At 52.4% G+C, this 40,762-nt stretch carries 40 protein-coding genes, 1 tRNA gene and 1 pseudogene (1 of these 42 only partly in view); 13 read left to right on the top strand and 29 right to left on the bottom strand.

Features of this window, described 5'->3' with window-relative positions:
* The 17 genes from OGX93_RS11975 to aspA form a co-directional block, all read right to left on the bottom strand.
* A protein-coding gene (locus OGX93_RS11975) for an EAL domain-containing protein (RefSeq protein WP_248622991.1) crosses the window boundary here: on the bottom strand, window positions 1–174 show its start. Its footprint begins 1,260 nt before the window's first position; 174 of the gene's 1,434 nt are visible here — the first part of the coding sequence; its start codon is at window positions 172–174; the stop codon falls past the left edge of the window.
* A gap of 28 nt (window positions 175–202) precedes the next feature.
* Window positions 203–1,105 (bottom strand): fimbrial protein, encoded by a 903-nt coding sequence (locus OGX93_RS11980; RefSeq protein WP_058668445.1) that lies wholly within the window; start codon window positions 1,103–1,105, stop codon window positions 203–205.
* Window positions 1,106–1,121: 16 nt separating this feature from the next.
* Complete coding sequence (fimG, locus tag OGX93_RS11985) at window positions 1,122–1,625, bottom strand: type 1 fimbrial minor subunit FimG (RefSeq protein ID WP_115615226.1); 504 nt, start codon at window positions 1,623–1,625, stop codon at window positions 1,122–1,124.
* A 12-nt stretch (window positions 1,626–1,637) separates the two neighbouring features.
* Entirely contained in the window at window positions 1,638–2,168 is a 531-nt protein-coding gene (gene fimF / locus OGX93_RS11990) for a type 1 fimbrial adaptor subunit FimF (protein ID WP_047459519.1), read from the bottom strand.
* Between the two features lie 10 nt (window positions 2,169–2,178).
* Window positions 2,179–4,803, bottom strand: coding sequence for a fimbrial biogenesis usher protein (locus OGX93_RS11995; RefSeq protein WP_115609730.1), 2,625 nt, complete (start codon window positions 4,801–4,803; stop codon window positions 2,179–2,181).
* 82 nt (window positions 4,804–4,885) lie between these two features.
* Complete coding sequence (locus OGX93_RS12000) at window positions 4,886–5,590, bottom strand: fimbria/pilus periplasmic chaperone (RefSeq protein WP_161799976.1); 705 nt, start codon at window positions 5,588–5,590, stop codon at window positions 4,886–4,888.
* Between the two features lie 56 nt (window positions 5,591–5,646).
* A complete protein-coding gene (fimI, locus tag OGX93_RS12005) occupies window positions 5,647–6,186 on the bottom strand; it encodes a type 1 fimbrial minor subunit FimI (RefSeq protein WP_286449926.1) in 540 nt (179 codons plus the stop codon).
* Window positions 6,187–6,258: 72 nt separating this feature from the next.
* A complete protein-coding gene (fimA, locus tag OGX93_RS12010; protein ID WP_012134480.1) occupies window positions 6,259–6,807 on the bottom strand; it encodes a type 1 fimbrial major subunit FimA in 549 nt (182 codons plus the stop codon).
* A 473-nt stretch (window positions 6,808–7,280) separates the two neighbouring features.
* Window positions 7,281–7,919, bottom strand: a complete 639-nt coding sequence (locus OGX93_RS12015) for a tyrosine-type DNA invertase (protein ID WP_012134479.1) — start codon at window positions 7,917–7,919, stop codon at window positions 7,281–7,283.
* Between the two features lie 404 nt (window positions 7,920–8,323).
* The gene (locus tag OGX93_RS12020; protein WP_012134478.1) at window positions 8,324–8,926 is read right to left on the bottom strand and encodes a tyrosine-type DNA invertase; all 603 of its coding nucleotides are present in this window, start codon (window positions 8,924–8,926) and stop codon (window positions 8,324–8,326) included.
* A gap of 673 nt (window positions 8,927–9,599) precedes the next feature.
* Window positions 9,600–9,974, bottom strand: coding sequence for a CDI toxin immunity protein (locus OGX93_RS12025; RefSeq protein ID WP_071257308.1), 375 nt, complete (start codon window positions 9,972–9,974; stop codon window positions 9,600–9,602).
* A gap of 497 nt (window positions 9,975–10,471) precedes the next feature.
* A tRNA-Phe gene (locus OGX93_RS12030) sits at window positions 10,472–10,547 on the bottom strand.
* Window positions 10,548–10,662: 115 nt separating this feature from the next.
* Entirely contained in the window at window positions 10,663–11,238 is a 576-nt protein-coding gene (locus OGX93_RS12035; RefSeq protein WP_024130805.1) for a transcriptional regulator, read from the bottom strand.
* 36 nt (window positions 11,239–11,274) lie between these two features.
* The gene (locus OGX93_RS12040) at window positions 11,275–12,984 is read right to left on the bottom strand and encodes a protein-disulfide reductase DsbD (protein WP_104867868.1); all 1,710 of its coding nucleotides are present in this window, start codon (window positions 12,982–12,984) and stop codon (window positions 11,275–11,277) included.
* The gene (cutA, locus tag OGX93_RS12045) at window positions 12,960–13,307 is read right to left on the bottom strand and encodes a divalent cation tolerance protein CutA (RefSeq protein ID WP_012134473.1); all 348 of its coding nucleotides are present in this window, start codon (window positions 13,305–13,307) and stop codon (window positions 12,960–12,962) included. The genes OGX93_RS12040 and cutA overlap by 25 nt, the downstream gene beginning before the upstream one ends.
* A gap of 121 nt (window positions 13,308–13,428) precedes the next feature.
* A complete protein-coding gene (locus tag OGX93_RS12050; protein WP_286487806.1) occupies window positions 13,429–14,730 on the bottom strand; it encodes an anaerobic C4-dicarboxylate transporter in 1,302 nt (433 codons plus the stop codon).
* Between the two features lie 114 nt (window positions 14,731–14,844).
* Window positions 14,845–16,281: an aspartate ammonia-lyase gene (gene aspA, locus OGX93_RS12055; RefSeq protein WP_024130804.1), complete on the bottom strand. Its 1,437-nt coding sequence runs from the start codon at window positions 16,279–16,281 to the stop codon at window positions 14,845–14,847.
* A 338-nt stretch (window positions 16,282–16,619) separates the two neighbouring features.
* On the opposite strand from aspA, the gene OGX93_RS12060 reads away from it, so the two are divergent.
* Window positions 16,620–17,096, top strand: coding sequence for an FxsA family protein (locus OGX93_RS12060; protein WP_012134469.1), 477 nt, complete (start codon window positions 16,620–16,622; stop codon window positions 17,094–17,096).
* A gap of 84 nt (window positions 17,097–17,180) precedes the next feature.
* On the opposite strand, the gene yjeH is transcribed toward OGX93_RS12060, so the two are convergent.
* A complete protein-coding gene (gene yjeH, locus OGX93_RS12065) occupies window positions 17,181–18,431 on the bottom strand; it encodes an L-methionine/branched-chain amino acid transporter (RefSeq protein ID WP_115609729.1) in 1,251 nt (416 codons plus the stop codon).
* Between the two features lie 275 nt (window positions 18,432–18,706).
* Here yjeH and OGX93_RS12070 point away from each other — a divergent pair, with 275 nt between their 5' ends.
* The 3 genes from OGX93_RS12070 (at window position 18,707) to OGX93_RS12080 (ending at window position 21,303) form a co-directional block, all read left to right on the top strand.
* Window positions 18,707–19,000: a co-chaperone GroES gene (locus OGX93_RS12070; RefSeq protein WP_000027827.1), complete on the top strand. Its 294-nt coding sequence runs from the start codon at window positions 18,707–18,709 to the stop codon at window positions 18,998–19,000.
* 43 nt (window positions 19,001–19,043) lie between these two features.
* Window positions 19,044–20,690, top strand: coding sequence for a chaperonin GroEL (groL, locus tag OGX93_RS12075; RefSeq protein WP_012134466.1), 1,647 nt, complete (start codon window positions 19,044–19,046; stop codon window positions 20,688–20,690).
* Window positions 20,691–20,949: 259 nt separating this feature from the next.
* Window positions 20,950–21,303: a DUF4156 domain-containing protein gene (locus OGX93_RS12080; protein ID WP_024130803.1), complete on the top strand. Its 354-nt coding sequence runs from the start codon at window positions 20,950–20,952 to the stop codon at window positions 21,301–21,303.
* A gap of 179 nt (window positions 21,304–21,482) precedes the next feature.
* Here the strand turns inward: OGX93_RS12080 and OGX93_RS12085 are convergent, their stop codons facing one another.
* Window positions 21,483–22,346 (bottom strand): YjeJ family protein, encoded by an 864-nt coding sequence (locus OGX93_RS12085; protein ID WP_286449925.1) that lies wholly within the window; start codon window positions 22,344–22,346, stop codon window positions 21,483–21,485.
* A 183-nt stretch (window positions 22,347–22,529) separates the two neighbouring features.
* Window positions 22,530–23,558 (bottom strand): EF-P beta-lysylation protein EpmB, encoded by a 1,029-nt coding sequence (epmB, locus tag OGX93_RS12090; RefSeq protein ID WP_047459494.1) that lies wholly within the window; start codon window positions 23,556–23,558, stop codon window positions 22,530–22,532.
* 41 nt (window positions 23,559–23,599) lie between these two features.
* Between epmB and efp the strand changes: the two genes are divergently transcribed.
* The 3 genes from efp to ecnB all read left to right on the top strand — a co-directional run bounded on the left by efp (window position 23,600) and on the right by ecnB (window position 24,745).
* A complete protein-coding gene (gene efp, locus OGX93_RS12095; RefSeq protein WP_012134461.1) occupies window positions 23,600–24,166 on the top strand; it encodes an elongation factor P in 567 nt (188 codons plus the stop codon).
* A 189-nt stretch (window positions 24,167–24,355) separates the two neighbouring features.
* Entirely contained in the window at window positions 24,356–24,490 is a 135-nt protein-coding gene (gene ecnA / locus OGX93_RS12100; RefSeq protein ID WP_024130802.1) for a lipoprotein antitoxin entericidin A, read from the top strand.
* A 108-nt stretch (window positions 24,491–24,598) separates the two neighbouring features.
* Window positions 24,599–24,745 (top strand): lipoprotein toxin entericidin B, encoded by a 147-nt coding sequence (ecnB, locus tag OGX93_RS12105; protein ID WP_024130801.1) that lies wholly within the window; start codon window positions 24,599–24,601, stop codon window positions 24,743–24,745.
* Window positions 24,746–24,775: 30 nt separating this feature from the next.
* On the opposite strand, the gene OGX93_RS12110 is transcribed toward ecnB, so the two are convergent.
* Window positions 24,776–25,375 (bottom strand): LuxR C-terminal-related transcriptional regulator, encoded by a 600-nt coding sequence (locus tag OGX93_RS12110; RefSeq protein ID WP_049011510.1) that lies wholly within the window; start codon window positions 25,373–25,375, stop codon window positions 24,776–24,778.
* 255 nt (window positions 25,376–25,630) lie between these two features.
* Between OGX93_RS12110 and sugE the strand changes: the two genes are divergently transcribed.
* Window positions 25,631–25,948, top strand: a complete 318-nt coding sequence (gene sugE / locus OGX93_RS12115) for a quaternary ammonium compound efflux SMR transporter SugE (RefSeq protein WP_012134457.1) — start codon at window positions 25,631–25,633, stop codon at window positions 25,946–25,948.
* A 17-nt stretch (window positions 25,949–25,965) separates the two neighbouring features.
* Here the strand turns inward: sugE and OGX93_RS12120 are convergent, their stop codons facing one another.
* From OGX93_RS12120 to frdA, 5 genes are all read right to left on the bottom strand, one after another.
* Window positions 25,966–26,499, bottom strand: coding sequence for a lipocalin family protein (locus tag OGX93_RS12120; RefSeq protein WP_012134456.1), 534 nt, complete (start codon window positions 26,497–26,499; stop codon window positions 25,966–25,968).
* Window positions 26,500–26,608: 109 nt separating this feature from the next.
* On the bottom strand, window positions 26,609–26,968 hold the full coding sequence (gene frdD, locus OGX93_RS12125) for a fumarate reductase subunit FrdD (protein ID WP_012134455.1): 360 nt from the start codon (window positions 26,966–26,968) through the stop codon (window positions 26,609–26,611).
* Window positions 26,969–26,978: 10 nt separating this feature from the next.
* Window positions 26,979–27,374 carry a fumarate reductase subunit FrdC gene (gene frdC / locus OGX93_RS12130; protein WP_012134454.1) on the bottom strand — a complete coding sequence of 132 codons (396 nt, stop codon included), beginning with the start codon at window positions 27,372–27,374 and terminating at the stop codon, window positions 26,979–26,981.
* A gap of 10 nt (window positions 27,375–27,384) precedes the next feature.
* Complete coding sequence (gene frdB, locus OGX93_RS12135; RefSeq protein WP_199971733.1) at window positions 27,385–28,119, bottom strand: fumarate reductase iron-sulfur protein; 735 nt, start codon at window positions 28,117–28,119, stop codon at window positions 27,385–27,387.
* A complete protein-coding gene (frdA, locus tag OGX93_RS12140; RefSeq protein WP_047459485.1) occupies window positions 28,119–29,903 on the bottom strand; it encodes a fumarate reductase (quinol) flavoprotein subunit in 1,785 nt (594 codons plus the stop codon). The genes frdB and frdA overlap by 1 nt, the downstream gene beginning before the upstream one ends.
* 324 nt (window positions 29,904–30,227) lie before the next feature.
* On the opposite strand from frdA, the gene epmA reads away from it, so the two are divergent.
* The 4 genes and pseudogenes from epmA to OGX93_RS12160 all read left to right on the top strand — a co-directional run bounded on the left by epmA (window position 30,228) and on the right by OGX93_RS12160 (window position 34,253).
* Window positions 30,228–31,205, top strand: coding sequence for an elongation factor P--(R)-beta-lysine ligase (epmA, locus tag OGX93_RS12145; protein WP_012134451.1), 978 nt, complete (start codon window positions 30,228–30,230; stop codon window positions 31,203–31,205).
* 219 nt (window positions 31,206–31,424) lie between these two features.
* A pseudogene (gene yjeM / locus OGX93_RS12150) lies at window positions 31,425–32,927 on the top strand (glutamate/gamma-aminobutyrate family transporter YjeM).
* 295 nt (window positions 32,928–33,222) lie between these two features.
* On the top strand, window positions 33,223–33,939 hold the full coding sequence (locus OGX93_RS12155) for a hypothetical protein (protein ID WP_114848034.1): 717 nt from the start codon (window positions 33,223–33,225) through the stop codon (window positions 33,937–33,939).
* Window positions 33,939–34,253 carry a YjeO family protein gene (locus tag OGX93_RS12160; RefSeq protein WP_110494770.1) on the top strand — a complete coding sequence of 105 codons (315 nt, stop codon included), beginning with the start codon at window positions 33,939–33,941 and terminating at the stop codon, window positions 34,251–34,253. The genes OGX93_RS12155 and OGX93_RS12160 overlap by 1 nt, the downstream gene beginning before the upstream one ends.
* A gap of 55 nt (window positions 34,254–34,308) precedes the next feature.
* On the opposite strand, the gene mscM is transcribed toward OGX93_RS12160, so the two are convergent.
* The 3 genes from mscM to rsgA form a co-directional block, all read right to left on the bottom strand.
* Entirely contained in the window at window positions 34,309–37,635 is a 3,327-nt protein-coding gene (gene mscM / locus OGX93_RS12165; protein ID WP_286449924.1) for a miniconductance mechanosensitive channel MscM, read from the bottom strand.
* Between the two features lie 16 nt (window positions 37,636–37,651).
* Window positions 37,652–38,620 carry an archaetidylserine decarboxylase gene (asd, locus tag OGX93_RS12170; RefSeq protein WP_286449923.1) on the bottom strand — a complete coding sequence of 323 codons (969 nt, stop codon included), beginning with the start codon at window positions 38,618–38,620 and terminating at the stop codon, window positions 37,652–37,654.
* 91 nt (window positions 38,621–38,711) lie between these two features.
* Window positions 38,712–39,764: a small ribosomal subunit biogenesis GTPase RsgA gene (gene rsgA, locus OGX93_RS12175; RefSeq protein ID WP_104867864.1), complete on the bottom strand. Its 1,053-nt coding sequence runs from the start codon at window positions 39,762–39,764 to the stop codon at window positions 38,712–38,714.
* A gap of 106 nt (window positions 39,765–39,870) precedes the next feature.
* On the opposite strand from rsgA, the gene orn reads away from it, so the two are divergent.
* Window positions 39,871–40,416, top strand: a complete 546-nt coding sequence (orn, locus tag OGX93_RS12180; RefSeq protein ID WP_049011514.1) for an oligoribonuclease — start codon at window positions 39,871–39,873, stop codon at window positions 40,414–40,416.
* The last annotated feature ends 346 nt before the right edge of the window (window positions 40,417–40,762 follow it).

Here is a 40,762-nt window from a genome sequence, read left to right on the forward strand (position 1 = left end):
CCAGTAAGGATCGTCAGGGAGAAAAACGACGATCCTTCCGACCTCGGATGTTAGCTGTAGCGAAAGGCGCTCCTGCGTCTGGTGTTGCAGCAGCACCGGTCGCCGTTGACCGCAGGTCATCATTCTGGCGAGTCCTTCCGCCGCCATTGAACAGGGAGACAGGATATAGTCCACCCTTGTTTTCTCCAGCGGGGAGGGAGGGTTACTGGTAAACAAATGTCACCCCGATGATCGACTGTACGTTGCCCGCCGTGACCTGGCCGCTGGTGCGCGCGTAGGTCGCGGTTAAGCCAAGATTTACCGGCGATGTGCCGACCGTGCCCAGTGCTACGGTGTTGTTAGCGGGAACAACACTACCGTATCGGGTCATCTGAACGCCGATACCCTGCGCCGCTGAGGAGGACGCGGTGTTGCTGAAGATAGAGTTGGCGGCATCGACGGTCGTACCTGAGAGGTAATAGCCGAGGTTCTGGTTTTGCGCACAGTGGACAGTGACCGGCACGGCCATTGAGCCGGGATAGTCTGGAAGCGTCACGGTGACATCACGCGCTGATACGTCGCATCCCCCAGTAGGGACAACAACATTATTGTTGGCGTAAATATTCCAGATGAAATTATTCGGGTTTCCGTCGCTGGCCACTTTATGCATATTCAATTGCGCGATGAGTTCGCCAGAGTTGATGACGACGCCTCCCGCTGCTCCGGTCGCGGTCAGATACATGCGCAGCGGCAATCCGCGATAATCCGTATGAGTGATGGTATAGACGGATGAATTACCGTTCATCGGCAAAGGATACGTATTCCCCGCCCAGTAAACGCTCCCCGTAAACGCCGCAAGCGCGCCACCGAAGGCGGAACCGCTGGTTAAATTGATGTAGTCAATGATAGAGCCGCCGGAGGAGTCGTTTTTACAGGAAACTGAAGAGGATAAATCTACGACCAGGTTTTGACCCACTCCAACAGATGGCGTCAGGTTTACATAGACATTCGCTGACCCTGAGGTCATGGTCTGCCCGGTATCATTGACTTTACAGGTGAATGCCGCAGCATCCAGCGACCACCCCATCAGCAGCAGTGTGGTGAATAGCGCGATGATTTTTTTCATGACAAACTCTCCTGACTCAGGCGTAGGTATAGGTGACGCTAATCACCGCCTGAATAGTTCCCTGGGTGGCGCCGCCGTTGACCGTTAACGCTCTGACCTGTAACGGAAAGCGGGTGGACTGCGTTGAGTCATCCACCTGAACGGATTTCGTGGCGCCATTGTTTAACGTGGTGCCTGCGTCATCCTGCAATTCGAGCTGAATATTGCCGGCGGTCCCCTGGTTTTTGTAATAACCGGTGCTGTCTGCGGTTCCGCTAAAGGTTGCGATGACCCGGGAGGTGCCGATCGGACAGTTAGTGAGTTCCAGCGCGGTACTGTGCCAGGCGGAAGCCGAACCTGCGGTTACCAGGCTGAAGGTATACAGGTCGCCGAGGTCAACGGTGGCATTGGTGGTAGACACCGTGCACGGCTTCGCCACCACCTTCCCGTTGACGGTAATCGTGATATCAGCGGCCTGAAGCCCTGAAGAGGCCGCTGTCAGTACGCTTGCCAGAAGCCACCCTACATAGTTGCGTTTCATCTCAGCCTCCGGTTACTGAAATTCAAGCGTGAATGTTGCTGTGGCATTGACGTGCCCGGCGGTGACCGGAATCTGCGTAGCCATCAGGCGTGCATAAAAGTTGAGGATGTTGGTCTGCCCAGGCGTGAGCGTGGTCCACGCGATGGATGATGACGCGGCGTTGAGCGGCAGCATCGTCTGTTGGTTATTGAGGATCTGCACGCCCATGCCTGCGGCTGCCGAGGCACCGCTATCGATCTTCAATAGACTGGTGTTGCTGCTATCCTCCGTGCCGGTAAAGCCGACTTTGACTGCCGTAACCGAGTTACCGCAGGGAGAGAGGACAATACGGAATGGGACGAGCGGGGTTGTCGCCCCCACCGCATTAAACTGTTTGGCAGCGTTATTCATCAGGTCAACGGTAAAATCTTTTGACTCTCCCGCGACAGCGCAGGCATTGTCGCGGACGTAGCCGCTAATCGTAATCGTGCTGTCGGCGGCGAAGACATTGACGCAGGCCAGCGTCAGCACAGCGCCGAGGAAATACAGTGGTTTTTTCATCATCATTCCTTCCTTAACGGCACTCTGCAAAGAGCTGGCTCAGCACATGTTTCTGGCTCTCTTCCGGCAGGCGATACCGGGCCATGCAGTTAGCCCCCGGGCCTTCGCCCCATTTCACCTGAACGCTTCCCGCCAGCGGCATGCCGCTCAGGTAGACCTGGCCGTTATCTGCCACGATGCTGCCGCTCTGGTTATCGCCGGAGGTGACCATAGCGCCGAATGGCACGGGTTTGCCGTTGTGCGTCAGCGTCATCAGGATTTTTACCCCGACGTGGGCTTTAAATTCGGCGCGGACGATGGCGCCGTGGGTCGGCACGACGCTGACCACCGCATCATCGAGATCGACGTTATCCGCCAGGGTGTTGGTATCCAGCGCGACGCGGTTTTCCCTGTACTCAGTGGCGTACGGCATGACGGCATAACCGCGCCAGTCGGTACGTACGCCGGTCTGGTTCTCGACTTTCACGTCTCCGGCGCCAGGCGCTTTAATCAGCACTACCGTGTCATTTAATGGCTGGCTTAAGGTGATGCCGTTGGCATGGGCAAGTACACCGCCGCTCATCCCGTAGTACAGCTGTTTAAATCCATCGCTGTGGCTGTAGCCCACGTTAGCGTTGCCGTAGCCGCCGCGATAGTTCATCGCCGCGTAGCCGGTTCCGCCATTGTTGCCTTCGCCACCGCTGGCATAACCGGTTTGCATGCTGTAGCTCAGGTTATTGTCTTCCAGCAGCGTGCCGTAAAGACCGGCCAGGTTAGTCATCCGGCCATCCAGGTCGTGCGACATGCTGTAGCTGGCGCTTGCGTGCCGCCAGACGGATTTGCTGTCGGAACGCAGCCAGTGGCTAAACGGAATATTGACGTTGAACGCTAACATCTGGTCGCGGCCCTGTTGCCAGGCGTTTTTGGTCAGGCTGTAGCTCAGCGTCCAGTTGATATCGTCAACGGCGGCATTTAACCCCAGCTGTAGCTGTTCGTCGGCCTTGTTGGTTGACCAGTAGGTTTGACGGCTGCCATTCACGTACAGTGTGGCAGTGCGTCCCAACTGCTGCGTTATGCTCATCTGAACCTTGCCCCGCTTGTTATAAGCAAGGTTGTAGTAGTCGGTGAATTTGGGCTTGACCTGAATCACGCCATCCTGGGTTTCAACGTCATAGCCACTCATCCTGCGGTAAGTGGTGTCGGCAAAGCTGTAATAGCCCTGGGTGGAATAACGGTATCCCACCAGTTGGACGTTGGTGCCGGTCTCATAGAGCGACTTGTTATAAAGGAAGCGTATCGATTGCCCCTGGTGAGAGCTGTCGTCAGGCAGGGTGGCGTTGGCCTGAGTTGCATCCAGCGAAACCGCGCCGAACTCGCCCATGTTCTTACCGACCCCTAAATTGAAGGCGCGATAGTTGTCGGCCAGTTGGGTGCCGCCATACAGCGTCCAGCCTGCCGGGAGCCCGTGCAGGAGGGTGCTCTGGAAGAACTTTGGTTTTTCCTGCTGGTCGTTGCCGCTGCGGTATTCACCAGCGGTCACTGCATAACGGGTGTGTCCTTCACGCTGTAACATTGGCACAGTAGACCACGGCACGCTGAAGACCTGGCTTGTGCCATCGGCCTCTTTGATGGTGACCTGGAGATCGCCGCCGTTGCCTGCGGCGTAGAGATCGTTAATTGTGAAGGGGCCCGGCGGCACCGTGCTCTGGTAGATTTCATAGCCGTTTTGTTTGATCGAGACCTGCGCCGTGCCGCGCGCAATGCCGTGGATGACCGGCGCAAAGCCTTTCTGGCTATCCGGCAGCATATTGTCGTCAGAGGCTAACTGGGCGCCACGGAAGTTAATCCCGTCGAAGATATCGCCGTTGGTGTAGCTGTCGCCAAGCGTCAGGCGGGCGCGCAGGGGGGTAATATCGCGCTCCAGCCAGCTGTTCACATGCTGCCACTTATTCTCATTACTGGACGCGCTACCGCCACTGCTGTAGCTCCAGATGGTGTTATCACGCAGACGCCAGGCGCCAAGGTTGAGGCCGCTTTGCAGGTTTAAATACGCGTAATTGCTGCTGTCGCTGGCATCGTTATGTACGTTGTTGCCGGTAAAGTTATAGTTCAGCAAACCGGCGTTAATCCCGTCATCCCAGAGTTCCGGTGGAATATAACCGCGCGCGCGATTGCCCATGAAAGCCTGCGGGACACTCAGGTACAGGCGCTGTTGGCTGACATCGAAGCGGGTGGTGGCATCTTTGACCATTTCCGTCAACGGTACGCAGGCGTCGGACGCCAGCGTATCCATACCGGTGATGGCCGACGTGCTTACCCCCATACCAGCGAGCTGGCTGCGGGTCAGGCACGGTTCCAGTCGATGACCGTTTGCGCCAGCGTTAAACGTGACGTCGCGGGTAGTTATAAAGCCATCGTTCAGATAGATATCCACGCGATAGGCGCCAGGCGGCACCTCTTGCCCGTTTTCAAACCCAGAGAGATCCGCAACGGCCGAGGGATCGTCGGCCAGGAAACGGGGGTTAAAATAGAGATCTGCCCGCGCGAAACCCGCGAGGCAAAGCGCCAATGGTATCTGCGCAAGGACAAAAATAGAGAATGCTTTGCGCCGGGCGCGTTGGGAACCCAAACGGTCCAGTCCGTATTTGAGATGTGACATAGTCCCTCCGGTCCGAAGTCGCCCGGCTGTCAGTTCTTAATTGTAATGTGCGGGGGAGTCCTGTTGGTGGACGGCCCCTGTGTTAACGCAGAACGCCCTTCATTTGCGGGGTCAGTGCGCCATAGTCATTAATCGTCCGGTAGGTAATGTTGCTACCGGCATCAGGTGGCAACTTGACCGAGGTTTTACCCATTGGCGGCACCAGCGCATTTTCCAGCACGCGCGTGCCGGCATTGAGTTCGGTCACCGTCAGGTAATACGGCGTCGGGTTGTTGAGCGTCAGCGATGAACCGTCACGGTTAAAGGTCAGTTTTTCCGCCGCCTGATCCGGTGGCAGAGCCAGTTTCGTTGGGCGGTAGTAGAGTTTGATGCGGCTGATAATCGCCAGTTGTAAGGTGTTATCGCTGAGCTTTGATTTATCCATCGAAGGAATGGCTTTTACGTTTACCCAGAACAGGCTTTCCCGGTCCTGCGGTAACTGGTTGTTAGTGGCATCAATAATGCGCAAGGTATTCTCTTTTTTACCTTGCATCGCAAACAGCGGAGGGGTGATGACAAAACGACCATCTTTGCCGCCATCGGCGTTTTCAACCCATGACTGAATCAGATAGGTACTGTTATTGTCGTTATTGGTCACCGCCAACTGAACCTGTTTTTGTCCAGCCGGATAGATAACCCGGGTTGCGCCCAGCGCCACGCCTGCTTCAGCGCTGGTGGAAAAACCGCTTGCGGCGAGCATCAAAAAGCCCGCCAGTAAGCCGCGTGTCATCTCCAGTGTTTTTTTCACATTTTCCCCTTTCGTACTCACCGTTGTTTCCTGTTTCCGGCATACCTGCTGGCTAATTACTGATAGGTCAGAGAGAACCAGATTTGAGCATTGGCGGCTCCCCCGGTGACCTGCTTCCCGGTCGCCCGATACTTCGCCACGAAATGAAGCGTGGTGGGGCCGCTATACAACTGCGTCCAGGCGCCCGGCGGGCTGTTGAGTGGAATCAATTGATTGTCTTTATCAAATAAAGCGATGCCTACGCCGGTTGCTATCCCCGGCCCTTCGCCAACTGAAAGCACCTCCGGGTTTTTGCCGTCGGCAACTCCGCGAAATGACACGCCTACGTGCTGACTCACGGCAGTGCTGCAATCCTGTAGATGAATATCGAATGGCACGGGGTTGGCATCTTCCCCTGACGAATGAAACCGATTACTGCTGATCTGCCCCATATTGACCGTCATCTGTTGATCTCCTGCTTCAACGCGGCAGGATTCGGCAATAATGACCCCCTGGAAACGCATGTTTCCCCCGGGCAACGTCACGTTCCAGTGATTGCCAGCCAGTGCCAGCGACGGAAACAGAAATATCAGCAGACCTGATCTCACTCCTTGCATCGTTATCACCCCTGTCCTGTTATGGATAACGGGCCATCCTGGCCCGGAATGCTTCCCTGTCAGACGTTTGAATTACTGGTATTGCACTTTGAAGGTTGCGTCTGCGTTCGCAGTACCGGCAGTTGCTGCGCCAGTTGCGTAGTAACGAGCCTGGAAAGGAATGATGTTAGTACCGTCATTCAGCGTGGTAGCGCTGCTGAAGGTCGCGCCATCCAGCCCCAGAGCGGTGCCAGTTTTGTCGAGGATCTGTACGCCGACGTTAGTCGCGCCGCCTGATGCGGAACTCTGTAGCGCCAGAACGGTAGGGTTGGCGCCATTAACAGCAGTACCTGTGAACGCAACGGAAGCTTGGGTCGCAACGGTCGTGTCGCAATCATCCAGTTGAATGTTGAAACCCACAGCGGAGCTGGTGTTGCCTTCAGCAGCGAGTTTGGCGGAACGAACCTGGCCTAACTGAACTGTCTGATCGATAGAACCGGCATCAACTGCACAAGCGGCGTTAACGATTTCCCCTTTAAAATGCACGGTGCCGCCGTTTACCGTGGTGGTGTCGGCCAGGGCTGCTGTGGAGCTCAGGGACAGTGCTGACAGAACAACGATTGCCAGTGTTTTGATTTTCATGCGGTTTTCCTTTAAACAATGTCGATATTACGAACCGAAACTGGCAGTCGTTGTACCTTCCTGGCATTTCAGGTTTAAGCCGAATAGTTCGACTGCCGATCTTGCGCAGTTTTTACCCAACTGATGAGTCAATTGGGACCATTTTGACTCGTCGCAATAAATTTCTTAATTTCGTTTTTTTATGCGTTGTTCTGGAATTTAATTCTTATTTTTTGGTTTTCTATAGATGAATATATCTGAGGTGATCGTGAGTTATATCAACAAGACAAGTGGAAAGCAGAACTCGACGTGCGGAGAAAAGGTGCGGAAAAAAGGTGAGGATGTATGAAACGTAAAAAAATGTGAGTAAAAAAACAATTTTAAATCAGTTGGATATTTTTTTTTCGCAAAAAAAATGGACTTACAGGTTGCAGAAAATTACAAAATTCCTCTACGATATAGACAGTTTGGTCCCAATTGACTTGTTCAATGTCTTATTTTTCCTTAGTTATCAATGAACTATATAGTTCATCATTTTTGATCTTCTGTTTTAGTAGCTTTTCCTCTAGCGGATTTACCCTTTCCCATAATCCTGCAAACCGGGCGGCATTACTGGCTGTATAACGTACGGTGTGGCGAATATTTCGGTGACCAAGGTAATCCTGGATTAGACGTGTATCTGTACCTCTTTCAGCAAGTTCATAACCACATGCATGTCGCAGCATATGCGGATGTGTGGTGGTGCTGGTTCCGGCCTTTTGGCCAGCAGAACGTATTATACGGTATGCCTGCTGGCGGGAAAGTTGTGAGCCTTTACGGGAAATAAACACCGCGTTTATTTTCTGCGCTCCTTTCCAGCTCGCACGAACCCGGCTCCAGCATTCAATGGCTTCACACTCGTCCGGCATGAGGGGATGAATAGTAGAAAAACCATTTTTCAGTCGGCGGATATTGATCCGACCTTCATAAAGATCAAAATCCCGGTAATGCAGGTTCAGTAGTTCACTTATACGCATTCCATGACGAAAGGCCAGCAGGATAAGACAATAATCTCGCTCTCCTGTCTGGCCATGACGTACGGCTTTCATCATGGCCTGAACTTCTCTGGCAGTAAGAAAACGGCGTCGGTTCATAATATTTCTCCTGGTATCAGAATGATAAAGAGTCAGCTCCAGTGATACGAATAACTGATAGCTAAAGCTAGGGATGTATTATTAATTGCACATATTGACCACTATCCCATTTTATTCTATGAAGCTCACAAAGCCCCATGTCAGTGGGCGACTTCATTCTAAAGATTTCATCAGACATCACAAGAAGACTATTCCGTATATTCTCAGAGGGGAAAAACGTATTCAGCGGGGGAATAACTATTCAGACCATGTCAGAGGTGTCAATTATACTGGCCAGAAAAAATAACACAGGATATAGTGTAGAAACATAAAATAGATAACCATACAGCTAATGCGACTATTACAGTGCCATCCATGGCACATAGCTTTATTCAGACTTATTTACTGTCTATATTTTTCTTTCCTTACAGTCTGCTACAGACATCTCTGTTTTTTGTTTTATTCCAGATGCCATAAAAACGCCCAGCGTTACTGGCAGTATACCAGACAGTATGACGAATATTGCGATGGCCAAGGTAATCCTGAATCAAGCGGGTATCTATCCCCATATTTGCCAGAGCAAATCCACAGGAATGGCGAAGCATATGCGGGTGGGCACAAATTGCAAGTTTTGCTTTCTTCCCGGCCCTGGCGATTATCTGATAAAATTGCTGTCTGGAAAGGGGATTGCCTTTACGTGATAAAAACAACCATTCAGTTTCTGAATGTTGGCTTGTAAGGCGAATTTTCAGCCAGGACTTTATCGAACGAATTTCCTCTTCCAGTAAGGGATGGGTAGTTGAGAATCCTTTTTTTAATCGGTAAATATGTATACATTTATCCTTAAGGTCAATATCTGAGATACGCAGACGACATATTTCGCTTGCCCTTAACCCATGAATAAAACACAGCAAAACCAGACAGCGATTACGCACTGCATAGGTTCCTGTACTAACAGCATTAAGAATTAAATTGATTTCATTTTGTGTCATAAACCTGCGTTTCTCTAGTCCATTATTATTTTTCATATCACCTGTTATCCTTTATTTTGCCGACATTCCGCTTATACCTGACTCTCTTCTAATGGATTAAAATCTGCCGAATAATAGCTTTTTCTTCAGGAAATAACCAGGTGTAGTTAAAAATAATGATATGTTCTTAAATTTATGTAGAGTCACAAATGAATAATTAGTCATATGCAGAACTAATTTGTTTTTTGATCTCGTAGATGAATTACATATCAGTAATGACGGGACTATCGCTGTAGTTATCATATGGTAATATGATTAATTTAACTTAAGGGTAATTGAATGGCGAAAAGATAAGGTGAATGAACCACATAAGATTCTACATAAATATATTATTCTTAATGGACTTATTTTTTTCGGCGTGTGCGGTGTATTGTTATTTCAAGAGGCTATTTCACTCTTTCACACAGTTCATTTTTACCGGGGTTGCAGGTTTTCTTCAGTTTGTATATGTTTTTCAATCTTTCTCGCTTTGATATCTACCATTAAGTCAGAACGGTTTGCTGCGGTGCGAAGCCTGTATACACTCTTCATATGTATTAGCTCAGACTTGATCTGGCTTTGTCACAATACAGAGTTTAATCTAATCTGACAGGCAGCTCTGTGCCAGGAGGAGACGTTGCTAACAACAGTCTGAGTTGATCAACGGGGAGCAGGTCAGTATTTCTGCTCATCACTTTCGCAGACCCAACCGTATAAAATTATGAGGGAATAAAGGCGTAATCATTATCTTATCGTTAAAAATAAATAGGTTAGGTGATATGGCGATGACATCGTAGATATTATCGACAATGAGTTGTAGATGGGTTCTGAACACGGGCACATCGGCATCATCCGCTATGACAAATACAGTTTCATTGCCTAAGCCGCTCCCATTAAACATATCATGAGTGAGTTCATAATCGCTGAAATCCATTTCTGACCATATGAGATTACCGCTATGCCATGGATATTGATGAAAAATATCCATTACCATACTCAAATCATCCCCTTCCACAACATCAAAATCTGCCTTGAGCAACTCCTTACATTCCTCAAACAATGTCATGTCCACTCCCTTTGTGGCTGTATATTTTTATCATAACCTCCCTGGAGGATTGTCTAAAGGAATTATGAACTTCCGCTCCTCGCTCAGAGCGGACACTCAGGTTTAATAATGCAATACGTTCAGCTCAAGTAGTATTACTACTGATAAATCATTTTATGGTGGGGGATTCTGGTAATGGTAAGAAGTGAAAGGGAAAGAAGTGTATGTTGCGGGTGGACGGACTTGTGAAGATCCCCATATGACTAGTGGAGGGCGTATGTTGTCAGATTCCCCCGTTTTCCTCGTGCTTTTGCATCATTATGAACAGTTAGAAATGAAAAGAACCGTAGCTGGAAGTAAGAGATAGGCTTGTCAGAGGGTATATATGTCTTTAAATGCAACGAACATCTAAGAAAATGGCGAGAAATCCAGCAAGCAAATAACGTCCTGCAATGACCAGAAATCTACCGGAACGCCAGAAAGCAAAAACCCAGCCATAGGCTGGGTTCTTTAAATAGTGGTGCCCGGACTCGGAATCGAACCAAGGACACGGGGATTTTCAATCCCCTGCTCTACCGACTGAGCTATCCGGGCAACGGGGCGCATTAAACCGTAAAGGGGCGCAGGCGTCAACGGCTTTCCATGAAAAAAATGACAAAAGACAGCTGACTGCCTGCTTTTCACGCAAAAAGCGCAAAATTGGCTCTAATTACGTCAACGCGCCGCCCTGACGGCAGCGGGCAAAGCGCAGTATATCCTCCGCCAGACGGTGAGCGGTATCCACATCAGCCTGGCTGCGATTGACCAGCATTCGGCTGAGGCAACCTTCCAGCACCAGTTCCATCTGTTTCGCCACCATCGCCGGGTCGTCAATTTCGAGCGTTGTCAGCAATTCGTGGGTGAAGTCATGCGCCGCCCGTTTTTGCTGATCGGCCAGTTGGTGAATAGGGTGGGCAGGATCGGGATAAAATGTACAGGCGGCAATAAACAGACAACCGGGGTAGCGGTTGTTGCTCACGCACTCCGAAAGCGCGTTATAGCGCGCCAGCAGTTTTTGTTCTGCGGTAAGGGTTTCATCAAGCAAAAGCTGGCGACGCCAGATGTCTACCTGTTGACTCAGATAACGCAGGGCGTCGTACAGAATAGCCTCTTTATCGGGCCAGAAGCGCTGTAACTCATCAAGCGGATAATCAATGCGTTCTGCCACCATCTCAAGCGTGGTGTTTGCTATCCCTTGAACCTCAAGTAATTTCAGTGCTTCTCCCAGGACATCTTCACGTTGCACGGTATTCTCCTCCGTCTTTCCCACAGAAAGTGTCGCTCACGGTTGGCGATCGCGCAAATGTGCGCTAAAGGTCGTCGCATCCATAAAGCCCGTCACTCGCGCATTCGGGTGCTCATGGCCTTGCACATCAAAAAACAGGATTGTCGGTAAACCCAGTACATTCAGGTGTCTGAGTAAGGCGACATCCTGCGCATTGTTGGCGGTGACATTAGCCTGTAGCAGCACGGTGTCGCCCAGCGTCTGCTGAACCTGCGGATCGCTGAAGGTGTACTTCTCAAACTCTTTACAGGCGACGCACCAGTCGGCGTAGAGATCCAGCATTACCGGCTTTCCTTTTGCTTCTGCCAGCGCCTGATTTAACGCATCGACTGTCGTAATCGGCTTGAAGTTCAGGTGCGCCTGCGTCTGGGCGGTTGTTGCGCCAAACGCCCAGTCCTGTAACGGGCGTACGCTGACCAGCGCCGCCGCCAGCAGGATGATTTGCACAATGCGCATCCCGCCGCGTCTGGCGTGCAGGCTGGTAATAAACGCCCAGCCGAAGAAGGCGACGCCCAGCAGCGACCACAGACGCAGCCCCCACTCGTCGCCGATTACCCGCTCCAGCAAAAAGACCGGTAGCGCGAGGATCACAAAGCCAAAAGCGGTTTTGACGTGCTCCATCCACGGGCCGCTTTTCGGTAGCAGACGGTTGCCAAACACGGTGACCAGAATCAGCGGCAGCCCCATGCCCAGCGCGTAGAGATACAGCGTTCCACCGCCAAGCCACATGTTCCCGCTCTGGGCGATGTACAGCAAAATGGCGCTCAGCGGCGCGGTGGTGCATGGCGAGCAGATAAGCCCGGCAATCGCGCCCATGACAAATACGCCGCCAGGAGAGCCGCCCTGCTGCCGGTTACTCATCAACGTGAGGCGCGTTTGCAATGAAGAAGGCAGTTGTAGCGTGAACAGTCCGAACATTGACAGCGCCAGCAGCGTGAAGACCAGCGCAAGGCCGATTAGCACATAAGGGTGCTGAAGCGCCGCCTGGAACTGTAGCCCGGCAGCGGCCACAACCAGCCCCAGCGCGGTGTAGGTGAGCGCCATACCCTGTACGTAGATAAAGGTCAGCAGCAGCGCGCGTCCGGTTGAGAGGCGTTGTTTACCGCCGAGTACAATGCCGGAAATCAGCGGATACATCGGCAGGACGCAGGGCGTGAAGGCGATCCCGATGCCAATCAGCAATGCCCACAGCGCGGAGAAAGGCAGCCGGGCGGCAGGTTGCGGCGTCTCTTCCGTTTGCGCCGCGACCGGCGACGGCGTGGATTTAGCCACCGTGCTGGCGCTCACTTCGCTTAACGGCACGGTTTTGGTTTCCGGTGGATAGCAGAAGCCTGCGTCAGCACAGCCCTGATACGTCACGGTTAACGTCGCGCCGGATGCGGCCTGGTTAACGATGAGCGGAATGTTTAAGCGCTTGCGGTAGATTTCGCTTTTGCCATAAAACTCATCTTCATGCCAGACGCCCGCAGGGAGCCGGACTTCGGCAATTTCGGCCTGAGATGGGGTGATGCTTATCTGTTTGCGGTAAAGATAGTAGCCGTCTTTCACCTGCCAGGAGAGGTTCAGGTCATGTTGATTCTGCTGAAAATCAAAGGAAAAAGCCTGATCGGCAGGGACAAACTGCGAGCGGCCTGGTGCGTCAAATAATCCGGCGAAGGCGGATGTGCTACACAGCAGCAGGATCAGCGTAAGGATGCGTTGAGCCATGAGAGGTAATCAGTGTCTCCGTGAGTGACGGGTAAAACCAGAAGTTCAGGCGTTTGATACGGGTGGTGAGACTTCAGGCATTCAAGAAGCGCTTGCTGGTGCGAAACAGTGGTTTTTAAAATCATCTGCACTTCGTATTCCTGCTCCAGTTTGCCCTCCCAGTAATACAAGGATGTCGCGCCCGGCAGTAACGTGGCGCAGGCGGCTAGTTTTTCCGCCAGCACCTTAGCGGCCAGATCCTGGGCTGTTGCTTCATCCGGCGCGGTACAGAGCACCACGACGGCCTCGGGGATGGAGATATCCTGACTATTATCATCAAGCATAAACACCTCGAAAGAACAGAAAGAGCAGCAAGAGTGTGGTCACTATACAACGGAAGGCGGCGGGATGTTAGTCAAAGCGGAGGTAAGAAAGCGGGGCGCGTATACGCCCCGCGAGGAGAACTTACAGCATGACGCTGCCCAGCAGGAAGCCGAAGCAAACGGCAAGGGCAACACCCAGCGTACCTGGGATAAAGAACGGGTGGTTAAAGACGAATTTACCGATACGGGTTGTACCGGTGTCATCCATCTGAACCGCAGCAACCAGCGTTGGGTAGGTCGGCAGAATGAACAGGCCGGAAACCGCAGCGAAAGACGCGACAGCGGTCAGCGGAGAGACGTTCAGCGCCAGCGCCATTGGCATCAATGCTTTCGCAGTGGCTGCCTGAGAGTACAGCAGAGCGGAAGCAAAGAAGAAGATGACGGCCAGCAGCCACGGATGGCCCTGAATCACGCTACCCGCAGTGTCTTTGATCCAGTCGATGTTGTGAGAAACGAAAGTATCGCCCAACCATGCTACGCCCAGAATACAGATACAGGCGCTCATACCCGCTTTAAAGGTACTGGAGTTCAGGATGGAGTCCGTTTCGACACGGCAGACGATGGTCGTCAGCGTCGCGACGCTCAGCATGATGATCAGAATCGCGTTGGTGGTGTTCATCAGCGGTGTTGCGACCAGGCCGAGGCTTGGACTGTTGACGATGGCATAAACCACGACGCAGACAACGCCCAGCAGGAACAGCCAGACCGAGGTTTTTGCCATCGGTTTGATTTCAATTTGCTTTTCGCCGCGCAGCTCGATCAGCCCTTCTTCCAGACGTTTGCGGTAAACCGGGTCGTCAGAAAGTTTAGAGTTAAACAGCATTGTGACCAGGAAGGACATCACCAGTACCGCCAGCAGAGTGGACGGAATCACCACGGACAACAGGTGAATATAGCTGATGCCATGACCTTCCATGACGGAAGACATGTACACAACCGCCGCAGAGATAGGCGATGCGGTGATCGCAATCTGTGCGGAAACCACCGCCGTGGAGAGCGGGCGACAAGGTTTGATGCCTGGCTCCTTCGCCACTTCAGCGATAACCGGCAGGGTTGCCAGAGAGATGTTGCCAGTACCGGCAAAGATAGTCAGGAAATAAGTGACGATCGGTGCGAGGATCGTGATGTATTTCGGGTTTTTGCGCAGCAGTTTTTCCGTCTGGTTAACCAGATAGTCCAGACCGCCCGCAACCTGCATTGCGGAGATGGCAGCGATAACCGCCATGATGATGGAAATAACATCGAACGGGATATTCCCTGGTTTAACGCCGATGGCTGCAAGAACCAGAACGCCAAGCCCACCTGCAAATCCAATACCGATGCCCCCAAGTCTGGCACCCAAAAAGATTGCCAGCAAAACGATGATAAGTTCTAAAACTATCATATTAGCCTTCCTTGTTGTTTAACAAGTTGATATTAAATTGTTGTTATTTGGTAACTTATGACAAGAAAAAAGGCACGTCATCTGACGTGCCTCCTGTGTTACTACCCTGTACGATTACTGTTCGCTTTCATCAGTATAACGTTTTGCTTTGTAAGCCGGGTGCATCAGGTTCTGTGCGGAGAAAATATCGTCCAGCTCTGCTTCAGTCAACAGGCCGCGCTCCAGCACCACTTCACGGACGCTCTTACCGGTCTCGGCGCAAATCTTACCAACGATGTCGCCGTTGTGGTGGCCGATGAACGGGTTGAGGTAGGTGACGATGCCGATGGAGTTATAAACGTATCCTTCGCACACTTCTTTGTTTGCGGTAATGCCGTTAATGCATTTTTCCAGCAGGTTGTAGCAGGCATTGCTCAGAATGTGGATAGATTCGAACATCGCCTGGCCGATAACCGGCTCCATTACGTTCAGCTGCAACTGGCCTGCTTCGGCTGCCATCGTTACGGTGGTGTCGTTACCGATGACTTTGAAGCATACCTGGTTAACAACTTCTGGTACTACCGGGTTTACTTTCGCTGGCATGATAGAAGAGCCCGCCTGTAGTTCCGGCAGGTTGATCTCGTTCAGACCCGCGCGTGGGCCTGAGGAGAGCAAACGCAGGTCGTTACAGATTTTAGACATCTTCACAGCCAGACGTTTCAGCGCGCTGTGTACCATGACATAAGCGCCGCAGTCGGACGTTGCTTCAATCAGGTCTTCTGCCGGTACGCAGGCAAAGCCAGTGACTTCAGCCAGTTTCTGCACCGCCAGCGGAGAGTATTCTTTCGGGGTGTTCAGGCCAGTACCGATTGCCGTCGCGCCGAGGTTAACTTCCAGCAGCAGCTCAGCAGTACGTTCAATGCTTTTCACTTCTTCTTTCAGCAGTACGCTGAAAGCGCGGAATTCCTGGCCGAGGGTCATCGGTACAGCATCCTGCAACTGGGTACGACCCATTTTCAGGATGTCCTGGAACTCAACGGCTTTACGCTCGAAGCCTTCACGCAACTGATTGATTGCATCAATGAGTTTGACGATAGACGCGTAAACGGCAACACGGAAACCGGTCGGATAGGCGTCGTTGGTGGACTGACATTTATTCACATGGTCGTTCGGGTTCAGGTACTGATATTCACCTTTCTGATGACCCATCAGTTCCAGCCCGATATTGGCCAGCACTTCGTTGGTGTTCATGTTGACGGAAGTACCTGCACCGCCCTGGTAAACGTCTACCGGGAACTGGTCCATGCATTTGCCGTTATTCAGGACTTCATCACATGCGGCAATGATGGCGTTGGCCACACTTTTAGGGATGGTTTGCAGCTCTTTGTTGGCCAGGGCCGCTGCCTTTTTCACCATTACCATACCGCGTACAAATTCAGGGATATCGCTGATTTTGTTATTGCTAATGTAGAAGTTTTCAATCGCTCTCAGAGTGTGAACACCATAGTAGGCATCCGCTGGAACTTCCCTGGTACCCAACAAATCTTCTTCGATACGAATGTTGTTTAACATGTGAACCTTCTTTTTCAAGCTGCCAATAATTACATAAACACACAGGATATATGTGGTTTCGAATGTTTCCTGACCGACGATTATCCCCTGCATCGGTCTGATACTCGAGATCATATTCTGCTTCAGGATTTCTACCGTAACCTGGATCACTTAAAGTGTGGGAAGTTACCCCTTATTTATTATTTTGTGAAATAGGTCACCGCTTTGGGATTACCACTAAAAATAAGTGTACAAACAGCTTGAAATTTTGCTAACCGTCTCAACATCTGACGCATGCGAATCGCGCACCCATATCAGACAGACGTGATGAAAACGGCTGTCATTTACAGGAGAGTCCTTTGCGCTGGATACCGTTTATTGCCATCTTTCTCTATGTTTACATTGAGATTTCTATTTTTATCCAGGTCGCCCATGTGCTGGGTGTCCTGATGACGCTGATCCTGGTGATTTTCACCTCGGTCATTGGTATGTCGCTGGTGCGAAACCAGGGTTTCAAGAACTTTTTGTTGATGCAGCAGAAAATGGCGGCTGGCGAAAGTCCGGCGGCGGAGATGATCAAGAGCGTGTCGCTGATCATCGCGGGCCTGCTGCTGGTGCTGCCCGGCTTCTTCACCGACTTCCTGGGGCTGCTTCTTTTATTGCCGCCCGTGCAGAAACACCTGACCATGAAGTTGCTGCCGCATTTGCGTTTTTCCCGTATGCCCGGCGGTGGTTTTAGCGCCGGAACGGGCGGCGGCGAGACGTTTGACGGTGAGTTTCAGCGTAAAGATGACGAGCGTGACCGTTTAGATCATAAAGACGACCGCAAGGATTAAATCAAACGTTGAACCGTAGGCCGGATAAACCGTCTCAGCGGCGCCATCCGGCATAAATGCCCGGTGGCGCTATGCTTACCGGGTCTACGAATGCTGACGCTTAGCCAACCTGCGGGGTAAAAACAGCCACAGCGCCGTCAGCATAATCAGCGCGTACAGACACTTCCATCCCACCATTGCCAGCAATAACAGACACAGCAGAGCGCCAGTCACCGCCAGCGCGCGATAGCGTCCTGCCAGCAACCGACACCCGGCCAGCATGCACAGCAAGTAGATCATAATGAAAATGCCGTTGGCATAGACGATCAGCGCGTCGAGATTGATCTCAAGGATGTAAATGCACAATGTGCTGAGTACGCAACAGCCCAGTACGGCGTTCAGCGCATTGCGGGGAACGCGGCGGGCAGAAAGGCGCGCCAGGTAATGGTCTGGCCTGTCCTGCGCCTGTGACCAGACAAGGCGGGCGAAACTCTGGATATAGATATTCAGGCTGGCGAAGCAGGCCAGATAACCAATAATGCAGGCGACCCACAGCGCCTGTACGCCAAACAATCGCACGACGATGTCAGGGAGCGACGCTGCCGCCGCCATTTGCGCGCCGTAGGCGTCAAAATGCAGAACCGCCACCGTACACGCCCAATAAACGGAGCCGGCCAGCAGCAGGCCGATCATCAGCGCGCGCGGGAAATCGCGTTCAGGGTTTTTAAATTCCGATGCCAGATGGGCGAACGCTTCAAGGCCGACAAAGCACCAGAACATAACCGACAGCGCGGCGAACAGGGCGGGCAGCTCAATATCCGCAGGGGCAGGGAATGGAATTTGGTTCGGCTTGAGATCGCCCGCCCACCAGATGGCGACAATCAGCGCCACAATCAGCCCGGCAATGATCGTTTGCAGGTTGGCGCTGGAACTGGCGCCGCGAGAGCCAATGAACCACACCAGCGCCAGCGTGCCGAATTCCGCCAGTAAAAGCTGCCAGCCGTGCCAGCCAAACATCGCCTGACCGAATCCGGCGGCGATATGCAGCGCCGCCGGCAGGCCGACGGGGATGACCGACAGGAACAGCCATCCGGTGACGCGCGCCATTCGCGAACCAAACGCCATCCCGACAAAATGCGCCACGCCGCCCGCACTGGGGAAATGACGCCCCAGGATGGCAAAAACAATCGCCACAGGAAAGACTAAAACGATGAGCGCAGGCCAGGCCCACAGGCTGTTATTGCCCGCCACCAGCGCGGCCAGCGCCGGGACGGCAAAGACACCGGTTCCTAACAGTGATGTCGACAACAGGCCCACGCCCTGAGCCAGTCCCAGCTCTTGTTTTAGTCCACTCATGAGTCACTATCCGGTTACGCCCAATTTTTGGGCAACTGCGCAGATTTTCGATGGTAACACAATCGGATTTACTTATGACGGGCCGCCTTAAATCGTTATGAAATGTGAGGTGACCTACCGTTTTCGCGCGATTTTCTGCTGATAAGAATTTTTTTTCATCTGCCCCCTTGAAGGGGCAAAAACCCATCCCCATCTCTCTGGTCACTAGCCGGGAAACCGTTCACGGGCCGGCGTCACCCATAACTGATAAAGACTTTCTCAAAGGAGAGCTATCAATGAGTATTCGTCCGTTACATGATCGTGTGATCGTCAAACGTAAAGAAGTTGAATCCAAATCTGCTGGCGGCATTGTTCTGACCGGTTCCGCAGCGGGTAAATCAACGCGTGGCGAAATCATCGCTGTCGGTAAGGGTCGCATCCTGGATAACGGTACTGTGCAGCCGCTGGACGTTAAGGTTGGCGACATCGTTATTTTCAACGATGGCTATGGTGTGAAATCTGAGAAGATCGACAATGAAGAAGTGTTGATCATGTCTGAAAGCGACATTCTGGCAATTGTTGAAGCGTAATCCGCGAACGACACTGAACATACGAATTTAAGGGAAAGAGAAAATGGCAGCTAAAGACGTAAAATTCGGTAACGACGCTCGTGTGAAAATGCTGCGCGGCGTAAACGTACTGGCAGACGCAGTGAAAGTGACCCTCGGTCCGAAAGGCCGTAACGTGGTTCTGGATAAATCTTTCGGTGCGCCGACCATCACTAAAGATGGTGTTTCCGTAGCGCGTGAAATCGAGCTGGAAGACAAGTTCGAAAACATGGGCGCGCAGATGGTGAAAGAAGTTGCCTCTAAAGCGAACGACGCGGCAGGCGACGGCACCACCACCGCGACCGTACTGGCTCAGTCCATCATCACTGAAGGTCTGAAAGCCGTTGCTGCGGGCATGAACCCGATGGATCTGAAACGTGGTATCGACAAAGCGGTTGCTGCTGCGGTTGAAGAACTGAAAACCCTGTCCGTACCGTGCTCTGATTCTAAAGCCATTGCTCAGGTTGGTACTATCTCCGCTAACTCCGACGAAACCGTAGGTAAACTGATCGCTGAAGCGATGGACAAAGTCGGTAAAGAAGGCGTGATCACCGTTGAAGACGGTACTGGTTTGCAGGATGAGCTGGACGTGGTTGAAGGTATGCAGTTCGACCGTGGCTACCTGTCTCCTTACTTCATCAACAAGCCGGAAACTGGCGCAGTAGAACTGGAAAGCCCGTTCATCCTGCTGGCTGATAAGAAAATCTCTAACATCCGCGAAATGCTGCCGGTTCTGGAAGCCGTTGCGAAAGCAGGCAAACCGCTGCTGATCATCGCTGAAGATGTGGAAGGCGAAGCGCTGGCTACGCTGGTGGTTAACACCATGCGCGGCATCGTGAAAGTGGCGGCGGTTAAAGCGCCGGGCTTCGGTGACCGTCGTAAAGCAATGCTGCAAGATATCGCAACCCTGACCGGTGGTACCGTTATCTCTGAAGAGATCGGTATGGAGCTGGAAAAATCTACCCTGGAAGACCTGGGTCAGGCAAAACGCGTTGTGATCAACAAAGACACCACCACCATCATTGATGGCGTGGGTGAAGAGTCTGCGATCCAGGGCCGTGTCACTCAGATCCGTCAGCAGATCGAAGAAGCCACTTCCGATTACGACCGTGAAAAACTGCAAGAGCGCGTAGCGAAACTGGCAGGCGGTGTTGCGGTTATCAAAGTTGGCGCTGCGACCGAAGTTGAAATGAAAGAGAAAAAAGCACGCGTTGAAGATGCCCTGCACGCGACCCGTGCTGCGGTTGAAGAAGGCGTGGTTGCCGGTGGTGGCGTTGCGCTGATTCGCGTCGCGTCTAAAATTGCGGAACTCAAAGGCCAGAACGAAGACCAGAACGTGGGTATCAAAGTTGCGCTGCGCGCAATGGAATCCCCGCTGCGTCAGATCGTGCTGAACTGCGGCGAAGAACCGTCTGTTGTGGCTAACACCGTTAAAAGCGGCGACGGCAACTACGGTTACAACGCAGCAACCGAAGAATACGGCAACATGATCGATATGGGTATCCTGGACCCGACCAAAGTAACCCGTTCTGCTTTGCAGTACGCGGCATCTGTGGCTGGTCTGATGATCACTACCGAGTGCATGGTAACTGACCTGCCGAAAGGCGATGCTCCTGACTTAGGCGCAGCCGGCGGCATGGGCGGTATGGGTGGAATGGGCGGCATGATGTAATTGCCCACACCCTGCATCCTTCAGGCCGCAGGTGCGTTGGTTGCGTTTGCTAACCCCAGTCACTTACTTGAGTAAGCTTCTGGGGATTAACAAACTGGCCGCCTCCCTGCAACCAGAATGATTTGGGTGCTCATCTCCCAGAATTTAGAAACCCCCGGGCAGAAATGTTCGGGGGTTTTTCTTTTGGTCATCTTTTTAGTATAAGATTCAGACATGGACGACGTGAGTGGCGTCCAGCTCATTGATTATGGGGAATAACATGCACGTAAAATATTTAGCAGGGATCGTCGGTGCTGCGCTGCTGATGGCGGGTTGTAGCTCCAGCAACCAACTGACCGCTGCCGGGCAAAGTGTGCGTTTTGTGGAAGACAAGCCTGGCGCAGAGTGCCAGTTGATCGGCACTGCGACCGGTAAGCAAAGCAACTGGCTTTCTGGTCAGCACGGTGAAGAGGGCGGCTCCATGCGTGGTGCAGCGAACGACCTGCGTAACCAGGCTGCGGCAATGGGCGGAAATGTGATTTATGGCGTCAGCAGCCCAACGCAGGGAATGTTGTCCAGCTTTGTCCCGACCGCCAGTGAAATGAACGGTCAGGTTTATAAGTGCCCTAACTGATTACACTTCATTCTTCAACCTGCCTCTTTGTTGGCTGCGCTGTGAAACCCCAGTCACATAGTTATCTGTGCTGCTGGGGATTTCTTTGCTTGCCGCTGCGATGCAGGTTGAATGATTTTGTGTAATACAGTGGGTCTATACAGGCGCATGTGGTCTTAGGCCGGATAAGCGCAGCGCCATCAGGCGTTTTTCGCTTTCTCAACCGACTGAACGCGTAAATGATGCAACGCGCGCAGGCACTGCTCCTGAGTGAGTTTGTGCGTCTTATCAGCGGTTAGCGTTCTGACAAACACCTGGCACGGTTTCCCGGCCAGCTTCTTCAGCCGTGGGCTGAAATCAAGCAGTCGGCGTGAAATGGCCTCTGCCTCTTTGCTGCCAGAAGGGGTGCGGTTTTTCACCACGGCGCCGCTAAAATGTGTTTTACCTGTCTCATCGGTATAACGATAGAGCACCGCCAGATAATGGCTGAAGAGATTGTGCTTCCATTCAGGTTGCGCGTAGGCGTCATATTCCAGATTACCGTTATCCAGACAGTCAGCATCATATAATGGCAGAAAATCCAGTAGTGATGTAATACGCAGCACCAGCTCACGCATACCGGCATTATCTATAGCGCGAATAATTGCGCGCACCAGAACGTCAATCTGTAATTCATTAATCATCAGCTCGCATGTTTTACCGTCATGCAGCGTAAAAGAAAGCATGACGTTTTCGCTCTGGTCGTCTACCAGCGTTAATGTATTCACTCGGCGATTAATATCTGCGTTTTTGAGTTCCTCTTCCTGAATGACCGGAATACTCTCAAGCATTTTTTTACTGACTCTATCCCGTGCTTTTTCATATTGTTGGCGAGCATTGGGGGACAGGTGATGCTTCTGGTGCAGCCTGCTTTCCAGAACGATCAGCAGATCTCTTAATTCCAGCGCCGTCAGAAAAAACAACGACTCTTTATTCCTCGGTTCTTTTATTTTTAATGCCAGCGCAATAAACTCATTCGCTTTGCGAATAACGCCCGTATTAACGCCTTTGATACTCATCGCCATAAAGGTTCTCCCTAACCAATTATTAATCAGGTAACTTAATTTGAATCAATATATAATTTTGAAATATATTCAGTGTGTTATGTTATTAAAATAACATAATATGGAAAGCGTCGCGCTATATGAACGGATTCAAATAAGCGATTTTAAGGGCGAGTGTCCGAAACCGGACACTCGTTTGAACAATTATTGCTGGCGTAACTGCAAATCTAATGGTGTTTTGCTCGGCTCCCCGCCAATTTCACGCGCCAGCCTGGGCACCATATAACCGGATACCCGCGTCAGCAGTTCACGCATAATTCGCCGTGCTTCATCGTCGCTCACCATGAAATGCGCCGCGCCCTGAACTTTATCCAGCACATGCAGGTAGTAGGGCATGACGCCGGCGTCAAACAGCGCATTGCTGAGGTTTGCCAGCGTTTGCGCGTTATCGTTCACCCCGCGTAGCAGTACGCTCTGGTTGAGCAGGGTAACGCCCGCGTTGCGCAGCGTCGTCATGGCCTGACGGAACGTGTCGTCAATTTCGTTAGCGTGGTTGATGTGGTTCACCAGCAGAATTTGCAGAGAAGAGCGCGCAAAGCGGGCTGCCAGCCCATCCGTAATGCGCGCGGGGATCACGATCGGCAAACGACTGTGGATACGCAGCCGTTTGATGTGCGGGATCGTTTCCAGTTGCGTAAGCAACCAGTCCAGTTCGTGATCTTTCGCCATCAAAGGATCGCCGCCGGAGAAGATGATCTCATCCAGTTCAGGGTGTGCGGCGATGTAGTCCAGCGCGACCTGCCAGTTGCGTTTGTTGCCCTGATTATCCGCATACGGGAAGTGGCGACGGAAGCAGTAGCGGCAATTTACCGCGCATCCGCCTTTTACCAGCAGCAACGCACGGTTGCGGTATTTGTGCAGTAATCCGGGCACGACGCTGTGCTGTTCTTCCAGCGGGTCGGTGGAAAAACCGGGGGCGGTTACGAATTCGTCCTGCGAGGTAAGTACCTGACGCAGAAGCGGATCGTTGGGATTGCCTTTCTCCATACGCGCGATGAAAGATCGCGGTACGCGCAGGGCGAACAGGCGTTTGGCGTCGCGTCCGGCCAACAGTTTTTCATCTGCGTCTATATTCAAAAGATGCAGTAGTTCATCGGGATTGGTCACAACATCGGCAAGTTGCGCTAACCAATCTTCTCTGGATGGGGTATTTAGGGTTACAATATGCGCCATTTTGTGGCTTAGCTACCAGTTAACAATTTTCAGAGGGCCTTATGGCAACGTACTATAGCAACGATTTTCGTGCTGGTCTTAAAATCATGTTGGACGGCGAACCTTATGCGGTTGAAGCCAGTGAATTCGTTAAACCGGGTAAAGGCCAGGCATTCGCACGCGTTAAACTGCGCCGCCTGCTGACCGGCACTCGTGTAGAGAAAACCTTCAAATCCACCGACTCTGCTGAAGGTGCTGATGTTGTCGATATGAACCTGACTTACCTGTACAACGACGGTGAGTTCTGGCACTTCATGAACAACGAAACGTTCGAACAACTGTCTGCTGACGCCAAAGCGATCGGCGACAGCGCGAAATGGCTGCTGGATCAGGCTGAGTGCATCGTGACCCTGTGGAACGGCCAGCCGATCACCGTGACCCCGCCGAACTTTGTTGAGCTGGAAATCGTAGATACCGATCCCGGCCTGAAAGGCGATACCGCAGGTACTGGCGGCAAACCGGCTACGCTGTCTACTGGCGCAGTGGTTAAAGTTCCGCTGTTCGTCCAGATTGGCGAAGTGATCAAAGTGGATACGCGCTCTGGCGAATACGTATCCCGCGTTAAATAAGACGCTGATATTAAGATTGATGACAACGTCTGAAATGCCCGATGGCGCAAGTTTATCGGGCCTACGGCGACTGCGTGACGCATGGGTATTACCGCCATCCGGTAAAACAGACGTGGAGTTTGTCAGCAATTTGCTAAGTTGAATTTATGGTGCGGCATTGAGCTGCGCCATACCTTTTCCAGGGCAGGAATGATGAAACGTCTTATCAGTCTTGTAGCACTCATCCTTTTCACCGGCGCGTTGCTGACGGGTTGTAATACCGCGCGTGGCTTTGGTGAAGACATCAAACATCTCGGCAATTCTATCTCTCACGCTGCCAGCTAATTATTTCCAGGTGTCTTAAAAAATCGTCGAACGCCCGTCACATTGCGGGATCTTGTCTATGCTTAAGTGGCTATACACAAACAACATTGGCTAGAAAAGGAAGACGTTATGGTTAAGAAAACAATTGCAGCGATCTTTTCTGTTTTGGTGCTTTCTTCCGTGCTAACTGCGTGTAATACAACACGCGGCGTTGGGCAGGATATCTCTGAAGGCGGCAGCGCCATTTCAGGCGCCGCGACCAGAGCCCAGCAATAAATGTGAACGGTACGGCGTGGCGTCGTACCGTTAATTGATTTGCTCCGGTAAGGATAAAAACGGCGAGTAGCGATTATCCATATGCAATTTCATGCGGATATTGCGTTTGTAGGTGTAGACCGTTTTGCCGTGAATACCGAGCGCAGCCGCGATCGCGTTGTTTCCCGCACCTTCCATCCACATTGTCAGCACCTTTTCCTCCTGCGGCGTAAGCAGCGGCGTGGCGGTTTTTGGCGTGTCAGTAACGGACTGGGCAAGCAGCACGTCCTGAATATTCCGCGATAGCTCATGCAGCGTGGCCTGTTTCGACACTACAGCATGGACCTGATACAGCGGGTCGCTATCGGCCTGGTACTGTCCGCCGCCTGATTGCAGCAAAATTAAAGGCGTGGCTCCGCAGGCCATCAGGAGCGGAGCTGCTGGCTTAAAAGAGTGGCTGTAGTTGAAAAAACTATATAAGTCAGCGATAACCAGATGAGGTTTCCACTGGGAAATATGCTCTTTTGCCAGTAGCAGGTTATTCAACCCTGATACCAGGAACGAAGAATCAAATAAGCCAGAATGATTAAGCCAGGCCTCTATCCCCGTGCGGGTGAAATGGCAGCGGTCAATCACTAAAATTTTTAACATAAACTTTCCGCATCCAGAAGTAGGCGATGGCTTCCTGACCTCAGAAAGCGTCTCATCATAGAGAAGTCCGATGAGCGTCGAATGCGTGAACTGCGCTGCGAATTGCGCCCAATTCATGCTTTTGCAACGCTGGAAAATAAAAGGGTTGAATTTGATTTTTTCGCAGGCAAAAATGCTTTCTCACACCTCTGCTTTGCAGGACGACCTGCAAATGTATCTTTCACCGGGGACGGCCCCATTTTTCTGGAGCCAGATATGTCCTGGATAATTTTGTTCATTGCGGGTCTGCTTGAAGTCGTTTGGGCGGTCGGCCTGAAATATACTCACGGATTCAGTCGCCTGACGCCCAGCGTCATTACCATTGCGGCGATGATTGTCAGTATGGCGCTGTTGTCATGGGCGATGAAAACCTTGCCGGTTGGCACGGCATACGCGGTCTGGACGGGCATCGGCGCGGTAGGGGCTGCCATCACCGGCATTTTGCTGCTTGGCGAATCCGCCAGTCCTGCGCGTCTGGCGAGCCTTGCGCTGATCGTAGCGGGGATTATTGGGCTGAAGCTCAGCGCTCACTAATCCTCCGGGGAAAAGCGTTAAGCGCCGGGTTGTTTTACCCAGATTAATTTACTGACATCAAACCCTTCCCGGGTCGCGACGGCCAGCATCTGCTGCTTCATCTCTTCGGAGAGCGTCGGCGTGCGTGAGAGTATCCACAGGTAGTCGCGATCCGGGCCGCACACCAGCGCATGGCGGTACTCTCTGTCGATCGCAATGACGTTATACCCGCCGTAGAAAGGGCCGAAGAACGATACTTTCAGCGCGGCGCGGCTGGGGTCGCCCGTAAACCAGGCTTTCCCTTCTGTTTTCTGCCACATGCCCCTGTCCGGGTTGTAGCCTTTGTTGAGGACGTTCAGGCCACCGTCATCCCGCAGACTGTAGGTTGTCGTCACTTTTTCAAGACCGCTTTCAAAGCGGTGATCGAAACGCGCGATTTCATACCAGGTGCCAGTGTAGCGTCTGGCATCAAAGTCAGTGACAACGGTAACGCCCCTGGGCGGGACAGGCGTGCTACACGCGACGACCAGAAACGCAGCGGTAACGGCGGCAACGACAGGCAGCAGGCGCATGGGATTTTCCTTAGCGGTTTTTTCTAAGTGTAGAACCTGGCGGGAAAAATAAGGGAGAAGGGGAAATAAAAAAGCGCCCTCTTATCGCGCAGATAAGAGGGCGTATGGCTTAGATTGTGAGGATACCGATTGCCGTAACAACGGTCAGAATCGCCGCCAGACCGTAGAATACCCATTTGCCGCTTGGCACATGGATTTTCAGGTCATGCATCGCATGGTGCATACGGTGTAAACCGCACCACAGCGGCAGGACGATCATCAGGAACAGGAACGCGCGGCCAATGAAGCTCTGGGCGAACGCCAGTACGCGTTCATAGCTCAGCGCATCGCCCGGGAAAAGTCCCAGCGGCAGCAGAATACCCACCAACAGAACCATTACCGGCGCAATAATCGCGCCCCACATACCACCTGCACCGAACAGGCCCCAGAATACGGGTTCGTCAGAGCGTTTTGGATTTGGATTAATCATCCCGGACTCCTTACCAGTACAGGGCAACATACAGTATGACTACGGTGACAACCGCAGTAACAACCCAGAGACCTTTAATGATCGGCTCTGGCCCCATTTTTTCGTCTTTAACAATGATGTTGGCGGCTTTTGGCGCCAGCTCGAACCAGGTTTTGGTGTGCAGCAAGGCTGCCGCCAGGGCGATCAGGTTTAAGATCACCACTACCGGGTTTTGCAGGAAGCCAACGAAGCCCATCCAGGATTCCGCGCCATGTTTGAGGGCAAACAGGCCGAAAATCAGTTCAATGCTGAACCAGACTGCCGGAACCGCCGTGCCTTCGCGCAGCATGTAAAAGCGATAAAACGGCAGTTTTTTCCACCAGGTGGACGTCATTGGCCGCACATAGGCTTTGCGTTTAGTCGTCATGTTGCACTCCTTAGCGTGGTTTCAGGGTGGCGATAAGAAAGTCTTTCGAACTTTCCACTTTACCCTGCTGAATGGCCGCAGCCGGATCGACGTGTTTCGGACAGACTTCGGAGCAGTAGCCCACGAAGGTACAGGTCCATACGCCGTTCTGACCGTTTAACTGCGCCATACGCTCCTTCTTACCGTGGTCGCGGCTGTCTTCGTTATAACGATGCGCCAGCGTGATCGCAGCCGGGCCGATGAACTCAGGGTTCAGGCCGAATTGAGGGCACGCGGCGTAGCACAGACCACAGTTGATGCAACCGGAGAACTGGTGATACTTCGCCATCTGCGCCGGGGTCTGGGTGTTTGGCCCCTGATCCGGCGTACGCGGGTTGCCGATGATGTACGGCTTGATCGCTTCCAGGCTCTCGATAAAGTGCGTCATATCGACGACCAGATCGCGTTCGATCGGGAAGTTCCCCAGGGCTTCAACCTTCATACCCTTGGTGTAATCACGCAGGAAGGTTTTGCACGCCAGTTTTGGCACGTTGTTGACCATCATGCCGCAAGAACCGCAGATCGCCATACGGCAGGACCAGCGGTAGCTCAGGTCCGGCGCCAGGTTATCTTTGATGTAGCCTAACGCATCCAGCAGCGACGTCGCTTCATCGTAAGGCACTTCGTAGAAAACACTGTGCGGCGCGGTGTCGGTTTCCGGGTTATAGCGCACCACCTCAATTTTCAGGTTTTTCATCTCAGACATTACGCCTTCTCCTTCTTATCGGCGGCTTCCGCTTCAGCGCCATACACACGTTTTGCCGGTGGCAGAGTGGTGATTTTCACGTCGCTGTATTCCAGGCGAGTTGTGCCATCAGCATCGCGGAAGGCGAGGGTATGTTTGAGGAAGTTGACGTCGTCACGCTCGGTGCAGCCTTCGTCCAGACGTTGGTGAGCGCCGCGTGATTCTTTACGTGCCAGCGCGGAGTGCGCCATACATTCCGCTACGTTCAGACCATGACCCAGCTCGATGGTGTACAGCAGGTCGGTGTTGAATACGCTGGAGGTATCGGTGATACGAACACGCTTGAAGCGTTCCTGCAACTCCGCCAGCTTATCCACGGTTTTCTGCATGAGTTCCGGCGTACGGTAGATACCGCAACCTTCTTCCATCGACAGGCCCATTTCATCGCGGATTTTCGCCCAGTTCTCGTTGCCTTCCTGGTTAACGAGGTCTTTCAGACGTTGTTCAACGCCCGCAACCTGCGCGTCAAGCGCGGCGTCGTTAGCCGTGCCTGCGGTTGAGGCGCGTTCCATTGCTTGTTCGCCCGCCAGACGGCCAAAGACCACCAGTTCCGCCAGAGAGTTAGAACCCAGACGGTTAGCGCCGTGCAGACCTACGGAGGAGCACTCGCCAACGGCAAACAGACCTTTAATGCGGGTTTCGCAATTCTGATCGGTTTCGATGCCGCCCATGGTGTAGTGCGCGGTCGGACGAACCGGAATCGGCTCTTTAACCGGATCGACACCCACGTAGGCCTTCGCCAGTTCGCAGATGAACGGTAAACGTTCGAGCAGTTTTTTCTCGCCCAGATGGCGCAAGTCGAGGTAAACCACATCGCCACGCGGCGTGGAAATGGTGTTGCCTTTGCGCCATTCGTGCCAGAACGCCTGAGACACTTTGTCGCGCGGCCCCAGTTCCATGTATTTGTTTTTCGGCTCGCCAAGCGGCGTTTCCGGGCCCATGCCGTAATCCTGCAAATAGCGGTAGCCATTTTTGTTGACCAGAATACCGCCTTCACCACGGCAGCCTTCGGTCATCAGGATACCGGAACCCGGCAGACCGGTCGGGTGATACTGAACGAATTCCATATCACGCAGCGGTACGCCGTGGCCCAGCGCCATGCCCATACCGTCGCCGGTCACGATGCCGCCGTTGGTGTTGTAGCGATACACGCGGCCTGCGCCGCCGGTAGCCATCACCACCGCGTTGGCGCGGATCTGCACAAGCGTGCCTTCCATCATGTTCATGGCCACGAGGCCACGGGCATGACCGTCATCGACCAGGATATCCAGGACGAAGTGTTCATCAAAGCGTTGGATTTGTGGGAACTGCAAAGAGGTCTGGAACAGGGTATGCAGCATATGGAAGCCGGTTTTATCTGCGGCAAACCAGGTACGCTCAATTTTCATACCGCCGAAACGACGTACGTTGACGCTGCCGTCCGGGCGACGGCTCCACGGGCAACCCCATTGCTCAAGTTGCGTCATTTCAGTTGGACAATGGTGGACAAAGTAATCCACGACATCCTGTTCACACAGCCAGTCTCCGCCCGCTACCGTATCGTGAAAATGGTAGTCAAAGCTGTCATGATCCTGGGCGACAGCGGCTGAACCCCCTTCGGCAGCAACGGTGTGGCTGCGCATCGGGTACACTTTTGAGATCAGTGCGATTTTAGCGTTAGGATTCGCCTGCGCGGCAGCTATTGCAGCACGTAATCCCGCGCCACCGGCGCCTATAATGGCAAGATCGGCTTGAAAGGTTTGCACGACATTCCTCCAGATTGTTGTTATTTCGTCCCCGTACACCATCAGATTGAACTCCTGATTGATGCGGGTTGCGAACGCGTTTCCACTGCTCCTTTATAGGTACAACAGTATAGTCTTACGGATGTGAGGGAAATTTGACGTGTTCGATTTTTTTAGCGCATCAACGGGTCGATTTATCATTGATTCTGATTAATTTAATTACTAAACCACCTGGCTTCACTTTTTTTACTTTTCCGGCGGCGCGCATTATTCCCGCACAAAATTTGTTTCACTGGCGTGTTACGAGTAGACTTCGTGCCCTTGTCTTAAATCGGAGAAAGTACCATGAGCGAAACGGCAACCTGGCAGCCGAGCGCGTCCATTCCTAACCTGTTAAAACGTGCAGCAATTATGACGGAGATCCGTCGTTTCTTTGCCGATCGTGGAGTGCTGGAGGTTGAGACGCCCTGCATGAGCCAGGCGACGGTAACGGACATTCATCTGTTCCCGTTCGAAACGCGTTTCGTCGGCCCAGGCCACTCTCAGGGCATGAACCTTTATCTGATGACCAGCCCGGAGTACCACATGAAACGCCTGTTGGTGGCGGGATGTGGCCCGGTTTTCCAGCTGTGCCGTAGCTTTCGCAACGAAGAGATGGGGCGTCATCACAACCCGGAATTCACCATGCTGGAGTGGTATCGTCCCCACTACGACATGTACCGTTTGATGAACGAAGTGGACGACCTGCTGCAACAGGTGCTGGAATGTCAACCTGCGGAGAGTCTTTCTTACCAGCAGGTGTTTCAGCGCCATCTGGAGATTGATCCGCTGTCTGCGGATAAAACTCAACTGCGTGAAGCGGCGGCGAAGCTGGATTTAAGCAATATCGCGGATACCGAAGAAGATCGCGATACGCTGCTGCAACTGCTGTTTACTATGGGCGTGGAACCGCACATTGGCAAAGAGAAGCCGACGTTTGTGTACCATTTTCCGGCAAGCCAGGCATCGCTGGCGCAAATCAGCACTGAAGACCATCGGGTGGCTGAACGCTTCGAGGTTTACTTCAAAGGTATTGAGCTGGCGAATGGTTTCCACGAACTGACGGATGCGCGCGAGCAGCAACAACGCTTCGAGCAGGATAACCGTAAGCGCGCCGCGCGAGGCTTACCGCAGCAGCCTATCGATAACAACCTGCTGGAGGCGCTGAAGGTGGGGATGCCTGACTGTTCCGGCGTGGCGCTGGGCGTGGATCGTCTGGTGATGCTGGCGCTGGGGGCGGAAAGCCTCGCTGAGGTTATCGCTTTTACCGTTGATCGGGCATAAATCTGAAAACCCCTCTTTTGCGAAACAAAATGGCGCAATGAGCGCCATTTTGTAGCACATTATTTTCAATTACCCTCTTATAGCCACAATATAAGTCTGGATGTTTGATACCATTCAGGTATCAATTCTGTGTTGATTTTTATTGCTGACCTCTGCAAGGGGGCAGTGCAAACCGGTGAGCGCCGTTTAGCCAACGTGCCCAGAGTAAGGGATGGTTTCATGAACCAGACAATAAAGAAGATGAGCCTGGCTGGCCTCATCCTGATGATATTTACGTCCGTTTTTGGTTTTGCCAATAGCCCGTCGGCGTTTTATTTAATGGGGTATAGCGCGATCCCGTGGTATATCTTTTCTGCATTATTATTCTTTATTCCATTTGCCTTAATGATGGCTGAAATGGGTTCTGCTTATCGAAAAGAAGAGGGCGGAATCTATTCGTGGATGAATAATAGCGTTGGCCCGCGTTATGCGTTTATCGGCACTTTTATGTGGTTCTCCTCCTATGTTATCTGGATGGTGAGCACTGCGGCGAAAGTCTGGGTGCCTTTCTCTACATTCTTGTTTGGCGCAGATATGACGCAGCACTAGCGGATCGCCGGGCTTGAACCGACGCAGGTTGTTGGTCTGCTCGCCGTCGGCTGGATGATTCTGGTGACCTGTATCGCATCAAAGGGAATTAATAAAATTGCGCGTATTACGGCAGTAGGGGGGATTGCCGTGATGTGTCTTAATTTGGTTTTGTTGTTAGTGAGTGTCGCTATTTTGTTATTAAATGGTGGGCATTTTGCGGAAAATATTAATTTTGTCTCCTCGCCCAATCCCGGATATCAGTCCGGCCTGGCCATGCTCTCATTTGTTGTTTTCGCTATTTTTGCCTACGGCGGAATTGAAGCGGTAGGCGGCCTGGTGGATAAAACAGAAAAGCCGGAAAAGAACTTTGCGAAAGGAATTGTTTTTGCGGCAATTGTTATTTCCGTTGGTTATTCGCTGGCGATATTTTTATGGGGCGTTAGCACCAACTGGCAACAGGTATTAAGTAATGGCTCCGTTAACCTAGGAAATATCACCTATATTCTGATGAAAAGCCTGGGGATGACGTTGGGTAACGCGCTGCATCTGTCGCCGGAAGCGGCAATGGCGACCGGCGTCTGGTTTGCGCGTATCACTGGCCTCTCCATGTTCCTTGCCTATACCGGCGCGTTCTTTACGCTGAGCTACTCGCCATTGAAGGCCATTATCCAGGGAACGCCAAAAGCGCTGTGGCCTGCGCCGATGACGACGCTGAACGCGGCAGGTATGCCAGCCACCGCAATGTGGATGCAGTGTCTGCTGGTGAGTCTGTTTATTCTGCTGGTCTCTTTTGGCGGTGATACCGCGTCGGCGTTCTACAACAAACTGACGCTGATGGCGAACGTGTCGATGACGTTGCCGTACCTGTTCCTCGCGCTGGCCTTCCCGTTCTTTAAGTCTCGCGAAGGCCTGGAACGGCCATTTGTGATCTTCAAAACCCATGTTTCTACGATGCTGGCAACGGGCGTGGTCGTGCTGGTGGTGACGTTTGCGAATGTGTTTACCATCATTCAGCCGGTGATTGAAGCCGGGGACTGGAATAGCGCGCTGTGGATGACCGGCGGCCCGATATTCTTCTCGCTGTTAGCGATGGCGATTTATCAGAACTACAGCCGCCGGATGGCGAAACAGTTTCGCTGGGTGACAGACTGAGGAAAGATACATATTGAATTTCCCCAAAGCCCGAATGGAACACCCTCCGGGCTTTTTCGTATCAAATAATTTTGAGATTTTTATCAGAATGATATTGATGTATATATTTTATGATTATTTACATGTCAAATCTAGGGAAGTGATTTTTTATGGTTGGAAATCATTGTTACTATGAATCTATTTGTGAATATAATTTTTGATTGCTTTTTTATACATGTGGTGTCTATCTCATTACTGGTTGAGAACCATGGCTATTGTCGGGTCAATGCTAAATTAACTTTGGTGATAAATTTTCATGATGATTAGCTCTCCACCTTTTTGTGAGATCGACGAATATGGTTTTCCTCATTGGAATGGGTTAGATTTTTTTCGATGGTATGCCTTACCTACCAATTGGCGTTTTATGACTGGGAAAGCATATCTTTGGTATTATAAAACAGCTTGGTTGATTCACCATAGGGCAATGATAAAGCAATACGCTTATGAAGCAAGAATCCCTGAATTACTCCTTGCAGGTGTTGCTGTTGCTGAAGTTGGCGGAACTCCAGAGAGATTTAAAGGTGTTGGTGTTCTGCAATTCAGACAGATAATTGAAGAAATATTGGGAAAGAACAGTAATGAATCGTCTAATGCTACATCGGTCGGTTCAATTGCTATCCAGATCGGTGTTGCAGCCAAAACAATAGGTATCCACCCTGATAAATTGACTCATTTTCAGCAATTTCGCCTGTCGCAGTGTTTACTTGATAACAGCTTTAACATTCGGGTTGTAGCATTCCATTTACATGATCTTATTTTATATGATAATCCAGACGCTGATACTTTATACTTGACTGACGAGCAGATAATATTGGCGGGTTCCAGATATAATCGTGGAACAATGAGAAGTAAAGATGATATTGTTCAATCAATTAGTGAGTTACCCGGTTCTCCGGGGCGTGAATATGGTGAATATGGTCGTCGAATTATAGAAAAGAAAGATATAATACTTAAAATTATGCGAGGCGGTTAATGAGTTGGAAGTCTTTTACGTTGAATTTTATCTGGGGTATAGTAAGCATTATATCGATAATTATATTTTCAACGCAGGACAAGGAATGGTTTATCGATGGCAGGGGAATCAATGATATCTGTGATGTCATGAAATATATTGAGAATGATGATATTCGAACTGTGGGCATAACTTTAACTCTACCTCTGTTTATTCCTTTTATCTATGCAATTGTATGGCGAAGGCAACGTAGTATCTGGCAATATTCTGTTATAGTGGCTCTCCTGCTCTTTTGGTTATGGCGCTTTGTTATTCGATACCAATTATGTTGGTAAATAAGACGTTGGGTAGTGCTCAACACACCCAACGTTCATCTTATTGTGACACAATTTACAAACTTCCCGCCGGGCGACTTTTCCTGGCGGCGGATGTCAGCGTTCTTCCTGTCTGCCTGCCATTCAGGCTTTCCAGGCGCATCTGGAACGGCGGGAATGGCATATCGATACCGTGCTCATGGAAGCCCGCCAGAATCAACTGGTGGATTTCATGGCGCAACGGCATACGGTGCCCCATCTCTGCGGCATAGATACGCAGTTCGAAGATCTGAATCCCCTGTTGCAGGTCAACCAGGAATACTTCTGGCGCCGGGTTGTCGATCACCAGTGAACAGCGGTGCGCCGCAGTCAGCAGAATTTGCGTCACCTCCTCGCTGTTAGCGTCTGACGGCGCCGGGATGGTCAGCACCACACGCGTTACCGAATCAGACAGCGACCAGTTGATAAACTGCTCGGTGATGAACGCTTTGTTCGGCACGATAATCTCTTTACGGTCCCAGTCGCTGATGGTGGTGGCGCGGGTGTTGATTTTGGTCACGCTGCCGGTAAGGTCGCGAATGGTCACCGTATCGCCAATACGAATCGGCTTTTCGAACAGGATGATTAAGCCGGAAATAAAGTTGGCGAAGATCTCCTGTAAACCAAAGCCCAGACCGACACCGAGCGCGGCGACCAGCCATTGTAACTTCGACCATTCAATGCCAATCATCGAGAAACCGACCAGCCCGCCAATCAGCATCAACAGATACTTGGTGATGGTGGTGATGGCGTAGCCGGTGCCGGGCGTCAGATCCAGATGCTGCAAGAGCGCCAGCTCCAGCAGGGCGGGCAGGTTACGCACCAGTTGCGTGGTGATGATAAACACCAGGATCGCAATCAACACCGCGCCCAGCGTAATCGGCTCCAGACTTTCAACCCCTTGCACCGTGGAGGTGACATCCCACAGCGAGATATTCTCCAGGAAGCCAAAGGCGGAATGGATTTCCGACCACAGCACAATGACCGACAGCAGGGCGATAAGCATCAGGATAGAACGTACCAGGCGCAGCGACTGGGCGCTGATGGCGTCGAGATCCACTTCGCTTTCATCCACTTCGACGGCCCCTTCGAGGCTGGTGGAGTGGGCGGGTTCTTCTTCGCCGCGCGCACGTTGCGCCAGCATTTCGGCCCGGCGATGCTTAGCGCGATCGAACGCCAGACGGCGACGCTGAATCAGCATCCAGCGGCGAATGACGTGATAGATAACCAGCAGCAGGAACCAGATGGCGACGGAGGTCTCCAGTCGCGCCAGCAGCGCCTGCGCGGTGGCCAGATAGCCGACAGCGGCCGCAAGGATCGCAATGAGCGGCGCGCCCATCAGCAGGTTCCAGAGCATACTGTTGACCATATTGTCGCCGCTGCCCTCTTTATCGAGGTACAGCGGGATACCGGCGCGCTTCAGGCTCAGCGTGACAATCGCGAGCGCGCCGCAAATCAGGATGAAGCAGAGACGCCCCAGCGACGCGGAGAACTCCCGATCGTTAAGATTATCAAACATAATCAGCGCCATAATGAGCGGGACAATCAGCCCGATGCTCATCAGGTAATAGCGCATGGCGCGCGCGACACGGTTTCGGGGCCAGCCAAAATGCGCCACAAACAGACCGTTAGGGCGGGCAAAGGTGGCGCAAATCATGACGACCCACAGCAGCGGAACCGTTGCTGTCACCCCGTCGCCGATGGCGACGGCCAGAGGATAAGGCCATGCCTCCTGCAACCCATAGCCCAGCGTGGCCCACAGTACGGGCAGCGGGGAGGCGACCAGAATCGACCAGAACACGGTGCGCAGCGTCAGCCAGAAGTGATCCTGTGTGACTTTCCCGACGCGGGAGGATGAACGCTCCAGAAAACGGGTGAAATGTTTGCGCGAATAGAGACTAAAACCAACCAGCACCAGCGCGCCAAACAGCGGCAGCAGCGTCTCCTTGCTGGTGAGCATCATGATGCTGGCTTTGCCGAGCTGATTGAACGTATCCAGTGAGATCAGTCGACGCAGATCCTGAACGAGGCTGATAGGCCACGAGAGCGACATCGGACTCACGTCAGACGTCCAGAACAGGTAACGGTGAGTGGCTTCGTTGACCTCTTTCAGCGCGTCTTCCAGTTGACTATTGGACACTTTCAGCTTGGTGAGCTCAAGGATCAACGTATCACCGCCCTGCAACAGTGAATTCAGCAGCTCGCGTTGGGTACGCAGTTGGGCGTCAAGAATGCGGCTCTGCTCAGAGGTCAGCGTTTGACCGTCGTCCTGGCGAATCTGACGTAGTTGCGGTTGTTTGTTGAGCAGGTCTTCGTAGCGCATACGGTGTACGCGAAGTTGCGCCATTTCGGTATCTAACTGCTGCGGCTTGGGCATTTCCGGGAGACGCGATACCTGTGCGCGCAGGGCTTCCCCCAGCATATTCGATACGCCTAACCACTGCGACTGTTCCCGCAGGGTGTTCAGGGCCTGACGAACCTGTAGCGTCTGGCTGGTGGCCTGGCGTTGCTGTGAGGCCACCAGATCCATGCGTTGCGCCTGCTGGTTAAGCGCCTGTGACAGCTCGCGGTTCACCTTGAACTGTTCGATAATGCCCGGCGGCAGGTCAGCGCTGTTTTCCGCCAGCAGTTCGGTGCTTTCCAGCGCTCGCTCTGCTTCTCGTTGGCGCTGGCTGTTTAATTGATTGCGTAATGCCTGCAACCAGGCATCCAGCTGTTGGCTCTGTTTTTCCGCCAGTTCGGAGCGCATTCGCGCCAGTTCCTGACGGTTATTCGCCGAAAGCTGCGCCAGTTCCAGCTCATCAACCTGCGCTTTGAGTCTGGCGGATTCGGCCTGCATACTCAGATTTTGCGCCTGGTTGAGCGGGGAGTTGCCGCTGGCGGTGCCAATGCGCCGCTCAATCTCATTTAACTGGCGACGGGCATCCGTTTGCTGTTGTGGAAGCTGGCTTAACGAATCGGCGATTTCACGAGCGCGCTCTCGCTCCTGCTGGGCCTGACGGCTTTTATCCAGCAACTGGCTGCTGACCTGGAGGATCTCCTGGCTTAGCGCATCGGTGGACATGCCTGGCGGCACGCTGCGCGGTTCATCGCGCAAGTTATTGAGCTGTGCGCGTAGCGTCGCGGACAGCTTAGGGAAATTGTCGATAACTTGCTGATATTGTTCGGCGCGCTCAAGAGAACCTTTTCGTTCCTCAAGCGCGTTCAGCGCAGACTGGAGGGCCTCTACGGCCTCTGGCTGAGCGGGTTTTGCCGCTTTAGCCTGCTCCAGTTCCTGGGTAATCAGTTTGGCGTCGGGGGCCGTCGCAGCGTACGCCCCCAGGCTGAGGCACCAGGCCATCAGAAAAGTGATAATCAGGCGCACAGCAGCGATCCTTTATTTAACTTTCGTCTTTCTTGTCGTCAACCAGCGGGCTGGCGTCGTGTTCGGCGTTGATCTCTTCTTCCTGCAGTGGCGCGGGTTCCGCTTCAGGGGTCACGAAGAGTTCGGTAGAAACGGCCAGCGGCTGACCGATTTTGGTCACTGACAGGCTTTGCAGCTGTTCAGCCAGCGTGACTTTACCCGGCGCAAACAGGTTGATCACGGTTGAACCCAGTTTGAAACGGCCCATCTCCTGACCTTTCAACAGCGCCACAGACCCTTCGCTTTCCCCTTCCGGCCAGGTCCAGCGTTTGATCACGCCTTCACGCGGCGGCGTAATGGTTCCTGCCCAGACGGTTTCGATGCTGCCGACAATGGTCGCCCCGACCAGAATTTGCGCCATTGGACCAAATTCCGTGTCAAACAGGCAAATCACGCGTTCGTTACGGGCAAACAAGTTTGGCACGTTTTGCGCGGTCAGGTGATTCACCGAGAACAGATCGCCCGGTACGTAGATCATCTCGCGCAGGATGCCGTTGCACGGCATGTGTACGCGGTGGTAGTCGCGCGGAGAGAGGTAGGTGGTGACAAACGAACCGTTGCGGAACAGGTCCGCCATCAGGTAGTTACCTGCCAGCAGCGCTTCCAGGCTGTAGTTGTGACCTTTCGCTTGCAGGATTTTATCTTCTTCGATTTTACCTGACTGGCTGATCACGCCGTCAGCCGGCATTACCAGTACGTTTGGATCGGTATTCACCGGACGGACGTCGTCACGCAGCGGACGAACAAAGAAATCGTTAAAGGTGCGATAGCTGGCGGTATCCGGCTTCTGCGCCTCTTTCATATCGACCTTGTAGTATTTCACGAACAGATCGATAACCAGTTTGGTCAGCCAGCCCGCTCGTTTTCTCGCGCCCCAGCCCGCCAGGCGAGTGAGCCATAGTTTCGGCAGAATGTATTGTAGCGAAAGTTTAAATGAGTTTAACAAGGTAGCCTCCAGGCCATTGTTGTTCCTGAACCGGCATTGACGCCGGCATCCTGAAAAAAGGGGACGATTCTAGCGATGCTTAGCGTAGTTGTCAGTCGTCCATATCAGAAAAGTTTTTACGTGTTTTTACCTGTGCCATGCTTTCCAGAATGCGGTGATAATTTTCGAAACGGGTTTCTGCAATTTTACCGTCTTCTACCGCTTCACGGATGGCGCAACCTGGGTCGGTATCATGCTTGCAGTCGCGATATTTGCAATGGCCCAGGTAGTCATGAAATTCGACAAATCCGTGGGTGATTTGTTCCGGTTCGAGATGCCAGAGGCCAAATTCGCGTACCCCGGGGGAGTCAATCACATCGCCGCCGTGCGGGAAGTGATACAGGCGCGCGGCGGTCGTGGTGTGCTGCCCCAGACCGGAGTTATCCGACACATCATTGGTGAGGATCGCTTCTTGCAGGCCCAGAAGGGCGTTCAACAGGCTCGATTTTCCAACGCCAGACTGCCCGGCAAAGATGCTGATACGGCCGGTTAGCGCCTCTTCTAATGGTTTGAGGCCATCTTGCGTATGGCTGGATACCATCAACACGCGATAGCCGATGTCGCGATAGATATCCATCTGCTCATTAACGAAGTCCATCCCTTCGTCATCCAGCAGATCGATTTTATTGAGCACGATGATCGGTTCAACCTGCAACGTTTCGCAGGCCACCAGGTAGCGGTCGATAATATTGAGTGACAGCTCCGGCAAAATGGCGGAGACAATGACGATTTGGTTGATATTGGCGGCAATAGGCTTCACGCCGTCGTAGAAATCCGGGCGCGTTAGCACGGAGGTGCGTTCGTGTACGGCTTCGACGATCCCTTTGACGTTAACGCCTTCAGCCGCCGCTTTACCCGGACGCCAGACGACGCGATCGCCGGTGACCAGCGAACGGATCGTGCGACGGATGTTGCAGCGGTGAATCTCGCCATCGGCGGATTCTACGTCGGCATGCATGCCAAAGCGGCTGATGACGATACCTTCAGCGGTCTCGCCGAACAGGTTGTCATCGAAGTCTGCCTTCTCCGTGGACGTTTTTAGACGACGCTGGTGATTGGCTTTCACGCGGCGCTGTTGGCCTTTGGAGAGTTTATTTTTACTCAATCGTACTGGCTCCTGGTCGCCCGCAATGGGCAAAACATCTATGATACACGCTATTTTAGATGAATATAGTCACACTGACTGTGACCTCTGAAGGGTGGAAAATAGCATGAGTGCCAATGAAAACAACCTCATTTGGATAGATCTTGAGATGACCGGCCTGGATCCCGAGCGCGATCGCATTATTGAGATCGCGACGCTGGTGACCGATGCCAACCTGAATATCCTGGCGGAAGGGCCGACGATTGCGGTGCATCAGTCTGCTGAACAACTGGCGTTAATGGATGACTGGAACGTGCGTACTCATACCGGAAGTGGTCTGGTGGATCGGGTAAAAGCCAGCACGTTTGACGATCGCGCCGCAGAACTGGCGACCATTGAATTTTTAAAAGAGTGGGTTCCGGCAGGTAAATCACCGATTTGTGGCAACAGCATCGGCCAGGATCGCCGTTTTCTGTTTAAGTACATGCCTGAACTGGAAGCCTATTTCCACTATCGCTATCTGGATGTGAGTACGCTGAAAGAGCTGGCGCGTCGCTGGAAGCCGGAAATCCTTGCCGGTTTTACCAAGCAGGGGACGCACCAGGCGATGGATGATATTCGCGAGTCGGTGGCGGAGCTGGCTTATTACCGCGAGAATTTTATTAAGCTGTAAACGGCGTGTTTGCCGGATGGCGAAGCGAAGCGTCTTATCCGGCTTATGATTTGCCTGCCGGGTGTGCTTGCAGCGGGGTGAATTTGGCGCTAAATTGTACGCTTTGCTGATAAATTCAACACTCAGAACGAAAACGGAAAAAATTGCGTTTTAGGGGGTTGCAGCAGAAAGGATTTCTCGTATAATGCGCCTCCCGTAACGACGCAGAAATGCGAATTACGACAGCAACAAATTTAATCACAGAATTTCAGATAACAGTCTGAAAAACGAAGATTAAGCGGGAATAGCTCAGTTGGTAGAGCACGACCTTGCCAAGGTCGGGGTCGCGAGTTCGAGTCTCGTTTCC

Origin of the sequence: Citrobacter sp. CK195, assembly GCF_030333365.1 — a bacterium.
GTDB classification, from domain to species: domain Bacteria; phylum Pseudomonadota; class Gammaproteobacteria; order Enterobacterales; family Enterobacteriaceae; genus Citrobacter_B; species Citrobacter_B koseri.

Bases quoted from the DNA above. Each gene is read 5' to 3' on its own strand.
- groL (WP_012134466.1), top strand. From the start codon at position 19,044: ATGGCAGCTAAAGACGTAAAATTCGGTAACGACGCTCGTGTGAAAATG.
- OGX93_RS12020 (WP_012134478.1), bottom strand. From the start codon at position 8,926: ATGAAAAATAATAATGGACTAGAGAAACGCAGGTTTATGACACAAAAT.
- OGX93_RS12040 (WP_104867868.1), bottom strand. From the start codon at position 12,984: ATGGCTCAACGCATCCTTACGCTGATCCTGCTGCTGTGTAGCACATCC.
- OGX93_RS12110 (WP_049011510.1), bottom strand. From the start codon at position 25,375: ATGTTAAAAATTTTAGTGATTGACCGCTGCCATTTCACCCGCACGGGG.
- cutA (WP_012134473.1), bottom strand. From the start codon at position 13,307: ATGCTTGATGATAATAGTCAGGATATCTCCATCCCCGAGGCCGTCGTG.
- OGX93_RS12080 (WP_024130803.1), top strand. From the start codon at position 20,950: ATGCACGTAAAATATTTAGCAGGGATCGTCGGTGCTGCGCTGCTGATG.
- yjeH (WP_115609729.1), bottom strand. From the start codon at position 18,431: ATGAGTGGACTAAAACAAGAGCTGGGACTGGCTCAGGGCGTGGGCCTG.
- frdD (WP_012134455.1), bottom strand. From the start codon at position 26,968: ATGATTAATCCAAATCCAAAACGCTCTGACGAACCCGTATTCTGGGGC.
- epmB (WP_047459494.1), bottom strand. From the start codon at position 23,558: ATGGCGCATATTGTAACCCTAAATACCCCATCCAGAGAAGATTGGTTA.
- aspA (WP_024130804.1), bottom strand. From the start codon at position 16,281: ATGTTAAACAACATTCGTATCGAAGAAGATTTGTTGGGTACCAGGGAA.
- fimF (WP_047459519.1), bottom strand. From the start codon at position 2,168: ATGATGAAAAAACCACTGTATTTCCTCGGCGCTGTGCTGACGCTGGCC.
- ecnB (WP_024130801.1), top strand. From the start codon at position 24,599: ATGGTTAAGAAAACAATTGCAGCGATCTTTTCTGTTTTGGTGCTTTCT.
- OGX93_RS12070 (WP_000027827.1), top strand. From the start codon at position 18,707: ATGAGTATTCGTCCGTTACATGATCGTGTGATCGTCAAACGTAAAGAA.
- OGX93_RS11980 (WP_058668445.1), bottom strand. From the start codon at position 1,105: ATGAAAAAAATCATCGCGCTATTCACCACACTGCTGCTGATGGGGTGG.
- epmA (WP_012134451.1), top strand. From the start codon at position 30,228: ATGAGCGAAACGGCAACCTGGCAGCCGAGCGCGTCCATTCCTAACCTG.
- frdB (WP_199971733.1), bottom strand. From the start codon at position 28,119: ATGTCTGAGATGAAAAACCTGAAAATTGAGGTGGTGCGCTATAACCCG.
- fimA (WP_012134480.1), bottom strand. From the start codon at position 6,807: ATGAAAATCAAAACACTGGCAATCGTTGTTCTGTCAGCACTGTCCCTG.
- orn (WP_049011514.1), top strand. From the start codon at position 39,871: ATGAGTGCCAATGAAAACAACCTCATTTGGATAGATCTTGAGATGACC.
- OGX93_RS12085 (WP_286449925.1), bottom strand. From the start codon at position 22,346: ATGGCGATGAGTATCAAAGGCGTTAATACGGGCGTTATTCGCAAAGCG.
- OGX93_RS12025 (WP_071257308.1), bottom strand. From the start codon at position 9,974: ATGACATTGTTTGAGGAATGTAAGGAGTTGCTCAAGGCAGATTTTGAT.
- OGX93_RS11995 (WP_115609730.1), bottom strand. From the start codon at position 4,803: ATGTCACATCTCAAATACGGACTGGACCGTTTGGGTTCCCAACGCGCC.
- OGX93_RS12155 (WP_114848034.1), top strand. From the start codon at position 33,223: ATGATGATTAGCTCTCCACCTTTTTGTGAGATCGACGAATATGGTTTT.
- OGX93_RS12120 (WP_012134456.1), bottom strand. From the start codon at position 26,499: ATGCGCCTGCTGCCTGTCGTTGCCGCCGTTACCGCTGCGTTTCTGGTC.
- ecnA (WP_024130802.1), top strand. From the start codon at position 24,356: ATGATGAAACGTCTTATCAGTCTTGTAGCACTCATCCTTTTCACCGGC.
- OGX93_RS12160 (WP_110494770.1), top strand. From the start codon at position 33,939: ATGAGTTGGAAGTCTTTTACGTTGAATTTTATCTGGGGTATAGTAAGC.
- OGX93_RS12015 (WP_012134479.1), bottom strand. From the start codon at position 7,919: ATGAACCGACGCCGTTTTCTTACTGCCAGAGAAGTTCAGGCCATGATG.
- fimG (WP_115615226.1), bottom strand. From the start codon at position 1,625: ATGAAACGCAACTATGTAGGGTGGCTTCTGGCAAGCGTACTGACAGCG.
- efp (WP_012134461.1), top strand. From the start codon at position 23,600: ATGGCAACGTACTATAGCAACGATTTTCGTGCTGGTCTTAAAATCATG.
- frdC (WP_012134454.1), bottom strand. From the start codon at position 27,374: ATGACGACTAAACGCAAAGCCTATGTGCGGCCAATGACGTCCACCTGG.
- fimI (WP_286449926.1), bottom strand. From the start codon at position 6,186: ATGCAAGGAGTGAGATCAGGTCTGCTGATATTTCTGTTTCCGTCGCTG.
- OGX93_RS12050 (WP_286487806.1), bottom strand. From the start codon at position 14,730: ATGATAGTTTTAGAACTTATCATCGTTTTGCTGGCAATCTTTTTGGGT.
- sugE (WP_012134457.1), top strand. From the start codon at position 25,631: ATGTCCTGGATAATTTTGTTCATTGCGGGTCTGCTTGAAGTCGTTTGG.